Genomic DNA, 47024 nt, shown 5'->3' with positions numbered 1-47024 from the left:
TGGTCTTGCCCGAGCCGGTGGGGCCGGTGACCAGGATTATGCCGTTGGGCTGGCTGGTCATGCTCTGCCAGCGGCGCAGGTCGTCGGCGGAGAAGCCGAGCTGGTCGAAGCTCTTGAGCAGCACCTCGGGGTCGAAGATGCGCATCACCATCTTCTCGCCGAAGGCGGTGGGCAGGGTCGACAGGCGCAGCTCCACCTCGGCGCCGTCCGGGGTCTTGGTCTTGACCCGGCCGTCCTGCGGCTTGCGTTTCTCCGCCACGTTCATCCGTCCCAGCGACTTCAGGCGGCTGACCACCGCCATGGTCACCTGCGGCGGGAACTGGTAGACGTTGTGCAGCACGCCGTCGATACGGAAGCGCACGGTGCCCTGCTCGCGGCGCGGCTCGATGTGGATGTCGCTGGCGCGCTGCTGGAAGGCGTACTGGAACAGCCAGTCGACGATGGTGACGATGTGCGCGTCGTTGGCGTCCGGCTCCTGGTCGGCGGCGCCGAGGTTGAGCAACTGCTCGAAGTTGCCGACGCCGCTGATCTTCTGGTCCGGCGAGGTGGCGCCGCTGACCGAGCGGGCCAGGCGGAAGAACTCGACGGTGTAGCGCTGGATGTCCGCCGGGTTCGCCACCACCCGCTTGATCGGTCGCTTGAGCACATGCACCAGGTTGCTTTCCCAGCCCTGTACGAAGGGCTGGGCGCTGGCGATGGTGACTTCCTCCGGACTCAGCGCGACGGCGAGGATGCCATGGCGCTGGGCGAAGGCGTAGGACATCAGCGGAGTCACCGCGGCGACGTCGATCTTCAGCGGGTCGATGCGCAGGTAGGGCTGGCCGGCGTACTCGGCCAGCCACTGGGTGAGGGTCTCCAGGTCGAGCTTGCGTCCGGGGCGCTTGAGATCCTCGACCTGCTGCGCGGCGAGGAACTCCAGCGGATGCTGCTGGTTGCGCACCGCGCTGCGGCGGATCGCCAGGCACTGTTCGGCCTGCTCCTGCCCGACCCGGCCCTGGGCGACCAGCTCGCGGAGCAGGTCGCCTAGGTCCAGCAGGCGGTCCTGGGCGGCGGTGGCGAACACGGACATGCAGACTCCCTTCGGATGATGGCGGTAGCGGCGAAGCTTATTTCATCAGCGCCTTCCAGGGTTTGAGCGTCAGCACAGTATGGGCCTGCGTGGCGCGGTCAGCCAGGCGCTCGGCATCGACAGGTTGCCGCAGCAGCTCCAGCAACTTGGCCAGTTCGCCGTAGAGGCGGTCGGCTTCCGGCAGGTCGAGCACGCCGCGCGCCAGGCGCAACCAGGTAAGCATGCGCTGCAGGCGCGGCGCTTGGTCGGGAAGCAGCTCGGGATGCTGGTGGGCGCGCGCCAGCGGCGTGGCCTGGGCTTCTTCGGCAAGGCTGCGCAGCAGCCATTTGCCCAGCGCGGCGGCGCCCTGGCGGTTGCCGCGCTCGTTGCGCGACTCGGTCCAGGCCTTGGCCAGCAGCCAGCGCGAGGCATTCAGGGAGAACAGGCCCCAGCGGGTCTCGTCGAGTTCGCCGCGGAACAGTTGCGGCGCCTGCTGGCGTAGCGTCTCGTCGTCACGGCCGCGCTCGATGCGCGGCGCCCAGTCGGCGAGGAGAGCGTCCAGCGCTTCGCGCAGCTCGCGACTGCTGGCGCGTGGCACCGCCTGGCCGAGGCTGCCGAGCAGGGTACGCAGGTCCTGCAGGTGTTGCAGCCAGTCCTCCAGCAGGCGCCAGTGGCCGTTGAAGCGATACTGTTCGGCCAGTCGCTGGCTGCTGCCGAGCAGGTACCAGGCGATGGCGGCGAAGGCACCGTCCAGCGGGGTTTCCGCCAGCAGTTTCTGCGCCGGGGGATCGACCTCGTAGCTGTTCGGGTCGAACAGGCGGTAGCCGCGCTCGGCCTTGCTGATGTCGCAGGGCATCAGCGGCAGGTCGGCGGCCAGTTCCGCGGCCAGCTCCAGCAGCGCGGCGGCATCGCCCTGGCGCAGTTCCAGCTCCAGTTCGCAGATTTCCTCCTGGTTGTCGCCGGCGACCACCTTGCCCAGGTCGAGCGCCGCCTCCACGACTACCCTGGCCTTGCCGCGGCCCCAGGCGATCTCGGCGCGCTGGCGGACGAAGTCGGTGCTGAAGATCGGCTTGAGCTGCTTCTTGTCGAGGTCCTTGAGGGCCGCCGGCCAGCACTTGTCGTCGAGTTTCTTCAGGTCGAGCTTGTTCTTTTCCAGGTACCAGTCCCACTCGTTGCGTTCGGACAGCCCGGCCACGCTCTGCCCGCGGCTCTTCAGCGTCTGGATGTACTGCTCGCCGTCGCGGCGCATGCGCAGCGCGACCTTGGCCCGGGCCAGCTCGCGGCCGGGGGTGTCGTAGTACTGGTTGTACAGTTCGCGGCGCTCCCAGCCCGATTTGTTGCGCTTCTTCAGCAACGGGTGCTCCTGCAAGGCTTCCAGGGTGGCGCGGCTGACGCGGAGTTTGATTTCGGTTTCTTTCTGCATGGGGCGATGTCCGGCTCGGGACGCCAGGCGTCCGCGGGTGAAGGTGTTCCAGATCAAAGGCGCGCGGGGTGGGTGGCCTATACTTTTCGGCATTTCCACCAGGGAGGCGTTCCATGCCGACCAATCCGTTCATCAGCCTGTTCGGCCGTTCGCCGATCGGGCCGATGCAGCAGCACATCGCCAAGGCCCACGAATGCGCGGCCGGCCTGTTGCCGTTCTTCCGCGCGGTGATCGCCGAGGACTGGGCGCAGGTCGAACAGGTTCAGCAGGACATGGTGCGACTGGAGCAGGAAGCCGATCGGCTGAAGAAGAACGTCCGGATGCACCTGCCCAAGAGCCTGTTCCTTCCGGTGCCGCGCTCCGATCTGTTGGAGCTGCTCAGTGTACAGGACAAAGTCGCCAATCGCGCCAAGGACATCGCCGGGCTGATGCTGGGCCGGCGCATGCGCATCCCGCTGCCGCTGCAGGGCCAGATGCTCGCCTACGTGCAGCGCTCGGTGGACGCCAGCGCCCAGGCGTTGCGGGTAGTCAACGAACTCAACGAACTGCTCGAGACCGGCTTCGGCGGGCGCGAGACCAGTCTGGTGGAGAGCATGGTGGAGGAACTCGAGGCGATCGAGAACGACACCGACCGCATCCAGGTCGAGGTGCGCCGCGAGCTGTTCCGCCTGGAAAGCGAGCTGCCGCCGGTGGACGTGATGTTCCTCTACCAGATCATCGAATGGATCGGCGATGTCGCCGACCGCGCCCAGCGGGTCGGCAACCGCCTGGAGCAATTGCTGGCGCGTTGAGCGCCAGGTTTCTTTCCGCCTTCTGCCCGCATACGGATCCCCGCCCATGTCCCTGATCGCCGACCACGGCTTCGCCTTCCTCGTACTCGCCTGCCTGTTCGGTTTCTTCATGGCCTGGGGCGTCGGCGCCAACGACGTCGCCAACGCCATGGGCACCTCGGTGGGCTCACGGGCGCTGACCATCCGCCAGGCGATCCTGGTGGCGATGGTCTTCGAGTTCTGCGGTGCCTACTTCGCCGGCGGCGAGGTCACCGAAACGATCAGGAGCGGCATCGTCGATCCGCAGTACATGACCCCCGACCTGCTGGTCTTCGGCATGCTCTCGGCCTTGCTGGCCGCCGGGGTCTGGCTGTTGCTGGCGACGATCAAGGGCTGGCCGGTGTCGACCACCCACTCCATCGTCGGCGCGATCATCGGCTTCGCCTCGGTCGGTGTCTCGGTGCACGCGGTGCACTGGGGCGCGATCGGCCCGATCGTCGCCAGTTGGGTGGTGACGCCGGTGCTGTCCGGGCTGCTCGCCTTCGCCCTGTTCAGGAGCGTGCAGTGGCTGGTACTGCATGCCGAGGACCCGTTCCGCAGCGCGCGCCGCTACGTGCCGCTGTACATGTTCCTGGCGGGCTTCATGGTCGCGCTGATGACCGTCGGCAAGGGCCTGAAGCATGTCGGCCTGGAGCTTTCCGGCCTCCAGACGCTGGGTCTGGCGTTGCTCGCCGGCGGCCTGGTGATGGGCCTGGGTATCGTCCTGCTGTTGCGTATCCGACCCACTGGCGGAGCCGATCCGCGTGGCGGCTTCGCCAGCGTCGAGCGGGTCTTCGCGGTGCTGATGATCTTCACCGCCTGCTCCATGGCTTTCGCCCATGGTGCCAACGACGTGGCCAACGCCATCGGCCCGGTGGCGGCGGTCGTCGCGGTGGTCCAGGCCGGCGGCGACCTGGATCTGGTGAGCCGTTCGCCGGTGCCGTCCTGGGTACTGCTGCTGGGCGCGGTGGGCATCGTCATCGGCCTGGCTACCTATGGCTACCGGGTGATCGCGACCATCGGCCGGGAGATCACCGAGCTGACCCCCAGCCGCGGCTTCGCCGCCGAGCTGGCGACCGCCTCCACGGTGGTTGGCGCCTCGGCCATCGGCCTGCCGGTGTCCACTACCCATACCCTGGTCGGCGCGGTGCTCGGCATCGGCATGGCGCGCGGCATCGGCGCGCTCAACCTGCGGGTGATCGGCTCGATCTTCCTGTCCTGGGTAGTGACCCTGCCGGCCGGCGCGTTGCTGGCGATCCTGTTCTTCCTGGTCCTGCGCGCGCTGTTCGGTGCCTGAGCGCGGTCTTCGTCGGCTGGCGCAGGCGGAACCGGAACGGACGGTTTTATCCACTGCCGCGATAGGCCATGATGGGGCTCGATCCGTGTGGAGAGTCCCATGCCGTTGCCGTCTCTGAAAGACCAGTTCGGCGCGCTGATCGCCGCGTCTTCCGTCAGTTGCACCCAGCCCGAGCTGGACCAGACCAACCGCCCGGTGGTCGACCTGCTGGCCTCCTGGCTGGGCGATCTAGGCTTCCGCTGCGAGATCCGGGAAGTCTCGCCGGGCAAGTGCAACCTGCTGGCCAGCTACGGCAGCGGTCCCGGCGGGCTGGTGCTGGCCGGCCACACCGATACCGTGCCCTACGACGAAGCGCTGTGGAGCAGCGATCCGCTGCGCCTGGACGAGCGCGACGGCCGCTGGTACGGCCTCGGCAGTTGCGACATGAAGGGCTTCTTCCCGCTGGCCATCGAGGCCCTGCTGCCGCTGCTCGACCAGCCGTTCCGCCAGCCGCTGATGATCCTCGCCACCTGCGACGAGGAAAGCTCGATGGCCGGCGCCCGTGCCCTCGCCGAAAGCGGGCGACCGCTGGGTCGCGCCACGGTGATCGGCGAGCCGACCAACCTGCGGCCGATCCGCCTGCACAAGGGGGTGATGATGGAGCGCATCGAGATTCTCGGGCAGAGCGGCCATTCGTCCGATCCGAACCTCGGGCGCAGCGCCCTGGAGGCGATGCACGCGACCATCGGCGAGCTGATGGCGCTGCGCGGGGAATGGCAGCAGGCCTGGAACAACCCGCAGTTCAGCGTGCCCCAGCCGACCTTGAACTTCGGTTGCATTCACGGCGGCGACAATCCCAACCGCATCTGCGGCCAGTGTTCGCTGGAATTCGACCTGCGCCCGCTACCCGGCATGCAGCCTGAGCAGTTGCGCGAGGCGATCCGCCAGCGCCTGCGGCCGCTGGCCGAACGGCACAAGGTGAGCATCGACTACCAGCCGCTGTTCCCTGCCGTGCCGCCGTTCGAACAGGCGCAGGACAGCGAACTGGTACGCGTCGCCGAACGCCTGACCGGGCATCGCGCCGAGGCCGTGGCGTTCGGTACCGAGGCGCCGTACTTCCAGCGCCTGGGCAGCGAGACCCTGGTCCTCGGTGCCGGCGACATCGCCTGTGCCCACCAGCCCGACGAGCACCTCGAACTGGCGCGTATCGAACCGATGGTCGGCGTGCTGCGCCGGCTGATCCAGCATTACTGCCTGACGCCCGCCGCCGACTGAAGCGCGGCGTGGCCGGCGACCAGCTCGAAGCCGCCGTTGATGACGAACTGCACGCCCATCGCCACCAGCAGGAAGCCGACCACTCGCGAGATGGCGTCGATCCCGGATTCGCCGAGGAACTTCATGATGCGCCCGGAGCTTTGCAGGGCGATCCAGAAGATCAGCGCGGTGAGCAGGGTGACGGTGATCGCCGCGAGGTGGATGAACAGCGGAATGCTTCCGTAGGTGGATTGCAGCGTCGACGCCGAGCTGACCACCAGGGCGATGGTCCCCGGCCCCGCGGTACCCGGCAGGGCCAGCGGAACGAAGGACAGGTCGCGGAAGTGCGGGGTGATCTTTTCCTCGTCCGACAGCAGGTCGTGCTGGACTTCGGTCTCGTCCGGCGTGGTGGCGGGGAACAGCATGGTGAAGCCGATATAGGCGACGATCAGCCCGCCGGCGATGCGCAGGCCGGGAATGGAGATGCCGAACACCTGCATCACCAGGCTGCCGCCGTAGAAGCTGACCAGCATGATCAGCGCCACGTAGAGGCTGGCCTTGAATATCTGCCGGTTGCGCTCCGCCGGCGGCAGGCTGCCGCCGAGGCCGAGCAGCAGCGAGACGCTGGTCAGCGGGTTGGCTACCGGGAGCACGGCGAGCAGGCCGACCAGGACGTGATGGAAGTATTCGCTCATGGATTTTCCTCGTTCGCGTGGGTGCGCGCCGGACGGCACGGCGAACGAGGCAGCCTAGCGAAAAAGCGCTGCGCGAGTTAACCGGGGTTTTCGGATAGTTTTTTTCAGAAATAGTGGTAAAACGGTTCGTTCCGGCCCCACGCCCCGTACCATGGTCGAATCCCGCGGCCGGGGGGCCGCCGAGGGTTTAAACTCGCACGTGATCCATCCGTCTCGTTAACCAGAAAGTGAGGAGAAGCCTGTCGATGTTGCTGCGACGACGATAACGGCGCCCTTCGGGCCGTCCCGGCCGCTCACGCTTTGCTCTCGCTCACGAAACGACAGGCTTTCCCCACCATGCCCGACTACGTCAACTGGTTACGTCACGCTTCGCCCTACATCAACTCGCACCGGGACCGCACCTTCGTGGTCATGCTCCCCGGCGAAGGGGTGGAGCATCCCAATTTCGGCAATATCGTCCACGACCTGGTCCTTCTCCACAGCCTCGGCGCGCGCCTGGTGCTGGTGCACGGTTCGCGCCCGCAGATCGAGGCGCGCCTGGCCGCGCGCGGCCTGGCTCCGCGCTATCACCGCGACCTGCGAGTGACCGATGCGCCGACCCTGGAATGCGTCATCGACGCCGTGGGTAGTCTGCGCATCGCCATCGAGGCGCGGCTGTCGATGGACATGGCCGCCTCGCCGATGCAGGGCGCGCGCCTGCGGGTCGCTGGCGGCAACCTGGTCACCGCGCGGCCGATCGGCGTGGTCGAGGGTGTCGACTACCACCATACCGGTGAGGTCCGTCGCATCGACCGCAAGGGCATTGGCCGCCTTCTCGACGAGCGCAGCATCGTCCTGCTCTCGCCGCTGGGCTACTCGCCGACCGGGGAAATCTTCAACCTGGCCTGCGAAGACGTGGCCATGCGCGCCGCCATCGACCTGGAAGCGGAAAAGCTGATTCTCTACGGCGCCGAACAGGGCTTGCTGGACGCATCCGGCAAGCTGGTCCGCGAACTGCGCCCGCAGCAGGTGCCCGCGCACCTGCAACGGCTGGGCAACAGCTACCAGGCCGAGCTGCTGGACGCCGCGGCGCAGGCCTGCCGGGCCGGGGTCAAGCGCAGCCATATCGTCAGCTACACCGAGGACGGCGCGCTGCTCAGCGAGCTGTTCACCCGCACCGGCAACGGCACCCTGGTCGCCCAAGAGCAGTTCGAACAGTTGCGCGAGGCGGGCATCGAGGACGTTGGCGGGCTGATCGAGCTGATCCGCCCGCTGGAAGAGCAGGGCATCCTGGTACGCCGTTCCCGCGAGGTGCTGGAACGCGAGATCGAACAGTTCAGCATCGTCGAGCGCGAAGGGCTGATCATCGCCTGCGCCGCGCTCTACCCGATCGCCGATTCCGAGGCGGGCGAGCTGGCCTGTCTGGCGGTCAACCCGGAGTACCGCCACGGCGGGCGTGGCGACGAACTGCTGGAGCGGATCGAAGAGCGCGCGCGCGGACTCGGCCTGAAGACCCTGTTCGTGCTCACCACGCGGACCGCGCACTGGTTCCGCGAGCGCGGCTTCCAGCCCAGCAGCGTCGAACGGCTACCGGCGGCGCGGGCCTCGCTGTACAACTTCCAGCGCAATTCGCAGGTATTCGAGAAGAGCCTGTGATCCGCCGGCGCGTCCCTGGGCGCAGGGGCGCGCCGGCTTCGCTCAGTTGCTGATCAGGCCGAGGATGCTCGCCTGGTAGGCGGCGACGAAGGTATCGAAGTCGCCATCCTGGTCGCGTTCCAGCTCCGTCTGTTCGGCCAGGGAGTCGCTGGCCATCTTCTCGAAGCGTGCCTGCTCTTCGGCGGCCAGCGGATGCTGGCGGAAATACTCCGCGTGTTCGCGGCTCTGGCGCAGGGAGAACGCTTCGAAGCTCTCGCCGCGCTCGCGCATGACCTTCAGCACCTGCGCCGAAGGCGTCAGTTCCGCATCGGCCACCTTAGCCCGCTGCGCTGCCAGCGCCGCCGCGTGGGCTTCGCCGCCGCGTGCGCGGTCGAGCAGTGCCGCGGTATCGGCGATTCGTTCGAGCAGCTCGTTGGCCCAGACCTGCAATTCCACCGGCTGGCCGCGACGTTGCAATTGCAGGCCCGGCCGCCTGCCTTCCTTGACCACGGCGAGGAAGTTGTCGGTGGCGTCGCTGCACTCGCCATTCAGCAGCGGGCTGTCGCTGAACGCGCAGAACAGCAGGAAGGCGTCGAGGAAGCGCGCCTCGTCCAGGTCGATGCCCAGCGGCAGGAACGGGTTGATGTCCAGGCAGCGCACTTCCACGTACTGCACGCCGCGAGCGGCCAGGGCCTGCACCGGACGCTCGCCGGTGTAGGTGACGCGCTTTGGCCGGATGCTCGAGTAATACTCGTTTTCGATCTGCAGGATGTTGGTGTTCAGCTGCACCCATTCGCCATCCTGCTTGGTGCCGACCTTCTCGTAGGGCGGGTAGGGCGTGCTGACCGCCTGGCGCAGGCTGTCGATGTAGCTCTGCAGGTCGTTGTAGCAGGGCGTCAGGCCGGCCTGGGCGTTGTTCTGGTAGCCCAGGTCGCTCATCCGCAGGCTGGTGGCGTAGGGCAGGTAGAGCGTGTGTTCGTCGAGGCGCTCCAACTGGCTCGGGCGGCCACGCAGGAAGCCGGCGTCGAGGGCCGGCGAGGCGCCGAACAGGTACATCAGCAGCCAGCTGTAGCGGCGGAAATTGCGAATCAGGGCGATGTAGGCGGCGGACTGGTAGTCGCGTTCCGATAGCTCGCTGCCTTCGGCCTGGCGCAGCAGCGGCCAGAGCCTCTCCGGCAGGGAGAAGTTGTAGTGGATGCCGGCGATGCACTGCATGGTCTTGCCGTAGCGCAGCGCCAGGCCCTTGCGGTAGACGTACTTCAGGCGGCCGATCATCGAGCTGCCGTAGCGGGCGATCGGGATGCTCTCCTCGTCCGGCAGCTCGCAGGGCATCGATGGACTCCACAGGTACTCGCCGTCCAGTTTCGAACTGGCGAAGCGGTGGATGCGCTCGAGATCGCCCAGAGTGTCGGCGACGTCGGTTTCCGTGGGCGTGATGAACTCCAGCAAGGCCTCGGAGTAGTCGGTAGTGATCTGCGGATGGGTCAGGGTCGAACCCAGGGCCCGGGGGTGGGGGGTGAGCGCCAGCTTGCCGTCGCTATCGACTCGCAGGCATTCGCGCTCGATGCCATGCAGGCACTCGGTCAGCAGGGGCAGGTTGGCTGCGGCGCCGAGCAGAGCCAGGCGGCGGGAGAGAAGATCGCTCAAGTCGGGATTCCTTGTGATCGCGTCCCAGATCGGTCGCCCCAATATGAGGGTGGACCGAGCGGTCTACAAGAGGGAGGACGTAAATGCGTTTTCGCTTCGTCCGGGGGCCGGTCGCCGCACCTTCGGCAGGAGCCGTCGAGGCGGGCGCCCGGCACGGATCGGGATCGCCGTTGCGCGCCATTCTGCCGCATGGCGGCCGCGCCGGTTTACAGCTGGGCGAAGGTGCCTTGTCCTTTCGCGACCAGCTTGTCGCCTTGCCGCACCTCGGCTTCCACCACCAGGCTGCGGCGCCCGGCATGGAGGACGCGGGCGACGCAGCGCACCTCGCCGTCGGCGACGGCGCGGATGTAGTTGATCTTGCATTCCAGGGTGACGCTCTGGCGGTCGAAACCATGGGAACTGGAGCAGGCCAGCCCCATGGTCACGTCCATCAGCGAGAACAGCGCACCGCCGTGCATGACCCCGCCGCGGTTGCGCAGGTGCGCGGCCATCGGCAGGCGTACCTCGGCGACTCCGTCGCCGAGGCTGACCGGGTCCAGGCCGACCAGTTCGCTGTAGGCGCTGATCATCTGCTCGCGGGCGGGCATCTCGCTCATGGACGGCTCCGTCACTTCTTCTTCAGTTGCTTGGCGTTGGCGAACAGCGCGGCCATGGCGTTGTTCGCCGGCGGCGCGCTCTGTCCGCGCGGGGCGCCACGCTCCTGGCGCGGCTGGCCGCTGCCGGCGGGACGCCCGCCGCGCTGGCCTTCGACCTTCTCGCCGGGGGTGTCGCTCATGCGCATGGACAGGCCGACACGGTTGCGCGGGATGTCCACTTCCATGACCTTGACCTTGACGATGTCGCCGGCCTTGACCACTTCGTACGGGTCCTTGACGAACTTCTCGGACAGCGCCGAGATGTGCACCAGGCCGTCCTGGTGGACGCCGATGTCGACGAATGCGCCGAAGTTGGTGACGTTGGTCACCACGCCCTCCAGGACCATGCCCGGCTTGAGGTCCTTGAGGCTCTCGACGCCTTCCTGGAACTCTGCGGTCTTGAACTCCGGACGCGGGTCGCGGCCGGGCTTGTCGAGTTCCTTGAGGATGTCGGTGACGGTCGGCAGGCCGAAGGTCTCGTCGGTGAACTTCTTCGGGTCGAGGCGCTTGAGGAACGCCGAGTCGCCGATCAGCGAGCGGATGTCGCGCTCGGTGTCGGCGGCGATGCGCTGCACCAGCGGATAGGTTTCCGGGTGCACCGCCGAGGCGTCCAGCGGGTTGTCGCCGTTCATCACGCGGAGGAAGCCGGCGGCTTGCTCGAAGGTCTTCTCGCCCAGGCGGCTGACCTTCTTCAGCTCGTCGCGGGTGCGGAACGCGCCGTTGGCGTCGCGGTGCGCGACGATGTTCTGCGCCAGCGTCGAGTTGAGGCCGGAGATGCGTGCCAGCAGGGCGGCGGAGGCGGTGTTGACGTCGACGCCGACGGCGTTCACGCAATCCTCGACCACCGCGTCCAGGCTACGCGCCAGCTTCAGCTGGGACACGTCGTGCTGGTACTGGCCGACGCCGATCGACTTGGGCTCGATCTTCACCAGCTCCGCCAGCGGGTCCTGCAGGCGGCGGGCGATGGACACGGCGCCGCGCAGGGACACGTCCAGCTCGGGGAACTCCTTCGCCGCCAGTTCGGAGGCGGAATACACCGATGCGCCGGCTTCGCTGACCATGATCTTGGTCAGCTTCATGCCCGGATATTTCTTGATCAGTTCGCCGGCCAGCTTGTCGGTCTCGCGGCTGGCGGTGCCGTTGCCGATGGCGATCAGCTCGACCTGGTGCTTGGCGCAGAGCGCGGCGAGCACGGCGAGGGTCTGGTCCCACTGGTTCTTCGGCGCATGCGGGTAGACGGTGGCCGTGTCCAGCAGCTTGCCGGTGGCGTCGACCACCGCGACCTTGACCCCGGTGCGCAGGCCCGGGTCGAGGCCGAGGGTGGCGCGCGGGCCGGCCGGGGCGGCCAGCAGCAGGTCGTGCAGGTTGCGCGCGAACACGCTGATCGCCTCGTCCTCGGCGCCGTCGCGGAGCTCGCCGAACAGGTCGGTTTCCAGGTGGGTATAGAGCTTGACCTTCCATGTCCAGCGCACCACCTCGGCCAGCCACTTGTCGGCGGCGCGGCCCTGGTTGGACAGGCCGAAGCGCTCGGCGATCATGACCTCGCATGGGTGCAGGGTGCCCGGCGCTTCCTCGCCGACCTTCAGCGAGGCGCTGAGGACGCCTTCGTTGCGTCCGCGGAAGATTGCCAGGGCGCGGTGCGACGGGGCGCTTTTCAGCGGCTCGTCGTGTTCGAAGTAGTCGCTGAACTTGGCGCCTTCCTGTTCCTTGCCGGGGACCACGCGGGCGGTCAGGGTCGCTTCGTTCTTCATGAACACGCGCAGCTTGTCGAGCAGCGTGGCGTCTTCGGCGAAGCGCTCCATGAGGATGTACTTGGCGCCTTCCAGCACCGCCTTGACGTCGGCGAAGCCTTTCTCGGCGTCGACGAAACGCGCGGCCTCGCTTTCCGGGACCAGGGTCGGGTCGTCGAACAGTGCGTCGGCCAGCGCGCCGAGGCCGGCTTCCAGGGCGATCTGGCCCTTGGTGCGGCGCTTCTGCTTATAAGGCAGGTAGAGGTCTTCGAGACGGGTCTTGGTGTCGGCGAGCTTGATGTCGCGGGCCAGTTCGGGGGTCAGCTTGCCCTGTTCCTCGATGCTGGCGAGGATCGCGCCGCGGCGTTCTTCCAGTTCGCGCAGGTAGCGCAGGCGCTCTTCCAGCATGCGCAACTGGGTATCGTCGAGGCTGCCGGTGACCTCTTTGCGGTAACGGGCGATGAAGGGAACGGTGGAGCCTTCGTCGAGCAGGGCGACGGCAGCGGCGACTTGCTGCGGTTGAACGCGGCCGGAGGGCAGTGCGGAGAGCTCTTCGGCGATACGGGTGTTGATGCTGTCCATTGATCCACCTGGTAAAACGAACGAAAACGGGCCGTGTAGACAACGCCCCGCCGCAAAAGCGCCGCATTATACCTGCCAAGTTTCGCCTTGGAGGGCGGCTGGTCGGGGAAAAATCTGCTAACAATGGACAGTCCGGCCCAGCCGCTACCTGGGCGATAATGCCCGCCTGACTCATTCTGGGAGTTTCTATGTCGAACCCTGCCGCCCTGGCCGAAGGTGAAAAGATCCTCGTCGTCGACGACGACGCCCGCCTGCGCCGCCTGCTCGAACGTTTCCTCGACGAGCAGGGCTACCGCGTCCGCGCGGTGGAGAACACCGAGCAGATGGATCGCCTTCTATCCCGCGAACTGTTCCAGCTGGTTGTGCTCGACCTGATGCTTCCCGGCGAGGACGGCCTCACTGCCTGCCGCCGCCTGCGCGAACAGAACAACCAGGTGCCGATCATCATGCTCACCGCCAAGGGCGACGAGGGCAGCCGCATCCAGGGCCTGGAACTGGGCGCCGACGACTACCTGGCCAAGCCGTTCAACCCGCGCGAACTGCTGGCGCGGATCAAGGCCGTGCTGCGCCGCCAGGCACCGCTGGTGCCCGGCGCGCCTGCCGGTGCCGACGAGGTGGTGACCTTCGGCGACTACCAGCTGTTCCTCGCCACCCGCGAACTGAAGAAGGGCGACGAGGTACACATGCTGACCACCGGCGAGTTCGCCGTGCTCAAGGCCCTGGTGCAGCACGCCCGCGAACCGCTGACCCGGGACAAGCTGATGAACCTCGCCCGTGGCCGCGAGTGGGATGCCCTGGAGCGTTCCATCGACGTGCAGATCTCGCGCCTGCGCCGGCTGATCGAGCCGGACCCGTCCAAGCCGCGCTATATCCAGACGGTCTGGGGGGTCGGCTACGTGTTCGTGCCGGATGGCAACGCGCGCAAGGCCTGAGTCTCCGCGCGGCCGGTGCAGCGATGCACCGGCCGCGTCGTCTTACCCGCAACAGGCGTCGGCCCCGTCCGCCGGCGCGCAACCGGTCCGATCGATGAAAACGCCGCTCTGGTTCCCGCAAAGCTTCTTCGCCCGCACCCTCTGGCTGGTGCTGATCGTCGTGCTGTTCTCCAAGGCGCTGACCCTGGTCTACCTGCTGATGAACGAGGACGTGATCGTCGACCGCCAGTACAGCCACGGCGCGGCGCTGACCATCCGCGCGTTCTGGGCTGCCGACGAGGAGTCGCGCGCGGCCATCGCCAAGGCTTCCGGCCTGCGCTGGGTGCCGAGCAGCGCCGACCAGCCCGGCGAGCAGCACTGGCCGTACACGGAAATCTTCCAGCGGCAGATGCAGATGGAGCTGGGGCCGGACACCGAGACCCGCCTGCGTATCCACCAGCCGTCGCAGCTCTGGGTGCGCGCACCGAGCCTCGGCGAAGGCTGGCTGGCGGTGCCGCTGTATCCGCATCCCTTGCGTGGCCAACGGATCTGGAGCGTGCTCGGCTGGTTCCTCGGCATCGGCCTGCTTTCCACCGCCGCCGCCTGGATCTTCGTCCGCCAGCTCAGCCAGCCGCTCAAGCGCCTGGTGGTCGCCGCCCGCCAGTTCGGCCAGGGGCGCAGCGTGCGCCTGCCGCTGGGGCCGGAGACGCCAAGCGAAATGGCCGAGGTGTATCGCGCCTTCAACCAGATGGCCGAGGACATCGAGCAGGGCGGGCGCGAACGCGAATTGATGTTGGCCGGTGTCTCCCACGACCTGCGCACCCCGCTGACACGCCTGCGCCTGTCGCTGGAGTTGCTGCCGGAGAGCGAACGGGAGATGGTCGAGGACATGGTCCGCGACATCGAGGACATGGATGCGATCCTCGACCAGTTCCTCGCCTTCATCCGCGACGGCCGCGACGAGCCGGTGGAGGAGGGCGACCTGACCGACCTGGTGCGCGAGGTGGTGGCACCGTTCAACCAGACTCGCGAGCAGGTGCGCATGGCCTTGCAGCCGGTACCGGCGATGCCGTTGCGGCGGGTGTCGATGAAGCGTCTGCTGGGCAACCTGATCGACAATGCCCTGAACCACGGTGGCGGCTCGGTGGAGGTGGCCAGCTACGTGGCCGGCGAAAGCGCGGCGCCCTACGTGGTGCTGAGTGTGCTCGATCGCGGCCAGGGCATCGATCCCGCGGAAGTGGACAGCATCTTCAATCCCTTCATCCGCGGCGACAAGGCGCGTGGCGGCAAGGGCACCGGCCTCGGCCTGGCGATCGTCAAGCGCATCGCCGCCCAGCACGGCGGCAGCGTCGAACTGCGCAACCGCGATGGCGGCGGCCTGGAAGCGCGGGTCTGCCTGCCGCTGGGGTTGCTGCTACCGCGCGGCGCGGCCTGATACTCGACGGGTTTGTGCCGTTCCAGCGGCACTTCCCAACCCCTCTCGCGCTTACGGAGAGGGGCGCGCCCCGTCCCTACCAGCGCAACCGGTTTCCCTCGAGCACCGCGGTCTTCCCGTAAGGCCAGGCCCGGTTCTGCGCACCATGCCCGCTGGGCAGGTGGTGGTAGAGCGGCACCTCGATGGCGGCGGCGTATTCGCCGAAGATCCGCTCCAGGCTGTGGGCGACTTCCTTGCGCGGGCAATCGGTGAACGAGCCCAGGCAGATCGCGCCGAGCTGGCGCGCGTCGATGCTTTCGAGCAATTGCCAGAGGCTGCGCTCCAGGCGGTAGTAGGGTTCGCCGACGTCCTCCAGGACCAGGATCGACCCCGCCGGGGCGTGCAGGCCGCCGAGGGTGCCGGCCATGCAGGCCAGGGCGGTGAGGTTGCCGCCGATCAGCGCGCCTTCGACGCGTTGCTTGTGTCCGCCGAGGTGCTGCACCGGGAGTTCATGGTCGATTCCGGCCAGCAAGCGGCTGACCGAGGCCAGAGAGGCTAGCCGCTCCTGCTGCTCGCGGGGGGCGCTCAGCGGCGACAGACCGAGTCCGGTTGCCACCGGGCCGTGGATCGCAGGCAGGCCGTGGCGGTGGAAAGCGCTGAGCAACACCGAGATGTCGGAGAAACCGATCAGTGGCCGCGGCGAGGCCGTCTGCAGGCGCCCCCAGTCCAGGCCCGGCAGCAACTGGCCGCAGCCGTAGCCGCCGCGCAGGCACCAGACCGCGGTGATGTCCGGCATGTCGAAGGCGTTGTGCAGGTCTTCCAGGCGCTGCTCGACCGTCCCGGCGAGGTAGCGGTAGCGGGCTTCGACGTGGCGGCCGAGATGGTAGTCCACACCGTGCACTTCCAGTTGCCGCAGGGTCGCCTCCAGCACGTCGGTGGCGATGGCCGAGGCTGGCGCGATCAGCGCCACCCGGCCGTCGATGGGCTGCCAGGTCTGGTCGGAGGAGGGACGAGGGGTCATGCGGCGATTCCATGAAGCGTCAGGAAAGGATTCGAGTGCCGGAAGAGCCCGGGGTTCGGCGGGGTTTCCGGCATCGGTTGCGGCGGTGCTTCATTCAAGCGTGGCATGGACCTTCTGTCGAGGCCGGGATCGCCAGCGTAATGCGGTGCGTCCGATGCGCCGGGACAACGCATGCGTTGTCTGGTCCGGCTCACCCCTTTCCCTTCGTCCTGGCCAGGTGGGGGCCGCCGTTCTTTTCCAGGTACTGGATGATGATTCCGGCGATGTCCTTGCCGGTGGTGGATTCGATACCTTCCAGGCCCGGCGAGGAGTTCACCTCCATTACCAGCGGACCATGGTTGGAGCGCAGGATGTCCACCCCGGCGACGTTCAGGCCCATCACGCGAGCGGCGCGGATGGCGGTCATGCGTTCTTCCGGGGTTATCTTGATCAGGCTGGCGCTGCCGCCGCGGTGCAGGTTGGAGCGGAACTCGCCGGGCGCTGCCTGGCGCTTCATCGAGGCGATCACCTTGTCGCCGACCACGAAGCAGCGGATGTCGGCGCCGCCGGCTTCCTTTATGTACTCCTGGACCATGATGTTGTGCTTGAGCCCCATGAAAGCCTCGAGCACCGATTCGGCGGCCTTCTCGGTTTCGCAGAGGACCACGCCGATGCCCTGGGTGCCCTCCAGCAGCTTGATCACCAGCGGTGCGCCACCGACCATCTCGATCAGGTCCGGGACATCGTCCGGGGAATGAGCGAAGCCGGTCACCGGCAGGCCGATGCCCTTGCGCGAGAGCAGTTGCAGCGAGCGCAGCTTGTCCCGCGAGCGAGCGATGGCGACCGACTCGTTGAGCGGGAACACGCCCATCATCTCGAACTGGCGCAATACCGCGCAGCCGTAGAAGGTCACCGAGGCGCCGATGCGCGGGATCACCGCGTCGAAGCCCTCCAGCGGTTGTCCCCGGTAGTGGATCTGCGGCTTGTGGCTGGCGATGTTCATGTAGGCGCGCAGCGTATCGATGACCACCATTTCATGGCCGCGCTCCCGCCCGGCCTCCACCAGGCGACGGGTCGAGTAGAGCCGGGGATTGCGCGACAGCACGGCGATTTTCATTCAGCACCTGTGGATGGGTTGGACCGGCTGGCGGGCAGCGGCGGCGAGGCTGTGGGTTGTCGTCGCGGCAGGCATTGGACCGGCCGTTTCGGGAATGGATGGAGGTTGGACAGGTGCTGCCGGCGAATGGCTCAAACCGGACTCCCGTCGAGCAGGTTGATGCCCGTCGCCGCGGGCAGGGCGGCCGGCGACTCGGGACGATCCTGGACGTAGGCCAGGGCCGGGTTGACCACCAGTTGCCCGGCGATCAGCGCCTTGGAGCCGAGCAGCACGCGATAGCGCATGGACTTGCGGCAGGCCAGGGTGAACTCCACCGGCCACATGCGATCGCCCAGCGCCAGGGTGGTGCGGATCACGTAGCGGGTCTGGGCCTGGCCGTTGGAGCTGCGAATGGTCTTGCGCGCGACCATCGGCGCTTCGCAACGGTGCCGGCGCTGTACCAGCGTGCCGAGGTGGGCGGTGAAGCGCACCCACTTCTCGCCGTCGCGCTCGAAGGGAACGATGTCCGAGGCATGCAGGCTGGAGGTGCTGGCGCCGGTGTCGATCTTCGCGCGCAGCCCGACCATGCCCAGTTCGGGAAAGGCGATCCACTCGCGCAGACCGATGACGGAAAGCTGGTCGAATGTCTTCACGGGTAGGCATTCCAGGCGTTTTGCCGGCATTCTAGCAGGGCTATGGGCGGCCGCCAGACGGCTGCCCGAGGATGCCGAAGACGAACCTAGCGGCTGTCGATGACAGTCGCGAGACAGCGGCGGAACGAATACGGGAAATGCCAGTGAGCGAGAAAGACGACGACAAGGTGCGCCTGGACAAGTGGCTCTGGGCGGCGCGCTTCTTCAAGACCCGGGCGCTGGCCAAGGCCGCGATAGAGGGCGGCAAGGTGCATTGCCGGGGCGAGCGGTGCAAGCCGAGCAAGGAACCCAGGGTAGGGGAGGAATTGACCATTCGTACGGGCTTCGACGAGCGAACCGTGACGATTCGCGCGCTTTCCGTAGTCCGGCGTGGCGCGCCGGAGGCCCAGGCTCTCTACGAGGAAACCGCGGACAGCGTGGAAAGCCGCGAGCGCGCGGCGGCCATGCGCAAGGCCGGGGCGCTGGGCGTACAGACCGAGGGGCGGCCGAGCAAGAAGCAGCGGCGGCAGATCCACCAGTTGCGCGGCGGCCAGGACTGAGAAGCGCCGATCTCCCGCAGGGGAGACCGGGATGGCCTCAGGCCGAGTCGCGGACCACGCCGAGGCGGCCGATCAGCGGCAATTTCGCCAGCAGGCGGAACAGCGGTTCGGTCACCTGCACCAGCCAGCCGCTGGCCTTCGCCGCCAGCGGTGTGTAGCAGCCCCAGGCGAGGGCCAGCAGGGCCATCTGCAGGCCGCCGATGTAGTCGTCCTGGCCCCAGTGCGCGCCGGCTACCAGGCGCGGCAGCATGAACAGCACGGCCAGGGTCCAGATCAGCAGGAACTGCCCGGCGCGGCGGGCGAACAGCGACATGAACAGCGCCCAGACCAGCAGCACCGAGGCGTGGTCGCCGGGGAAGCTGCGCTTGGAGCGGTCCTTGATTTCCCACACGCGTTCCCAGTCCGGGAAGTGGTCGCTGAGGTGGATGGCCTTGTCCATCAGCATCGACAGGCTGGCGTGCTGCCAGTGCAGGTGGTGGGCGATCTTGGCGTAGAGCACGCGGATCACCACCAGGATCAGCAGGGTCACGATGAAGCCGAAGGTCAGCCGCCGTACCTGGTTCGCTGGCAGCAGCCAGTCGCCGCGAATCAGCAGGCAGAGCAGGATCACCCCGACCACCGCGTCGAACGGTCGGGTACTGAGCAGGCCCCAGAGTTTCAGCCAGGTTTCGTTGAGGGCGAGGGAGCCGTTGAGCTTGTCGAAGAGCCAGAAGTCGAAGCCGTTCATCAGCTCGCGGGTGGGGCCCCAGAGCCACAGGATCAGCAGCAGGAGCGCCAGAAGATGACAGGTGGCGAACTTGCGCCATTGCCAGGCCGCTTGGAACGGAGAGGCATTATCCATAAAATCGTTTCCCCCTATCGGCGCCGGGTCGGCGTACGACTGTCACGAAGCGCGCTTTTATAGGCCTTTGTCACTCACTTGTCATTCCCTCATTCGTAGCGTTGTGTCCCGCATGTCCCATTCAGATCAGAGCCAGCGTTTCCTTTTCGACGATACCGACGTGCGCGGCGAGATGGTCGATCTCGAGCGTAGCTACAGCGAAGTGCTGGCCAAACATCCCTATCCGGAACCGGTCGCGCAACTGCTCGGGGAGATGCTCGCGGCGGCCTCGCTGCTCTGCGGCACGCTCAAGTTCGACGGCCTGCTGGTATTGCAGGCGCGCTCCAGCGGCGCGGTTCCGCTGTTGATGGTGGAGTGTTCCAGCGACCGCCAGGTGCGTGGCCTGGCCCGCTATTCGGCGGAGTCCATCGGCGCCGACGCCGGCATGCAGGAACTGATGCCCGAAGGCGTGCTGACCCTCACCGTGGACCCGGTCAAGGGCCAGCGCTACCAGGGGATCGTCGCCCTGGAGGGGGTGAACCTGGCGGAATGCCTGTCCAACTACTTCGCCAGCTCGGAACAGCTGCCGACCCGTTTCTGGCTCAACGCCAACGGCCGCCGCGCCCGCGGCCTGCTGCTGCAGCAGCTTCCCGCCGACCGCCTGAAGGACCCCGAGGCCCGCGAGGCCAGTTGGCAGCACCTGACCACCCTGGCCGACACGCTGACCGCCGAAGAGCTGCTGGCGCTGGACAACGAGACCGTCCTGCACCGCCTCTACCACGAGGAAACCGTGCGCCTGTTCGAGCCGCAACCGCTGGTCTTCCATTGCAGTTGCTCGCGGGAACGTTCGGCCAACGCCCTGGTCAGTCTCGGGCAGGCCGACTGCGAGCGGCTGCTCGAGGAGGAGGAAGGCTCGATCACCATCGACTGCCAGTTCTGCAACCAGCGCTACCTGTTCGACGCCTCCGACGTCGCCCAGTTGTTCGCTGGCGCTGGCAGCCAGGGGCCTTCCGAGACCCGCCACTGACGATTTTTCATCCAGCGGGCTTTTCTGGCATAATCCCGCCACTTTTTTCCTGTAGTGAGTTTTTTGAAGCGCTACGAAGTTTGGAGGACTCGGCCTCTGGCCGACGGGGAACCACATGACGCAAGCCAACAACGCCGTGTACACCGATATCAGCGCCGCCCAACTGGTAGAAGAAGCCATTCGCCGCGGTGAGGGCGAACTGGCCGCCAACGGCTCGCTGGTCGTACGTACCGGCCATCGCACCGGCCGTTCGCCGGTCGACCGTTTCATCGTCGAAGAGCCGAGCACCAAGGACGCGATCGCCTGGGGCAACATCAACCGTCCGTTCCCGGCCGACAAGTTCGATGCGCTGTGGGCCCGCGTGGAAGCGTTCAACAACGCCCAGGACCATTTCGTTTCCCATGTTCATGTAGGTTCCGCCGAGGCTTACTACCTGCCGGTGAAGATGACCACCGCTACCGCCTGGCAGAATCTGTTCGGCCGTTGCCTGTTCATCGAGCCGGAGCAGTACAACCCGGCTGGCAAGGACGAGTGGCAGGTCCTCAATGTCGCCAACTTCGAATGCGTGCCCGAGCGCGACGGCACCAACTCCGACGGTTGCGTGATCCTCAATTTCGCCCAGAAGAAAGTGCTGATCGCAGGCATGCGCTATGCCGGCGAGATGAAGAAAGCCATGTTCTCCGTGCAGAACTTCCTGCTGCCCGAGCGCGACGTGCTGCCGATGCACTGCGCTGCCAACATCGGCGAAGCGGGCGATGTGACCCTGTTCTTCGGCCTGTCCGGCACCGGCAAGACCACCCTGTCCGCCGATGAAAGCCGTTACCTGATCGGTGACGACGAGCACGGCTGGGGCGAGGGCGTGGTGTTCAACGTCGAAGGCGGTTGCTATGCCAAGTGCATCGACCTGTCCGAGAAGAACGAGCCGGTCATCTGGAAAGCCATCAAGTTCGGCGCCGTGCTGGAGAACGTGGTTCTCGACGAAGAGCGTGTGCCCGACTACGCCGACGACAGCCTGACCCAGAACAGCCGCGCCGCCTACCCGCTGGAGCACGTCGAGAAGCGTTCGGAGAAGAACCTCGGCGGCGAGCCCAACGCGGTGATCTTCCTGACCTGCGACCTGACCGGCGTACTGCCGCCGGTATCGATCCTGAACAACGAGCAGGCGGCCTACCACTTCCTGTCCGGCTACACCGCGCTGGTCGGCTCCACCGAGATGGGTTCCGGCGGCGGCATCAAGTCGACCTTCTCCACCTGCTTCGGCGCTCCCTTCTTCCCGCGTCCGGCCGGTGTCTACGCCGAGCTGCTGATCAAGCGTATCAAGGCCTTCGGCTCCAAGGTCTACCTGGTCAACACCGGCTGGACCGGCGGTGGCTACGGCGTCGGCAAGCGCTTCAACATCCCGACCACCCGTGGCGTGATCGCGGCGATCCAGAGCGGCGCGCTGATCGGCGCGGAAACCGAGCACCTGGACATCATCAACCTGGACGTGCCGAAGGTCGTTCCGGGCGTCGAGACCAATCTGCTCAACCCGCGCAATACCTGGGCCGACAAGGCTGCCTACGACGAGGCGGCGAAGGGCCTGGCCAAGCAGTTCATCGAAAACTTCAAGAAATTCGAGGTTTCCGACGCGATCAAGGCCGCCGGCCCGCAGCTGTAAGCCACGTTTCGGCACCATGAAAAAACCGCCTTCGGGCGGTTTTTTCATGTCCGGACGTCAGGGGTAGGTGACGGTGATCAGGTAGTTGCCGGAGCGACGACCGCTTCCGGCCAGCTCATAGCGCGCCGAGAAATCCCTTTCCCCGAGGACCAGGTCGCTGGGTTGCAGGTGTTGCACCTCGCCGGTCTTCATCGAGCGGATGCTGACTTCCGCGGTGCGCGCCTGCATGGGACAGCCACTGAGGTGGAAGCTGCCCTTGCTTTCGTCTTGGCGGGGAGCGCTCATCGAGCATGGTGGCTCGACAATGGCGCCGGTGAAGCGGATGACGCCGCTGATGCTGCCGGGGGCGGCGAACAGGTTGCTGGAGGTTCCTACAAGAAGACCGAACAAAGCCAGTTGGCCCATCCTGTTCATGAGCTTACTCCTACGTGAGTTCATCCTTATTTTTCTGCGTTCGTGCGTCCCGGGAGGGGCCCTCTCCCAGGCGCTGGCATTGGAGTGGAATATAGGACAATTCCTTAGGAAAATTCCTTCCTAGGAATAGTCCTAGTCCTGATTCTGTAAGTAGCTGCTGTGGGGCTGCGTCGGATTTATTGAAGTCTGGTTTATCTTCTCGCCAATGCCCTAGAGTGGGCGCCCCTTTGTTCCCTCGCAGTGGATTTCCCCCATGCATATCGAAGACGCCGTTCGGAGTCGCCGTGCCATCAAGGGCTACGACTCATCCTTCAGCCTGACTCGCGAAGAGAAGGACCATCTCCTGGACCTGGCGCTGCATGCGCCTTCCGCCTTCAACCTGCAACACGTGCGGCTGGTCGAGGTCAGCGATCCGCAATTGCGCACGCAGTTGCGTGAAGTGGCCTGGGACCAGGCGCAGGTCACCGACGCGGCGATGCTGGTGGTGGTGTGCGCCCAGCTCGACAGTTGGGAGCGCAACGCGCAGCGGGTCTGGGACGGTGCTCCCGAGGCGGTACAGGCGTTCATGGCAGGCGCCATCGACACCTACTACCGCGGCAAGCCCCAGGTACAGCGTGACGAAGCCATGCGCAGCTGCGGCCTGCTGGCGCAGACCCTGATGCTGGTCGCCCGCGGCCAGGGCCTGGATTCGTGTCCGATGGATGGTTTCGACTTCGATGCCGTGGCCCGGCTGATCAACCTGCCGGACAACCATGTGATCGGCCTGATGGTGGCGGTCGGGAAAAAGGCCGTTGAACCCTGGCCGCGCAGCGGCAAGCTGCCGCGGGAAGAACTGGTCATCCGCGACCGCTTCTGACTGCCCGGATTCCCCTAGTCCGGTCCGGCGGCCCCGACCTGGCGGATCTGTTCGACCAGCCATTGCAGGGCGATGTCGCGTTCGCGCTGGGCCAGGAACACCAGTTCCAGGTGGAACGGGCCGAGGTCGAACGGCAGGTCGAACGATTGCAGGGGCAGCAATCGTTCGAAGTAGTGCGCCAGTTGTCGCGGCAGGACGCCGACCAGGTCGCTGTACGCGGCGATGTGCGCTGCCTGCAGGTAGTTCGGTGTGGTGTAGGCCACTTGCCGCTTGAGCCCCTGGCTGCCCAGCCACTGGTCGACCATCCCCTTGGTCTGCCCGCCGTGCACCCACAGGTGCTGTAGCTCCAGAAAGGTGGCCAGGTCGGGAGCCTGCGCCAGCAGCGGGTGCTGACGTCGGGCGACCAGTTGCAGGGTCTCGCTGGCCCAATGGCGGCGCTGGAAGCGCGCCGGGACGTTTTCGAAGCGGCCTAGCACCAGGTCCAGTTCGCCTTTGTCCAGCGCCTCGGCCGGCAAGGTCGGGGTCAGGTGCTGGATGGCGATGGAGATTCCCGGCGCCCGCTCGCTCAGGCGGCGCATCAGGGCGGGCATGCAGATCAGTTCGACGTAGTCGGTCACCGCTACGGTGAAGCGCTGCCGGCTGCGCCCGGGATCGAAGCCCTCGCCGTCGCCCAGGCTCTGTTCGATCTGCCGCAGCGCCGCGCGGATCGGCGCTTCCAGCGCCAGCGCCCGGGGCGTCGGCTGCATCGCACGACCGGCGCGGACCAGCAGCGGGTCGTCGAGCAGCTCGCGCAGGCGGTTCAGTGCATTGCTCACTGCCGGCTGGCTCAGCGCCAGGCGCTCCGCCGCGCGCGAGACGTTGCGTTCGCGCAGCAGGGCGTCGAGGACGCGTAGCAGGTTGAGGTCGAAGGTTTGGATATTCATTGCCTGAATTCCAGCTATCACAAGACTAAATTTCAAAAATAGTACGACCTTCCCCTAAGGTAGTGGTCGCTTTTTGTGCGGTCGGACTGCCCCAGGTTTCGTCCACCGTTCCTCCTGCGCTCGCTACAACGAGGACAAGACCATGAGCCAGAACTTTTCCTTCCGCCAGGCCGCGGTGATCGGCGCCGGCACCATGGGTCGCGGTATCGTCATGTGCCTGGCCAACGCCGGTCTCGACGTGCAGTGGCTGGACAGCAACCCGCAGATGCTCAACCAGGCGCTCGGCGCCGTGGCCGACACCTACGCGCACAACGTGCGCCAGGGGCGCATCGGCGAAGAGGAAGCGGCCGCGCGCCGCGCCCGCATCACGCCGGTCCAGCACCTCGCCGCGATGCGCGAGGCGGACCTGGTGATCGAGGCGGTCTACGAGAACCTGGAACTCAAGCAATCGATCTTCCGCGAGCTGGACGCGGCGCTGAAGCCCTCCGCGGTGCTGGCCAGCAATACTTCCTACCTGGACATCGACGCCATCGCCGCGGTTACCGCGCGTCCGGGCCAGGTGCTCGGCCTGCACTTCTTCAGCCCGGCGCACATCATGCGGCTGCTGGAGATCGTGCGCGGCGCGCAGACCGCGCCGGCGGTGCTGGAGGCGGCCCTGGCGCTGGGCGAGCGGATGGGCAAGGTCAGCGTAGTGGCCGGCAACTGCCACGGCTTCATCGGCAACCGCATGCTCGAACCCTACGCCACCGAGGCCCGCCTGATGCTGCTGGAAGGCGCCCTGCCGTACCAGGTGGACCGGGCTCTCCAGGCGTTCGGTTTCGCCATGGGGCCGTTCCGCATGTACGACGTGGTCGGTATCGACCTGGAGTGGCGCGCCCGCGAGTTGGCCGGGGTCGGTCAGGACCAGCCGGCCGTGCAGGTGGACAACCGCCTTTGCGAGCTGGGCCGCTTCGGCCAGAAGAGCGGTGCCGGTTACTACCGCTACGCGCCGGGCAGCCGCCAGGCGGAGCACGATACCGAGGTGGATGCCCTGGTGCTCCGGGTTGCCGAGACGCTGGGCTACCCGCGGCGCGATTTCGCCGACGAGGAAATCCTCGAGCGTTGCCTGCTGGCGCTGGTCAACGAGGGCGCGAAGATCCTCGACGAGGGTATCGCCGCCCGTAGCGCCGACATCGACACTGTCTACCTGAACGGCTACGGCTTCCCCGCCGCGGAGGGCGGTCCCATGGCCTGGGCCGATCGCCTCGGCGCGGCCGAGCTGCTGCAACGCCTGCGTTTCCTCGAACAGCGCCACGGCGCGCGCTGGAAGCCGGCGTCCCTGGTCGAGCGCCTGGCCGCCGAGGGCGGAGCCTTCGCCGACCTGCAGGAGGCGCGCTGAGATGGATTACCAGGCCCCCTTGCGCGACATGCGCTTCGTTCTCCATGAACTGTTCGATGTCGGCGCGCATTGCGAACTGCTGGGCAACGGCATCGATCGCGAACTGATCGACGGCGTGCTCGAGGAAGGCGCGCGCTACACCGGCCAGGTGGTGGCGCCGCTCAATCGCAACAGCGACGAGGAAGGCGCGAAGCTGAAGGACGGCGTGGTGACCACCCCCACCGGCTTTCGCGAAGCCTACCGGCAGTACAGCGAGAACGGCTGGGCGAGCATGACCGGACCCACCGAGTACGGCGGCCAGGGCTTCCCGCAGATGGTCTCCGCGTGCTTCCACGAGATGCTGATGGCCGCCAGCCTGTCCTTCCGCGTCTATTCGGGGCTGACCGAGGGCGCCGTGCTGGCCCTGTACAAGCATGGCGACGAGGCGTTGCGGCGCGACTACCTGGCCAAGCTGGTGAGCGGCGAATGGGCCGGCACCATGTGCCTGACCGAACCCCAGGCCGGCACCGACCTCGCCCTCCTGCGCACCCGCGCCGAGGCGCAGGCCGACGGCAGCTACGCGATCAGCGGCAGCAAGATCTTCATCAGCGGTGGCGAGCAGGACCTCACCGAGAACATCGTCCACCTGGTGCTGGCGCGCCTGGCGGACGCGCCGGCCGGGGTGAAGGGCATCAGTCTGTTCCTGGTGCCGAAGTTCGTCGCCAATCCCGATGGCTCCCTGGGCGAGCGCAACAGCCTGGGGTGCGGCGCCATCGAGCACAAGATGGGGATCAAGGGCGCTTCCACCTGCGTGATGAACTTCGACGGCGCCAGGGGCTGGCTGCTGGGCCAGGCGAACCAGGGCCTGGCCTGCATGTTCACGATGATGAACGATGCGCGCTTCCAGGTCGGCCTGCAGGGCCTGGGTATCGCCGAACGGGCCTTCCAGGGCGCCCTCGGCTACGCCCGCGAGCGCCTGCAGTCGCGCGCCCTGGTCGGCCCGCAGGCACCGGACAAGGCCGCCGACCCGATCATCGTGCACCCCGACGTACGGCGCATGCTGCTGACCCAGAAGACCCTGGTCGAAGGCTGCCGCATGCTGGCGGCCTGCTGTGCACGCCAGCTCGACCTGGAACACGGCCATCCGGATGCCGACGGCCGGCGCGCGGCGACGCGCCGTGCAGCGCTGCTGATCCCCATCGTCAAGGCCTTCCTTACCGATGTCGGCCAGGAAGTCGCCAGCCTCGGCGTACAGGTCTATGGCGGTCACGGCTTCATCCGCGAATGGGGCATGGAGCAATTGATGCGCGACAGTCGCATCACCCAGATCTACGAAGGCACCAATGGCATCCAGGCGCTCGATCTGGTCCGCCGCAAGCTGCTCGGCGACCAGGGCGGCGAACTGCTGGCGCTGCAAGGCGAACTGGCGGCGGCCAGCGAGGCGCTGCAAGGGCGTGCTGCGCTGGCGCCGCTGGTCGAGCCGGTGCTGCAACGCCTGGAGGAGTGGCGGCAGCTCACCGGCCAGGTACTCGAGGCCTGCGCCCGCGATCCCCAGGAGATCGGCGCCACTTCCGTGGACTTCCTCCAGTACAGCGCCTACGTATTGCTCGCGGCCCTCTGGTTGCAAGCCGCTGCACGAGCCCAGGAAGCGCTGGACGGCGGCTCCGGCGAGGGCGATTTCTATCGGGCCAAGCTGCGCAGCGCCGATTTCTACCTGCGGCGCATCCTGCCGCGGGCGAGCATGCACCGCGAAGCCTTGCTCGGCGGCGCCGACTGCCTGATGGCCCTGCCCGAGGAGCATTTCTCGTTCTGACGGGCGTCTCGCCCAGGGAGACCGATATGCAAGCTTTCAGTTTCGCCACTACCGCGCAGATCCTCTGCGAGGTCGGCTCCGCCATCCGCCTGGCTGAACTCTGCCGCGAGCGAAGGGCGCGCCGCGTGTTGATCGTGACCGACCCGGGGATCACCCGGCTCGGCTTGCTGGATGCGATCCTGCCCGGCTTCCCGCGCCTGGGCCTGGCCGTCGAGGTGTACGACCAGGTGCTCGCCGATCCGCCTGAATCGGTGGTCGAGGCCGCGCTCGGGCGGGCGCGGGCCATGGCTGCCGAGCTGGTGGTCGGTTTCGGCGGTGGCAGTTCCATGGACGTGGCCAAGCTGGTCGCGCTGCTCGCCCATCCAGAGGCAGGGCAGGGGCTCGGCGAGGTCTTCGGGGTCGGCAACGCACGCGGGCCGCGCCTGCCGCTGATCCAGGTGCCGACCACCGCCGGGACCGGCTCCGAGGTGACGCCGATCGCCATCGTCACCACTGGCGAGACCACCAAGATGGGTGTGGTCTCGCCCTACCTGCTGCCCGATCTGGCGCTGCTCGATGCCGACCTGACCCTCGGGCTGCCGCCGGCGGTCACCGCGGCGACCGGTATCGACGCGATGGTGCATGCGATCGAGAGCTATACCAGCAAGCTGAAGAAGAACCCGCTGTCCGACCTGCTGGCGCGGGAGGCGTTGCGCTTGCTGGCGGCCAACCTGGAACGCGCGGTAGGCGACGGCGGCGACCGCGAGGCGCGCCAGGCCATGCTGCTGGGCGCCTGCCTGGCCGGGCAGGCCTTCGCCAATGCGCCGGTGGCGGCGGTACATGCCCTGGCCTATCCGCTGGGAGGGCATTTCCACATTCCCCACGGCCTGAGCAACGCGCTGGTGTTACCGGAGGTGATCCGTTTCAACGCTCCCGCTGCCGCTGGACTCTATGCCGAGCTGGCGCCGCTGCTGCTGGGCGACCGCTTGCGTCCGGGCGATCGCGACGCGCTTACCGCGCAGCTGATCGACGAACTGGCCCAGCTCAGTCCGCGCAACGGCCTGCCGAGCCGCTTGCGCGACGCCGGGGTGGACGAGGCGATGCTGCCGCGCCTGGCCGCCGACGCGATGCTCCAGCAGCGTCTGCTGGTCAACAACCCGCGCGAGGTCGGCGAGGCGGACGCCCTGGCGATCTATCGCGCGGCATACTGAATCCCTTCTACGAGGACCGGGCATGGCGACCGCCCCGCGACCGCTGCGCGAGCAGTACCTTCATTTCCAGCCGATCACCACGCGCTGGCACGACAACGATATCTACGGACACGTGAACAACGTGACCTACTATGCGTTCTTCGACACGGCGGTGAATACCTACCTGATCGAGCGTGGCGGCCTGGATATCCAGGGCGGCGAAGTGATCGGCCTGGTGGTCAGTTCCAGCTGCGACTATTTCGCGCCGGTGGCCTTCCCCCAGCGGATCGAGATGGGCTTGCGGGTGGCGCGCCTGGGCAACAGCTCGGTGCAGTACGAACTGGCCTTGTTCCTCGAAGGGCAGCGGGAGGCCTGCGCGGCCGGGCGTTTCGTGCATGTCTTCGTGGAGCGCCGAAGCAGCCGCCCGGTGGCCATTCCGCAGGGACTACGCGATGCGCTGGCCGCGCTTCAGAGCGCGGCCCAGTGACAGAGATCGCCCGCCGCCCGTGACAGGGCGATGGCGTGCAGTTCGTCCAGGCGATCGTCGCGTACCTGCCGTTGCAGCGCCTGGTTTAGCCTCGGCCGACAGTCGTCGACGCGCAGTTCGGCGAGCGCCGGGGCGTAGCCGCGCAGCAGCTCCAGGTTGAGCTGATTGAGGCGGTTGCGGATGCGCTCCAGGTCGACCGCCTGGCCAGCGTCCGGTAGCGGCCGGCTGAGCAGGCGGTACTGGACCAGCTTGTTCGCCTCGATCTGCGCGGCGAACAGCAGGCGCACCTGCTCGGCGCCGACCCCGTGGCTCCCGGCTTGTCCGGCGAGCATCTGCAACTGTTGTTGTTCCCGCGGGCTGTCCTGTACCGCCTTGCCCGACTGGGCCTTGCTCTGGGCTACCTGATCGGCTAGTTGCAAACGCTGGCTGCTCAAGCTCAACAGTTGCTGGAGAGCCGGCGACAGCGGCTGGGCCTGGAGCAGCGGGCCTTGCAGGAGCAGGAGGGCAAGCAGGCCCCAACTGGCGAACGACGGGCGCATCTGGAAATCTCGATTGAATTGATGCCGGGCACGCTAGCAAAGCGAGCCCGGTGCGACAATCCATGACATGGCGTGAGGCGATGAGGAAGCGCTGGATGGGACATTTCTGATTGAACGTTTGCAGTCTCGACGCTGGAGCAATGTTCTGTGACCATCCCTCCACACCATTTCATTCACCAAAGGGGCCGGTTTGCCCCTGCTATGACTGGCAAGGACGCGGAACATGGGTTTCCTGATACTCTCCCGCCGAGAAGGCGAAGGCATCACCCTGTCCCTCAAGGCCGACTACCCGGCGGAGGAACTGATTCGGCAATTGCGCGAAGGCGGCATCCGGATCCTGGTCACCGATATCATCGGCAACCAGGCCCGGGTCGGGATCGAGGCGCCGCGTGGCGTCCTGATCGTTCGCGACGAGTTGAAGACGGCACCGAAAGGCTGACGAACGGTAGAAAGTAAAAGCCCCGCGGTCGCGGGGCTTTTCCACATCGGCTTCGGCAAGCATGCCGATCAACGATGCTTGTGCTTGCGGTGTTTCTTGCCGCGGTGACCGCTGTCGTTGTCCTTGCCCAGGTTGTTACCGACCGCGCCACCCGCTGCGCCGCCGAGGCCTGCACCGATGGTCGCGCCGGTGCTGCCGCCCAGCTTGTTGCCGATCACCGAACCGCCGGCCGCGCCTAGCCCGCCACCCAGGGCTGCTTCGGTCTTGCGCCCGTCCTTGGCGGTCATCGCGCCGCCAGCCGCTCCACCTAGGCCGGCACCTATGGCCGCACCGGTGCTACCGCCGATGGCGTTGCCCACGACGTTGCCCAGGGCGCCGCCCACGCCGCCGCCCACGGCGGTCTTGGTGGAGTCGCCGGCGAGCGCGGCTTGTGCGCCCAGCAGGCCGAACGCGATTACCAGGAGAGATTTACGCATCGTGCGTGCCTCATCGTTGAATCAGGAGGGAAATACGGTCGTTCGCACAAAGGCCGGACCATCAGGCCCGGCCTTTGCGTCGTGGGGAGCGGAGGAATCAGTCGTCGTAGTAGCGACGATGATGCTTATGGCGCTTCCACTTCTTGTACCGGCCGTAGTGATGGCCGTTGTCATGCCGGTAATAGCCATCGCGATAGCCGGCGCGGCGGTAGTAGCGACGGTCGCGGTAGTCGTCATCGTCGTCGTAGCGGCGGTTGCCGTCGCCATAATGGTTGCCCAGCGCGCCGCCGCCGGCGCCGCCGAGGGCCGCGCCGATCAGGCCACCGGTGCTGCCACCGATCTGCCGGCCGATGACGTTACCGCCTGCGGCACCGAGGCCGCCGCCGATTGCCGCTTCGGTCTTGTTACCGCGTCCGGCGCCGACTGCACCGCCCGCAGCGCCACCGATGCCGCTACCGATCGCGGCGCCAGTGCTGCCGCCGACCGCATCGCCGACGACCGAACCCAACACCCCGCCCAAGGCGCCGCCGATGGCCGCGCGGGTGTTGTCGCCTGCGAAGGCGGTACCACCGACCAGACTCAGGGACAACAGGAGTATCGAGGAATACTTCATAGAGAGTTTCTCTCTGTGGGGATGACGGCTGCGATGCTGGGGTTGGCCCAAACCGCTGACAAGCGTCAGCCGACGATTGGTAGAACAAACTCGAAATATTCCAAGTGCTTGTTTTTTATGGGGAACTTTCTTCGGCGGAGGCGGTCTTAAACCGAATGCGAAACGCGATTTCAGGGTCGAAATCGGTATTTTTGCTGGCGGGATGCTGGCCATTCTAACGCCGACGAGCGGCCTGCCTTCAAGGCCTTTCATCGACTTTTTCCTTAAGACGCCGCCTCCTGTTGCAGGAGGCGGCGTTTTTCGTGGGCTTCAGATAATGCGCCCGTCGCCCGTGGCCTTTTCCAGGCGTACCGCGATGAACTTCGAAGTCGGCGTATGGCTGCCGACGCCGACGCTCTCCAGCGGCACCAGGGGATTGGTTTCCGGGTAGTAGGCGGCTGCCTGGCCGGCCGGGATGTCGAAGGCGAGCAGGGTGAAGCGGCGTACCCGGCGTTCGATGCCATCGCTCCACAGCGAGATCAGGTCGACCTTGTCGCCCGGCTGGTAGCCCAGGCGGCGGATATCCGCCTCGTTGGCGAATACCACTTCGCGCTGGCCCTTCACTCCGCGATAGCGATCGTCCAGGCCGTAGATGGTGGTGTTGTACTGGTCATGGGAGCGCAGGGTCTGCAGGATCAGGTCGGGTTCGAGGCCACTGTCGCGCACCTGTGCCGGCAACAGGTCGCGGGGCAGCGGGTTGGCGACGAAGTTGGCCTTGCCGCTGGCGGTGTTCCAGCGCCGTTCTCCGGCGGCGTTGCCGAGGTAGAAGCCGCCGGGATGCCGGACGCGGCGGTTGAAGTCGGCGAAACCGGGGATGGTGTCGGCGATCAGCTCGCGGATGCGCTCGTAGTTGGCGATCAGCGCGTCCCAGTCCACCGGATGGTTGCCCAGGGTTGCCTTGGCGATGCCGGCGATGATCGCCGGCTCCGAACGCATCTGCTGCGAGAGCGGCTCCAGTTGCCCGTAGGACGCGTGGATCATGCTGAACGAGTCTTCCACCGTGACCGCCTGCGGGCCTTCGGCCTGGCGGTCGATGTCGGTGCGCCCCAGGCAGGGCAGGATCAGTGCGTCGCGGCCGGTGGTCAGGTGGCTGCGGTTGAGCTTGGTGCTGATGTGCACGGTCAGGTCGCATGACGCCAGGGCGGCGTGGGTGCGCAGACTGTCCGGGGTGGCCTGGGCGAAATTGCCGCCCAGGCCGATGAAGACCTTCGACTTGCCGGCGAGCATCGCGGCGATCGCCTCGACGGCGTTGTGCCCGTTGTGGCGTGGCACTTCGAAGCCGAAGCGCCGTTCCAGTGCGTCGAGCAGCGCCGCCGGCGGCCGCTCGTTGATGCCCATGGTGCGGTCGCCCTGCACGTTGCTGTGGCCGCGGACCGGGCAGAGACCGGCGCCCGGGCGGCCCAGGTTGCCGCGCAGGAGTTGCAGGTTGACGATTTCCTGGATGATCGCCACCGAATGATGGTGCTGGGTGATGCCCATCGCCCAGCAGACGATGACCCTGTTCGCCCGCCGGTACATCCGCGCAGCCTGCTCGATTTCCGCCAGGCTCAGCCCGGACTGGCGCTCCAGGTGTTCCCAGGGGGTGGCATCCAGTTCGGCCAGGTAGGCCTCGAGGCCGTCGGTGTGCTCGGCGATGAAGGCGTGGTCGAATACCGGCTCGCCGCCCTCGGCCTGGGCGTCGCGCTCCCAGGCGAGGAGGAACTTGGCGATCCCGCGGATCGCCGCCATGTCGCCGCCCAGTGCCGGACGGAAGAACGCGGTGTTCAGCGGCGAGGACCCGTTGGTCAGCATTTCCAGCGCATTCTGCGGATGCTGGAAGCGCTCCAGGCCGCGCTCCTTGAGAGGGTTGAAGCAGACCACCTGGGCGCCGCGCTTCACTGCTTCGCGCAGCGGCTCGAGCATGCGCGGGTGGTTGGTGCCGGGGTTCTGCCCAAGGATGAAGATCGCGTCGGCGTGTTCGAAGTCGTCGAAGGTCACGCTGCCCTTGCCGACCCCGACGCTGCGGCCCAGTGCCACGCCGCTGGCCTCGTGGCACATGTTCGAGCAGTCGGGGAAGTTGTTGGTGCCGAACGCGCGGACGAACAACTGGTAGAGGTAGGCCGCCTCGTTGCTGGCCCGCCCGGAGGTATAGAACTCCGCCTGGTCGGGGCTATCCAGGCGTCGCAGGTGCTCGGCGACCAGGGCGAAGGCGGCGTCCCAGGTGATCGGCTGGTAGTGGTCGCTGAGCGGGTCGTAGCGCATCGGTCCGGTGAGGCGGCCCTGGTATTCCAGCCAGTAGTCGCTCTGTTCGCGCAGGGCGCTGACGCTGTAACGGGCGAAGAACGCCGTGTCGACGCGGCGCTTGGTGGCTTCCCAGTTGACTGCCTTGGCACCGTTCTCGCAGAACTTCACCCGGCCGTCTTCCGGCGAGTCGCCCCAGGCGCAGCCGGGGCAGTCGAAACCGCCGTTCTGGTTGGTCTTGAGCAGGGCGCGGAGGTTCTTGAACGGCTGTTTGCTGTCCAGCCAGAAGTGCGCCACGCTGCGCAGCGCGCCCCAGCCGGCGGCGGCACCGGCGTAGGGCTTGTAGCGGGGTTGGAGAGGTTGCAGGCTCATGACGGACTCACTCGGTTGCGGCCGGCGCCGGGCTGTAGACCCGCGGGGCACTGTGATGGGGCTGGTGGATCAGGTTCAGCTGGTGGCGGCGCGCCCATTGCACGGTCAGGGCGGTTGGCGCGGAGAGGCTGACCAGGGTGCCGATCCCGGCGCGTACGGCCTTGTGGATAAGCTCCAGGCTGCAGCGGCTGGTGACCACGGCGAAGCCCTGCGCAGCATCCAGTCCCTGTCCATGCAGGGCGCCGATCAGCTTGTCGAGGGCGTTGTGGCGGCCGATGTCCTCGCGACACAGGCGCAGCTCGCCATGCCCGTCGAAATACAGCGCGGCATGCAGGGCGCCGCTATGGCGCGCCAGTCGCTGGGCCTGCTCGATACGCTGGCGCAGGGCGCCGAGATGGGCGGCGGGAGGCAGCGCCTGCGACGACCGCTCCGGCAGTTGCGGCAGCGCCTGCTCCAGGGCTTCGACGCCGCACAGGCCGCAGCCTGACGTGCCGGCCAGTTGCCGGCGCTGGCGCTTGAGGTTCCAGAATGCGCGGCTGCTGATCTCGACCTCGGCGTGGAGGGATTCGCCCTGGCCGCTGACGCGGATTTCATAGATTTCGTCGATGGCCTGTACGAAGCCACTGCTGAGGCTGAAGCCGCGGACGAAATCCTCGATGTCCTCGGGCGAGGCCATCATCACCGCCTGGTTCAGTCCGTTGTAACTGATCGCCAGGGCGCACTCGGCGGCAAGGGAGGCCTGGCCGATCTGCTGCGGCAGGTGCAGGTCGGCGTAGCGGTAAACGTCGGGAACGGCGGAAGGCGCCCAGGTATCGGCGGATACCGGGCATGCAGGCTGGCAAGGCATGGGCTGGGCCCTATCATTCTAGGTGTGGAGCCAGCCTAGGCCTGTCGCGGAGCGGCGTCTAATCGGTTGTGCCGATACCCTGATCGACAGGGTCTATCAAGCCGGCGGGCGCCAGCCAGGTCCGGGCCTCCTCGAAGCAGGCTTCGGCCAGCGCCGAGCGCGGCTGTCCGCTGCGAATGATCAGGCCGAGCGCTGCCAGGGTATGGGCGTCCTCGATGGGGACCAGGCGCAACTCGTCGTCGACTTCGCTGCCCAACGGCATGATCGCGCAGCACAAGCCACGCTGCACCGCCTGCAGCAGTTGCTGCACCGAGTCGGTTTCCAGGCGCGCGATGGGGCTCAGCCCGCGGCTGCGGAAGTTGTGGTCGATGGATTGGCGGAAGTGCATGCCCGCCGAGAGCAGGCCCAGCGGCAGGCCAGCCAGCGCATCCCAGTTCAGCAGCGCGGCGTCGAGCGGGAAATGGCTGGGGTGATGGAGCAGGCCCATGCGGGTCTCCGCCAGTTCGATGCCCTCGAAATGGCTGCGGTCCAGACGGTCCAGATAAGAGACGCCGAGATCGAACTGGTTGCGCGCCAGGCCTTCGAGTACCTGTTCCGAACTCAGGGAATAGAGCTGGAAACGCAACTCCGGGTGGCGCCCGGCCATGTGCTGGACCAGGCGCATCGGGTCGAAGCTGGCCAGCGGCACCACACCCAGGCGCAAGGTCCCGACCAGTTGCCCGCGGCAGGCGGCGGCTTCCGCGTACAGCCCTTCCTGGGCCGCCAGCAGGCTGCGTGCCCAGGCCAGTACGCGCTCGCCGGCCTCGGTGAAGCCTTCGAAGCGCTGGCTGCGTCGCACCAGTTCCAGGCCGAGTTCTTCCTCCAGGCTGCGCAGGCGCATGGACAGGGTCGGCTGGGTGACGTGGCAGCGTGCGGCGGCCTGGCCGAAGTGGCGGGTTTCGTCGAGGGCGCAGAGGAATTTCAGTTGCTTGATGTCCATCGGCGCTTCCGTGGCGGGGGGGTCGCCGAATCTTAACGCGAATGGGCGCAGTGTTATGGGGTGGCGAAGGAGGCTAGGGATATTTCGCCGGTTTTTGCAGTCTAGACTTGGCTAGTCGCGGATCGGGATTGCGCCGGCCGCTTGCAACCGTAACCGTAAAGGGAGAACCAAAGATGGGTATTTTCGCGTTCGTGAAGGAAGCCGGTGAAAAGCTGTGGGATACGCTGACGGGGCATGAGGCACAGGCGGCCGAGTCGCTGAAGGAGCACGTCGCCAAGGTCGGCCTGGGCAACCCGAACATCCAGGTTTCGGTGGAAGGCGACAAGGTCATCGCCTCGGGCGAGGTGGCCAGCCAGGAGGAGAAAGAGAAGATCCTGCTGGCGCTGGGCAACGTCGCCGGCGTCTCCTCGGTGGAAGACAAGATCACCGTGGCCCAGGCCGCTCCGGAGGCGCGCTTCGTCACCGTGAAGAAAGGCGACACCCTGAGCGCCATCGCCAAGGCCGAATACGGCAATGCCAACGCCTACATGAAGATCTTCGAGGCCAACAAGCCGATGCTCAGCCATCCGGACAAGATCTACCCCGGCCAGGTCCTGCGCATTCCCGAGTGATCCCGGCGTTTCGCCAACCCCGCCCGCGTGGCGGGGTTTTCGTTTCCGCGGCTACGGCAGTCCTTCGAGCAGCCGCCGGTAGTCCTCCTGGGCAGCGAACTCCTCGGTGTCCCGGACCTGGCCACGGCTGTCTGGGTGGCGTACCGCCAACAGGTGGGCGACACCATAGGCGCGGGCGCTGCGCAGGATCGGCAGGCTGTCGTCGATGAACAGGCTGCGCTGTGGGTCGAAGCCGAAATCGGCTTGCAGGGCGCTCCAGAAGCGCGCGTCCTCCTTCGGGTAGCCGTAGTCGTGGGAGCTGATCAGTCGGTCGAAATAGGGCGCCAGTTCGATCCGTTCCAGCTTCAGCGACAGCGAGTCGCGGTGCGCGTTGGTGATCAGCGCCACGCGCTTGCCGGCCCGGCGCAGGGCGGCGAGGAAGGTATCGGCGTGCGGACGCAGCGAGATCAGGTGCGCCACCTCGTGCTTGAGTTCGCGGATCGACAGGTCCAGTTCCCGGCTCCAGAAATCCAGGCAGTACCAGTTGAGCTGGCCGGCGTGTTCGCGGAACAGCGGCTCGAGCACGGCGTCGGCTTCGGCGCGACTCAGGCCGTTGCGTTCGGCATAGCGCTGGGGCAGGTGTTCCAGCCAGAAGTGGTTGTCGAAGTGCAGGTCGAGCAGGGTGCCGTCCATGTCGAGCAGCACGGTGTCGATGGCGGACCAGGGCAGGGTGGGCATGGCGGCTCTTGTCGCGGTTCGTCGCGATCGATGCGGAAATCTGTCGCTTCCCATCAATCTCCGACAGGGATAATCGGAAAAGCCGGGGTATGATAACCCGCCGGCTTCGCCAAGGAGTTATCCACATGCGTCAGAAACCCACCGTACTCGCCAGCGAGATCGTCGCGAAGAGCCGACTGTTCGCTGTCGAGGAGTTGCAACTGCGCTTCAGCAATGGCGTCGAGCGCACCTACGAGCGTCTGGTCGGCAAGGGCCAGGGCTACGGTGCGGTGATGGTGGTGGCCATGCTCGATGCCGAGCACGCGGTGCTGGTGGAGGAATATTGCGCCGGGGTCGACGAATACCAGTTGTCGTTGCCCAAGGGCCTGGTCGAGCCGGGCGAGGACATCCTCGCGGCGGCCAACCGCGAACTCAAGGAGGAAGCGGGCTACGGGGCCCGGAAACTGGAGCACATCACCGAACTGTCGCTGTCGCCGGGCTACATGAGCCAGCGCATCCAGGTGGTGCTGGCGCGCGACCTCTACGAGGAGCGCCTGCCGGGCGACGAGCCGGAGCCGATGGGCGTCGATCGCATCAGCCTGCGCGAACTCTCGAGCCTGGCCCAGCACGCCCAGTTCAGCGAAGGCCGCGCCCTGGCCGCGCTGTACCTGGTGCGCGACCTGCTCACCCAGCGCGGCGAATACCAGGCATGAGGCCGGTGCCCTGGGGCGAATTGGTGGCGCTGGTGCGGCGCGCCGGCGAGGCGATCCTGCCGCACTGGCGCGCCGACGTGGCGGTGCGCTCGAAGGCCGACGAATCGCCGGTGACTGCCGCCGACCTCGCCGCGCACCATATATTGGAGGCGGGGTTGCGGGCGCTGGCGCCGGACATTCCGGTGCTTTCCGAAGAGGATTGCGAGATACCGCTGAGCGAGCGCGGCCACTGGCGGCGCTGGTGGCTGGTGGACCCGCTGGACGGCACCAAGGAGTTCATCTCCGGTAGCGAGGAGTTCACCGTCAACGTGGCCCTGGTCGAGGATGGCCGGGTGCTGTTCGGCCTGGTCGGCGTGCCGGTGAGCGGCCGCTGCTACTACGGTGGCGCCGGTCTCGGTGCCTGGCGCGAGGAGGCCGATGGCCGCGCGCAACCGATCAGTGTGCGCCTGGAGCCCGAGGAGGCCTTCACCGTGGTGGCCAGCAAGCGCCATGGCAGCCCGGCCCAGGAGCGCCTGCTGGATGGCTTGAGCGAGCGCTTCGGCGACCTGCGGCGAGCCAGCATCGGCAGTTCGCTGAAGTTCTGCCTGCTGGCCGAGGGCGCTGCCGACTGCTATCCGCGCCTGACGCCAACCTCGCAATGGGACACGGCCGCCGCCCAGGGTGTGCTGGAGGGCGCCGGCGGCGAGGTGCTCGACCTGCATGGCGCGCCATTCACCTACGAGCCGCGCGAGGACTACCTCAACGGCTCCTTCCTGGCCCTGCCGCGCGCTGCCGAGTGGCGCAGCGAGCTGATCCAACTGGCGCGCGCGCTGCACTGAAACGAAAAGGCCCGGTCTAGCCGGGCCTTTGCCGTTGTGGCGGCGCTCAGTCGAGCATGTCGCTGAAACGCGCGTCCTTCTTGTATACCAGCGGCTGGCTGAAGCCGGGCACCGTCACCTGTTCGGCGCTGACCTCGATGGCGTGCTCGTCGATCAGGTCCTGGCCGAAGTTGTAGATGATCTCCAGGTCGCCCTGCAGCGCGCGCTGGTCGTAGGCGCGGGCGGCGGCGCGGGTCTGCTCGCGCTTCTCGACGTAGGCGGCGAAGGCCGCTTGGCCATGGCGCTTGCGCAGCATCTTCTCGGCGATTCGCGGCGACAGCACCACGCCGCTGGCGTTGTTGCCGCCGAAGCCCTTGGAGTTGACGAAGCACACCTCCAGCGGCTTGTCCTGGCGCATGTCGCGATTGGAGATGCTCAGGCGCTGCTGGTGGACGTCGTCGGCGACTTTGTCGATGGTCTTGATCCCAGGGAGGATGCCGTACTTGAACGTGCCCAGGGCGGAAATCAGTTGATCGGCGCTGGCGGTGGCCAGGGAGTGGCCGACGTAGGCCTTCACCGCGGTGACCGGCCAGCCGTCGATGCCGAAGGCGCTGGCCACGCGGTCGAGGATTTCCGATTCGGTGACCCGGTTGGCCGGCGTGCTGGAGCCGTGGGCGTGGACGAAGCTGGCGTGGCGCACGGTGTCCAGGCCGACGATCTGCACCGCGCTGGCCACCGCCTTGGCTACCGTCAGGTAGTTGCCCGGGCCGGGGGCGGAGATGGACTTCTTGAAACCGTCGGCGTTGATGAACACGTCGGTTACCGCGCCGTGGATATCCGCGCCCAGGCGCAGGGCCAGTTCGTCGTCCATCAGCACTACGTATTGGCTGGACTCGGCCAGGGTGAAGCCGCAGTTCTCGCCGAACGGCCGGCTGGCGCGGCGGAAGTCCACGTCGTCGCGGCCTTCTATCAGGCGCAGGCCTTCTTCGGTGGCCAGTGCGCCCATGGCGCTGTAGCCCTCGATGCACTCCGGCAGGATCGGCGCCTCGCTGTTGCCGACGATGACCACCCGGGCCTGGCCGCTGGTGATGACGTCGATACCCTTCTGCAGGTTGTAGAGGAAGGTGGCGCAGGCGCCTGTGATGCTGCCGGTCATGCCGACGCTGCCGAGCACGTAGGCATTGATGAAATCGGTGGGCATGCTGTTGAAGCCCAGCGGCAGTTGCTTGGCCGAGACCCGGTGGCCCTTCAGGCGGGATTGCATCAGGCCGCCGAAACCGTTGTCGTCGAGCTGGCTCATGATGCTGCCGGAGAACACCGCGATCTCGTCGGGCTGGACGTTGTCGACGATGGTCTTCCAGTCGATGCCGGTGGAGCGGATCGCGTCGGTCGCGGCGACCACCGACATCTGCAGGCCGCGCGGGTGGAAGCGCGAGTTGTACAGCTCGCCCGGTTCGAAACCGGTGGGCAGCTGGCCAGCGGACTTCACCGTCAGCGCACGGTAGCTGTCGACCTTGAACTCGCAGCGCTCGTGGATGCTCACCAGTACCTCGCCATCCTCCGCGGGAGCGATCGACCAGTTGGCCGGCAGCGGCTCGGGCAGTTGCTTGGGCGAGGCCTTGAAGGTCAGCGCCTGGCCTTCGGCAGGGGACAGCTCGAGGACCTTGTGCCAGTGGACTGCATCCGGGTCGAGGTACTGCGGTTCGATGCGTCGCACCAGGGTAGAAGCGAAGATGCGTTCGGCGTAGCGCCGCTCGATGTCCTCCGGGGACAGCGGCGTGCCGTCTTCGGCCAGGTAGCGGCCGCCTTCGGCCTTGACCAGTTTCATCATGACCGCCAGGCCGGCTAGGGTTTCCTGGCGCGCCTGCGGGTCCATCGATTCGATGACCATGCGACGGAAGCCGTGGTGGAAGGAACTACGGCCTGCTGCGTTGTAGCCACCGAAACCAACAATGACCGGTAGTCGAGACATCACTCAGAAACTCCTTCGAATAGTCGTTCGCGTGCCGGGCTGCTGCCTGGTCCGGAGCGGGAAGCGCGTGGCGGCGATGGCGGCCTTTCCCGTCGGCGAGGCGAGCTTCACGGACCCGGGCACGAGCCAGTGGCCGTTGAAATGATCAGGGTGACTATGCTGACGTGAATCATGACTATCGAGTCACGTATTTTCCTACTGAATACCGCGTTGCGTGGGCTTTCCACAAGTGCTGGCGGTCTGCCGTGGGGGGATTGACGCCCATGGCCGGGCTGTTGGCAGAGGTGGGGCGTAGGCGAGTGTTGCGGGACTTGCTTGAAAGTCCGCGCGCAGAGGCGTGGCGCCGGGGCGTCCACGGAGGCGGCGGATGACGCGTGGCGCTATCCGCCCTTCGCCCGATGCCGGCAGAGGAGAATGAAGAAGGGCCGCGAAGCGGCCCTGGGGGTGGTGTATCAGCGGTACTCGATGCCCGCCTTGCGTGTGCTGACCCGTGTTCCCGCCTTGCCCTCGGTGATCGCGACGATGTCCGCGAGCGAACCGATCACCGCGTCCTTGCCGGTGGCGCGGGCGAACTCGATGGCGGCCTGGACCTTCGGACCCATGGAGCCGGCGGCGAAGCCGAGGCGCTCCAGTTCGTCCGGGTGGGCCTGGGCGATGGCCTTCTGGGTCGGCTTGCCCCAGTCGACGTAGGCCGCGTCGACGTCGGTGGCGATGATCAGGATGTCGGCCACCAGCTCCTGGGCCAGCAGCGAGGAGCAGAGGTCCTTGTCGATCACCGCCTCGACGCCGCTGAGCTTCTTCCCGGCCTCGTCGTACATGGTCGGGATACCGCCGCCGCCAGCGCAGATGACGATGGTGCCTTTCTCCAGCAGCCACTTCACCGGGCGGATCTCGAAGATCCGCTTCGGCCGCGGGCTGGGCACCACGCGGCGGAACTTGTCGCCGTCCGGGGCGATGCTCCAGCCCTTCTCGGCGGCCAGGCGCTCGGCTTCTTCCCTGGAGTAGACCGGGCCGATCGGCTTGGTCGGGTTCTGGAACGCCGGATCCTTACCGTCCACCTCGACCTGGGTGAGGATGGTGGCGAACGGCACTTCGAACGGCAGCAGGTTGCCCATTTCCTGTTCGATCATGTAGCCGATCATGCCCTCGGTTTCCGCGCCGAGGACGTCCAGCGGGTAGGGCGAGACCTTGTCGTAGGCGGCACCCTGGAGGGCCAGCAGGCCGACCTGGGGGCCGTTGCCGTGGGCGATCACCAGCTCGTTGCCGGGCGCCACCTTGGCGATCTGTTCGGCGGCGATCCGCACGTTTTCCCGCTGGTTGTCCGCGGTCATGGGTTCGCCACGGCGTAGCAGGGCATTACCGCCCAATGCGACGACGATACGCATATCGGTTACCTCCGGAAGGCGGCTGCGCCCGGCCGCGTGGGCCGGGGCGCAGGAGCGCGGTCAGATGTCGGCGAGGGTCGAGACGAGGATCGCCTTGATGGTATGCATGCGGTTCTCGGCCTGCTCGAAGGCGATGTTGTAGGGCGACTCGAAGACGTCCTCGGTCACCTCGATGCCGTTGGCCAGGTTCGGATACTGCTCGGCGATCTGCTTGCCGACCTTGGTCTCGCTGTTGTGGAACGCCGGCAGGCAGTGCATGAACTTGGCCCGCGGGTTGCCGGTGGCCTTCATGATCTCCATGTTGACCTGGTAGGGCAGCAGTTCCTTGATCCGCTCGCCCCAGGCTTCCACCGGCTCGCCCATCGATACCCAGACGTCGGTGTGGACGAAGTCCACGCCCTTCACGGCTTCCTTCGGATCCTCGGTGAGGGTCAGCTTGGCGCCGCTTTCCTCGGCGAACTTCTTGCACTGGGCGACGAACTCGTCGTGCGGCCAGAGCGCCTTCGGCGCGGCGATGCGTACGTCCATGCCGAGCTTGGCGCCGATCAGCAGCAGGGAGTTACCCATGTTGTTGCGCGCGTCGCCCAGGTAGGCGTAGCTGATGTCGTGCAGCGGCTTGTCGCTGTGCTCGCGCATGGTCAGCACGTCGGCGAGCATCTGGGTCGGGTGGTATTCGTCGGTCAGGCCGTTGAACACCGGAACGCCGGCGAACTTCGCGAGTTCCTCGACGATTTCCTGCTTGAAGCCGCGGTACTCGATGGCGTCGTACATCCGGCCGAGAACCCGCGCGGTGTCCTTCATGCTCTCCTTGTGGCCGATCTGCGAGGAGTTCGGGTCGATGTAGGTGACGTTGGCGCCCTGGTCGTAGGCGGCCACCTCGAAGGCGCAGCGGGTGCGGGTGGAGGTCTTCTCGAAGATCAGGGCGATGTTCTTGCGTTGCAGGTGCTGCTGCTCGGTGCCGGTGTACTTGGCGCGCTTGAGGTCGCGGGACAGGTCGAGCAGGTAACGCAGCTCGCGGGTGCTGTGGTGCATCAGGCTGAGCAGGTTACGGTTGTGCATGTTGAAAGCCATGATTGATCTCCTTGTGGGAAGTCGGTGGGCGGCGCCCCTCCTGGGGACGCCGCCGTTCAGCTCGAGAGAGGGTTGTCTGTCAGTAGTCGATCGGGTCGCGGACGATCGGGCAGGTCATGCAGTGGCCGCCGCCGCGACCGCGACCCAGTTCGCTGGCGCTGATGGTGATGACCTCGACGCCGGCCTTGCGCAGCAGGGTGTTGGTGTAGGTGTTGCGGTCGTAGCCGACCACCACGCCCGGCTCCAGGCAGACCACGTTGTTACCGTCGTCCCATTGCTCGCGCTCGGCGGCGAAGCTGTTGCCGCCGGTCTCGACCACGCGCAGCTTCTTCAGGCCGAGGGATTCGGCGACCACTTCGAGGAAGGTTTTCTCCTCGCGACGGATGCTCATGCCGTAGGGGCTGCTCGGATCGGGGCGCAGGCTGAAGGGCACGATTTCCTTGACCACTTCCGGGAAGACCGTGACCAGGTCGCGGTCGCAGAAGCTGAACACGGTGTCCAGGTGCATCGCGGCGCGGGACTTCGGCAGGCCGGCGACGATCACCCGCTCGGCGGCGCCCTTGGCGAACAGCGACTGGGCGACCTGACCGATGGCCTGGCGCGAGGAGCGCTCGCCCATGCCGATCAGGACCACGCCGTTGCCGATCGGCATCACGTCGCCGCCTTCCAGGGTCGAGGAGCCGTGGTCCTTGTCCGGGTCGCCGTACCAGATCTCGAATTCGGCGTTGGCGAACTCGGGGTGGAACTTGTAGATGGCGGTGGTCAGCAGGGTTTCCTGTCGTCGCGCCGGCCAGTACATCGGGTTCAGGGTCACGCCGCCGTAGATCCAGCAAGTGGTGTCGCGGGTGAACTGGGTGTTCGGCAACGGCGGCAGCAGGAAGCTGGAATGGCCCAGGTACTCGCGGTACATCTTGAGGATGTTGGCGCCTTCGCTGGCGGGCAGGTCGTCAGCGGCGACGCCGCCGATCAGGTACTCGGCCAGCTTGCGCGGCTCCAGGCTCTCCAGCCAGGAGCGCAGCTCGCTGGTCAGGCCCAGGCCGACGCTGTCGGCGGTGATCTTGCGATCGAGGATCCACTTCAGCGCTTCCGGGTTCTGGATGGTCTCGGTCAGCAGGTTGTGCATCTCGAGGACGTCGATGCCGCGCTCGCGCATCTTGGTGACGAAGTCGAAGTGGTCGCGCTTGGCCTGGTTCACCCAGATCACGTCGTCGAACAGCAACTCGTCGCAGTTGCTCGGGGTCAGGCGCTGGTGGGCGAGTCCGGGCGAGCAGACCATCACTTTGCGCAGTTTGCCGGCTTCGGAGTGGACGCCAAGTTTGGTTTTTTCCGTGCTCATTTCACGTCTCCAGTGGAGTAATCAGAGGGTGAGGAAACCGTCGTAGAGGCCGTAGGCAGCCACCAGGGCGCCAATGACGACTGCGGCGAAGATCAGTTTTTCGATTCCGGTGAAGATCGGCTGGCCGACCTCGTGCTTGGCCTTGGCGAAGAGGATCGCGCCGGGCGCATACAGCAGGGCGGACAGCAGCAGGTACTTCAGGCCACCGGCGTAGAGCAGCCAGACCGCGTAGACCACAGCGATGCCGGCGATGACCAGATCCTTGCTGCGTTCGCGGGCATCGTTCTCGTAGGTCTCGCCCTTCAGGGTCAGCAGCAGGCCATAGGCGGCGGACCAGAAGTACGGGATCAGGATCATCGAGGTGGCCAGGAGCAGCATCTTGGTGTACGGGTCCATGCCGTCCGGGTCGCCCGAGGTGAAGAACACCACCACCAGGAACACCTGTACGCAGATGTTGGTCAGCCACAGGGCGTTGGCCGGCACCTGGTTGGCGTTCTCGCGGCGCAAGAACTCCGGCATGGTGTGGTCCTTGGCCGCGGCGAACATGATCTCGGCGCACAGCAGCACCCAGGAGAGCAGCGCGCCCAGCAGCGAGATCAGCAGGCCGACGCTGATCAGCACGGCGCCCCAGTGGCCGACCACATGCTCGAGTACCAGCGCCATCGACGGGTTCTGCAGCTTGGCCAGTTCCGGCTGGGTCATCACGCCCATGGACAGCACGTTGACCAGCACCAGCAGGAGCAGGACGGTGATGAAGCCGATCACGGTGGCCTTGCCGACGTCGGAACGTTTTTCCGCGCGGGAGGAGAAGATGCTCGCGCCCTCGATGCCGATGAACACCCAGACGGTGACCAGCATCATGTTGCGCACCTGGTTCATCACGCTGCCCAGGTCCGGGTTGCTCTTGCCCCAGATGTCGGCGGTGAAGATGTCCAGCTTGAAGGCGAACAGGCAGATCAGGATGAACAGGAACAGCGGCACGACCTTGGCCACGGTGGTGACGGTGTTGATGAACGCCGCCTCCTTGATCCCGCGCAGCACCAGGAAGTGCAGGGCCCAGAGCAGGACCGAGGCGCAGACGATCGCCGCGACGGTGTCGCCCTTGCCGAAGATCGGGAAGAAGTAGCCGAGGGTGCTGAACAACAGGACGAAGTAGCCGACGTTGCCCAGCCAGGCGCTGATCCAGTAGCCCCAGGCCGAGGAGAAACCCATGTAGTCGCCGAAGCCGGCCTTGGCGTAGGCGTACACGCCGCCGTCGAGTTCGGGCTTGCGGTTGGCGAGGGTCTGGAAGACGAAAGCGAGGGTGAGCATGCCGACGGCGGTGATCGCCCATCCGATCAGGACGGCGCCGACATCGGCGCTGGCTGCCATGTTTTGCGGGAGGGAGAAGATGCCCCCTCCGATCATCGAGCCGACAACCAGAGCCGTTAGCGCTCCTAGTCGGAGTTTTTGGCTGGATTCTTGGGACATTTTCGGAATCTCCCTATAGGAATTGAGAGTGAAGACATTAGGCGGCAGCGGCTATTGTTGAATGCTGATCCACGTCAATAGCTTCCTACTCAAAGTAATTAGATGACGCATTCCTGTAAGTCGCGAGTGCCAAAGATAGAAGAGGAATCTAAGACCTGCCCGGAATAGGGCGGTTTTTTCATGTGTTAGGGGAAGACTTGCCATCCGCTACGGGGAAAGCTTGAAATTGCTCGAAATCGGGCTATAACCCGCGGATCAAGCCGGATCGTTGATGCCGATCAATGAATTTCGCGAGACGGTATTCTGACTTTCAGGTGGGTGGTCGCCGGCTTGTTGACGGTCCGTCGAAAAACCGCCGCGACTTTCCAGGGAAGTGTTGCAGTATTTCGAGAGGAGTATTTTTTATTTATAAGTAAAAATAATTTTCCGCTCTTATCAAAGAACGAAAAAGCACAAGGAAAGAAATGAAGAAGCCCGGCGTTCGCCGGGCTCTTCATTTGGGCTTCAGGGTGTGAAGACCGCTGGGGGGACGGGATCGCCGCCCACCCGCCGCGCGTGCTGGCGCACGTCGGCACAGGGGAAGGGGCCGCCATCCGGTTCGTGGCCGAAGGGCGCGGTTCGCTGGGCGAACCGAAAGCCGGTGCCAGGGGCACTGCGAGCGATTGAGCAAGCGGCGTGCCAGCCATCGACAGGTGGCCCGGCCCGTCAACTGCGGGGCACGGGCCTGCGGCATGAGCGGATTTTTGCCGAAGGCCCGAGCGCAGGGCGGGGTTTTCCGCCGTCGTTACCGTTCCGTCAGCTCATCCCCAGCCAGTTCGGCAATGCCAGGGATACCGCCGGGATGTAGGTCACGATGATCAGGAACACCAGCAGGATCATCAGCCACGGCAGCGCTGCGCGGATGGTCGCGCCCAGCGGCATGCCGGTGACCGCCGAGGTGACGAACAGGTTGAGCCCGACCGGCGGCGTGATCAGGCCGATCTCCATGTTCACCACCATGATGATGCCGAGGTGGATCGGATCGATGCCCAGCTCCATGGCGATGGGGAAGAAGATCGGCGCCAGGATCAGGATGATCGCCGAAGGCTCCATGAAGTTGCCGGCGATCAGCAGCACGATGTTCACCACCAGCAGGAACATCCATGGCGAAAGTCCCAGTTCCGTGACCCAACTGGCGATGCTCTGCGGTATCTGCTCGGTGGTCAGCACGTGGGCGAAGAGCATGGCGTTGGCGATGATGAACATCAGCATGATGGTCAGCTTGCCGGACTCCAGCAGCACCTTCGGGCATTCGCTCAGGCGCATGTCGCGGTAGACGAACAGTGCGACGAAGGCCGAGTACACCGCGGCGACGGCGGCGGCCTCGGTGGGGGTGAAGGCGCCGGAATAGATGCCGCCGAGGATGATCACCATCAGCAGCAGCCCCCACAGCGCCTTGCGCGCGCTGGCCAGCCATTCGCGCAGACTGACCCTTGGCATGGCGGGCAGCTTCTTGACCCGGGCGACGATGTAGATCACCACCATCAGGATCAGTCCCAGCAGCAGCCCCGGAACCACGCCGGCGATGAACAGCTTGCCCACCGAGGTCTCGGTGGCGGCG

Annotated in this window: 42 protein-coding genes and 1 pseudogene; 18 read left to right on the top strand and 25 right to left on the bottom strand. The window is 66.5% G+C overall.

Annotated features, from left to right (window positions below; all coding sequences use genetic code 11):
* On the bottom strand, positions 1 to 1069 hold a 1069-nt coding region (locus HMPREF2914_RS27695; protein ID WP_049266937.1), incomplete at its 3' end, for a GspE/PulE family protein.
* Between the two features lie 37 nt (positions 1070 to 1106).
* Positions 1107 to 2471 carry a CYTH domain-containing protein gene (locus HMPREF2914_RS27690; protein WP_009314472.1) on the bottom strand — a complete coding sequence of 455 codons (1365 nt, stop codon included), beginning with the start codon at positions 2469 to 2471 and terminating at the stop codon, positions 1107 to 1109.
* 113 nt (positions 2472 to 2584) lie between these two features.
* On the opposite strand from HMPREF2914_RS27690, the gene HMPREF2914_RS27685 reads away from it, so the two are divergent.
* The 3 genes from HMPREF2914_RS27685 (at position 2585) to argE (ending at position 5831) form a co-directional block, all read left to right on the top strand.
* Positions 2585 to 3262, top strand: coding sequence for a TIGR00153 family protein (locus tag HMPREF2914_RS27685; protein ID WP_003096272.1), 678 nt, complete (start codon positions 2585 to 2587; stop codon positions 3260 to 3262).
* A gap of 46 nt (positions 3263 to 3308) precedes the next feature.
* Complete coding sequence (locus HMPREF2914_RS27680) at positions 3309 to 4577, top strand: inorganic phosphate transporter (RefSeq protein WP_023092740.1); 1269 nt, start codon at positions 3309 to 3311, stop codon at positions 4575 to 4577.
* A gap of 99 nt (positions 4578 to 4676) precedes the next feature.
* Positions 4677 to 5831 carry an acetylornithine deacetylase gene (gene argE / locus HMPREF2914_RS27675; protein WP_070702876.1) on the top strand — a complete coding sequence of 385 codons (1155 nt, stop codon included), beginning with the start codon at positions 4677 to 4679 and terminating at the stop codon, positions 5829 to 5831.
* On the opposite strand, the gene HMPREF2914_RS27670 is transcribed toward argE, so the two are convergent.
* Positions 5804 to 6505, bottom strand: a complete 702-nt coding sequence (locus HMPREF2914_RS27670) for a MarC family NAAT transporter (protein ID WP_003096266.1) — start codon at positions 6503 to 6505, stop codon at positions 5804 to 5806. The two genes, argE and HMPREF2914_RS27670, sit on opposite strands and share 28 nt — an antisense overlap.
* Positions 6506 to 6841: 336 nt before the next feature.
* On the opposite strand from HMPREF2914_RS27670, the gene argA reads away from it, so the two are divergent.
* Entirely contained in the window at positions 6842 to 8140 is a 1299-nt protein-coding gene (gene argA / locus HMPREF2914_RS27665) for an amino-acid N-acetyltransferase (RefSeq protein WP_003096265.1), read from the top strand.
* 42 nt (positions 8141 to 8182) lie between these two features.
* Here argA and gshA read toward each other — a convergent pair whose 3' ends face one another.
* From gshA to HMPREF2914_RS27650, 3 genes are all read right to left on the bottom strand, one after another.
* A complete protein-coding gene (gshA, locus tag HMPREF2914_RS27660; RefSeq protein ID WP_003109990.1) occupies positions 8183 to 9766 on the bottom strand; it encodes a glutamate--cysteine ligase in 1584 nt (527 codons plus the stop codon).
* Between the two features lie 206 nt (positions 9767 to 9972).
* Positions 9973 to 10335, bottom strand: a complete 363-nt coding sequence (locus HMPREF2914_RS27655) for a PaaI family thioesterase (protein ID WP_042115369.1) — start codon at positions 10333 to 10335, stop codon at positions 9973 to 9975.
* A 38-nt stretch (positions 10336 to 10373) separates the two neighbouring features.
* On the bottom strand, positions 10374 to 12713 hold the full coding sequence (locus tag HMPREF2914_RS27650; RefSeq protein ID WP_009878279.1) for a Tex family protein: 2340 nt from the start codon (positions 12711 to 12713) through the stop codon (positions 10374 to 10376).
* A 188-nt stretch (positions 12714 to 12901) separates the two neighbouring features.
* Between HMPREF2914_RS27650 and amgR the strand changes: the two genes are divergently transcribed.
* Positions 12902 to 13645: a two-component system response regulator AmgR gene (gene amgR / locus HMPREF2914_RS27645; RefSeq protein WP_003096259.1), complete on the top strand. Its 744-nt coding sequence runs from the start codon at positions 12902 to 12904 to the stop codon at positions 13643 to 13645.
* A gap of 94 nt (positions 13646 to 13739) precedes the next feature.
* Positions 13740 to 15059 (top strand): two-component system sensor histidine kinase AmgS, encoded by a 1320-nt coding sequence (amgS, locus tag HMPREF2914_RS27640; RefSeq protein WP_003109988.1) that lies wholly within the window; start codon positions 13740 to 13742, stop codon positions 15057 to 15059.
* Between the two features lie 76 nt (positions 15060 to 15135).
* Here the strand turns inward: amgS and HMPREF2914_RS27635 are convergent, their stop codons facing one another.
* The 3 genes from HMPREF2914_RS27635 to HMPREF2914_RS27625 form a co-directional block, all read right to left on the bottom strand.
* Positions 15136 to 16059 carry an LD-carboxypeptidase gene (locus tag HMPREF2914_RS27635; RefSeq protein ID WP_023092739.1) on the bottom strand — a complete coding sequence of 308 codons (924 nt, stop codon included), beginning with the start codon at positions 16057 to 16059 and terminating at the stop codon, positions 15136 to 15138.
* Positions 16060 to 16249: 190 nt separating this feature from the next.
* On the bottom strand, positions 16250 to 17155 hold the full coding sequence (gene rimK / locus HMPREF2914_RS27630; protein ID WP_003096254.1) for a 30S ribosomal protein S6--L-glutamate ligase: 906 nt from the start codon (positions 17153 to 17155) through the stop codon (positions 16250 to 16252).
* 131 nt (positions 17156 to 17286) lie between these two features.
* A complete protein-coding gene (locus HMPREF2914_RS27625) occupies positions 17287 to 17721 on the bottom strand; it encodes a retropepsin-like aspartic endopeptidase RimB (RefSeq protein WP_003123679.1) in 435 nt (144 codons plus the stop codon).
* Between the two features lie 209 nt (positions 17722 to 17930).
* On the opposite strand from HMPREF2914_RS27625, the gene HMPREF2914_RS27620 reads away from it, so the two are divergent.
* The gene (locus HMPREF2914_RS27620) at positions 17931 to 18326 is read left to right on the top strand and encodes an RNA-binding S4 domain-containing protein (protein WP_003136003.1); all 396 of its coding nucleotides are present in this window, start codon (positions 17931 to 17933) and stop codon (positions 18324 to 18326) included.
* Positions 18327 to 18363: 37 nt separating this feature from the next.
* On the opposite strand, the gene HMPREF2914_RS27615 is transcribed toward HMPREF2914_RS27620, so the two are convergent.
* A complete protein-coding gene (locus tag HMPREF2914_RS27615) occupies positions 18364 to 19167 on the bottom strand; it encodes a phosphatase PAP2 family protein (RefSeq protein WP_003109984.1) in 804 nt (267 codons plus the stop codon).
* Between the two features lie 112 nt (positions 19168 to 19279).
* On the opposite strand from HMPREF2914_RS27615, the gene hslO reads away from it, so the two are divergent.
* Together hslO and HMPREF2914_RS27605 are read left to right on the top strand one after the other, a co-directional pair.
* Positions 19280 to 20173 (top strand): Hsp33 family molecular chaperone HslO, encoded by an 894-nt coding sequence (gene hslO / locus HMPREF2914_RS27610; RefSeq protein ID WP_003109983.1) that lies wholly within the window; start codon positions 19280 to 19282, stop codon positions 20171 to 20173.
* Between the two features lie 115 nt (positions 20174 to 20288).
* Entirely contained in the window at positions 20289 to 21830 is a 1542-nt protein-coding gene (locus HMPREF2914_RS27605; RefSeq protein WP_003123676.1) for a phosphoenolpyruvate carboxykinase, read from the top strand.
* A 57-nt stretch (positions 21831 to 21887) separates the two neighbouring features.
* On the opposite strand, the gene HMPREF2914_RS27600 is transcribed toward HMPREF2914_RS27605, so the two are convergent.
* Positions 21888 to 22244 carry a fimbrial protein gene (locus tag HMPREF2914_RS27600; RefSeq protein ID WP_023092738.1) on the bottom strand — a complete coding sequence of 119 codons (357 nt, stop codon included), beginning with the start codon at positions 22242 to 22244 and terminating at the stop codon, positions 21888 to 21890.
* A 253-nt stretch (positions 22245 to 22497) separates the two neighbouring features.
* On the opposite strand from HMPREF2914_RS27600, the gene HMPREF2914_RS27595 reads away from it, so the two are divergent.
* Positions 22498 to 23100 carry a nitroreductase family protein gene (locus tag HMPREF2914_RS27595; protein ID WP_003136000.1) on the top strand — a complete coding sequence of 201 codons (603 nt, stop codon included), beginning with the start codon at positions 22498 to 22500 and terminating at the stop codon, positions 23098 to 23100.
* 14 nt (positions 23101 to 23114) lie between these two features.
* Here the strand turns inward: HMPREF2914_RS27595 and HMPREF2914_RS27590 are convergent, their stop codons facing one another.
* Positions 23115 to 24023, bottom strand: coding sequence for a LysR family transcriptional regulator (locus tag HMPREF2914_RS27590; protein WP_003096239.1), 909 nt, complete (start codon positions 24021 to 24023; stop codon positions 23115 to 23117).
* Between the two features lie 142 nt (positions 24024 to 24165).
* Here HMPREF2914_RS27590 and HMPREF2914_RS27585 point away from each other — a divergent pair, with 142 nt between their 5' ends.
* From HMPREF2914_RS27585 to HMPREF2914_RS27570, 4 genes are read left to right on the top strand one after another with little or no spacing between them, the layout of a single operon-like run.
* Complete coding sequence (locus tag HMPREF2914_RS27585; protein WP_003109978.1) at positions 24166 to 25401, top strand: 3-hydroxyacyl-CoA dehydrogenase; 1236 nt, start codon at positions 24166 to 24168, stop codon at positions 25399 to 25401.
* A 1-nt stretch (position 25402) separates the two neighbouring features.
* Positions 25403 to 27193, top strand: coding sequence for an acyl-CoA dehydrogenase C-terminal domain-containing protein (locus tag HMPREF2914_RS27580; RefSeq protein ID WP_003141910.1), 1791 nt, complete (start codon positions 25403 to 25405; stop codon positions 27191 to 27193).
* Between the two features lie 26 nt (positions 27194 to 27219).
* A complete protein-coding gene (locus tag HMPREF2914_RS27575) occupies positions 27220 to 28383 on the top strand; it encodes an iron-containing alcohol dehydrogenase (RefSeq protein WP_009314468.1) in 1164 nt (387 codons plus the stop codon).
* A 22-nt stretch (positions 28384 to 28405) separates the two neighbouring features.
* Positions 28406 to 28849 carry an acyl-CoA thioesterase gene (locus tag HMPREF2914_RS27570; protein ID WP_003096230.1) on the top strand — a complete coding sequence of 148 codons (444 nt, stop codon included), beginning with the start codon at positions 28406 to 28408 and terminating at the stop codon, positions 28847 to 28849.
* On the opposite strand, the gene HMPREF2914_RS27565 is transcribed toward HMPREF2914_RS27570, so the two are convergent.
* Complete coding sequence (locus HMPREF2914_RS27565; protein ID WP_023092737.1) at positions 28831 to 29388, bottom strand: chorismate mutase; 558 nt, start codon at positions 29386 to 29388, stop codon at positions 28831 to 28833. The genes HMPREF2914_RS27570 and HMPREF2914_RS27565 overlap by 19 nt on opposite strands.
* A gap of 223 nt (positions 29389 to 29611) precedes the next feature.
* On the opposite strand from HMPREF2914_RS27565, the gene HMPREF2914_RS27560 reads away from it, so the two are divergent.
* Entirely contained in the window at positions 29612 to 29827 is a 216-nt protein-coding gene (locus HMPREF2914_RS27560; protein WP_003096222.1) for a carbon storage regulator, read from the top strand.
* 68 nt (positions 29828 to 29895) lie between these two features.
* On the opposite strand, the gene HMPREF2914_RS27555 is transcribed toward HMPREF2914_RS27560, so the two are convergent.
* The 5 genes from HMPREF2914_RS27555 to HMPREF2914_RS27535 all read right to left on the bottom strand — a co-directional run bounded on the left by HMPREF2914_RS27555 (position 29896) and on the right by HMPREF2914_RS27535 (position 35373).
* Entirely contained in the window at positions 29896 to 30303 is a 408-nt protein-coding gene (locus HMPREF2914_RS27555; RefSeq protein ID WP_003135994.1) for a glycine zipper domain-containing protein, read from the bottom strand.
* Positions 30304 to 30400: 97 nt separating this feature from the next.
* Positions 30401 to 30916 (bottom strand): hypothetical protein, encoded by a 516-nt coding sequence (locus HMPREF2914_RS27550; protein ID WP_003096217.1) that lies wholly within the window; start codon positions 30914 to 30916, stop codon positions 30401 to 30403.
* Positions 30917 to 31225: 309 nt separating this feature from the next.
* Positions 31226 to 33547, bottom strand: coding sequence for an FdhF/YdeP family oxidoreductase (locus HMPREF2914_RS27545; RefSeq protein ID WP_023092736.1), 2322 nt, complete (start codon positions 33545 to 33547; stop codon positions 31226 to 31228).
* Between the two features lie 7 nt (positions 33548 to 33554).
* Complete coding sequence (gene fdhD, locus HMPREF2914_RS27540) at positions 33555 to 34394, bottom strand: formate dehydrogenase accessory sulfurtransferase FdhD (RefSeq protein WP_003135991.1); 840 nt, start codon at positions 34392 to 34394, stop codon at positions 33555 to 33557.
* Positions 34395 to 34452: 58 nt separating this feature from the next.
* Positions 34453 to 35373: a LysR family transcriptional regulator gene (locus HMPREF2914_RS27535; protein ID WP_003096212.1), complete on the bottom strand. Its 921-nt coding sequence runs from the start codon at positions 35371 to 35373 to the stop codon at positions 34453 to 34455.
* A gap of 173 nt (positions 35374 to 35546) precedes the next feature.
* On the opposite strand from HMPREF2914_RS27535, the gene lysM reads away from it, so the two are divergent.
* Positions 35547 to 35984, top strand: coding sequence for a peptidoglycan-binding protein LysM (lysM, locus tag HMPREF2914_RS27530; protein ID WP_003096210.1), 438 nt, complete (start codon positions 35547 to 35549; stop codon positions 35982 to 35984).
* A gap of 51 nt (positions 35985 to 36035) precedes the next feature.
* On the opposite strand, the gene yrfG is transcribed toward lysM, so the two are convergent.
* Positions 36036 to 36701, bottom strand: coding sequence for a GMP/IMP nucleotidase (gene yrfG / locus HMPREF2914_RS27525; RefSeq protein WP_003096208.1), 666 nt, complete (start codon positions 36699 to 36701; stop codon positions 36036 to 36038).
* A 125-nt stretch (positions 36702 to 36826) separates the two neighbouring features.
* Here yrfG and nudE point away from each other — a divergent pair, with 125 nt between their 5' ends.
* Both nudE and cysQ read left to right on the top strand, forming a co-directional pair.
* The gene (gene nudE, locus HMPREF2914_RS27520) at positions 36827 to 37393 is read left to right on the top strand and encodes an ADP compounds hydrolase NudE (RefSeq protein WP_023092735.1); all 567 of its coding nucleotides are present in this window, start codon (positions 36827 to 36829) and stop codon (positions 37391 to 37393) included.
* Entirely contained in the window at positions 37390 to 38211 is an 822-nt protein-coding gene (cysQ, locus tag HMPREF2914_RS27515; RefSeq protein WP_003100038.1) for a 3'(2'),5'-bisphosphate nucleotidase CysQ, read from the top strand. The genes nudE and cysQ overlap by 4 nt, the downstream gene beginning before the upstream one ends.
* A gap of 46 nt (positions 38212 to 38257) precedes the next feature.
* Here the strand turns inward: cysQ and fabY are convergent, their stop codons facing one another.
* The 6 genes and pseudogenes from fabY to dctM form a co-directional block, all read right to left on the bottom strand.
* On the bottom strand, positions 38258 to 40162 hold the full coding sequence (fabY, locus tag HMPREF2914_RS27510; RefSeq protein WP_023092734.1) for a beta-ketoacyl-ACP synthase FabY: 1905 nt from the start codon (positions 40160 to 40162) through the stop codon (positions 38258 to 38260).
* A 452-nt stretch (positions 40163 to 40614) separates the two neighbouring features.
* Positions 40615 to 41547 (bottom strand): carbamate kinase, encoded by a 933-nt coding sequence (gene arcC / locus HMPREF2914_RS27505; RefSeq protein WP_003100033.1) that lies wholly within the window; start codon positions 41545 to 41547, stop codon positions 40615 to 40617.
* Positions 41548 to 41607: 60 nt separating this feature from the next.
* Entirely contained in the window at positions 41608 to 42618 is a 1011-nt protein-coding gene (locus HMPREF2914_RS27500) for an ornithine carbamoyltransferase (RefSeq protein WP_003096197.1), read from the bottom strand.
* 79 nt (positions 42619 to 42697) lie between these two features.
* Positions 42698 to 43954 (bottom strand): arginine deiminase, encoded by a 1257-nt coding sequence (arcA, locus tag HMPREF2914_RS27495; RefSeq protein ID WP_003096196.1) that lies wholly within the window; start codon positions 43952 to 43954, stop codon positions 42698 to 42700.
* A gap of 21 nt (positions 43955 to 43975) precedes the next feature.
* Complete coding sequence (gene arcD, locus HMPREF2914_RS27490; RefSeq protein ID WP_023092733.1) at positions 43976 to 45424, bottom strand: arginine-ornithine antiporter; 1449 nt, start codon at positions 45422 to 45424, stop codon at positions 43976 to 43978.
* A 795-nt stretch (positions 45425 to 46219) separates the two neighbouring features.
* A pseudogene (gene dctM / locus HMPREF2914_RS27485) lies at positions 46220 to 47024 on the bottom strand (C4-dicarboxylate TRAP transporter large permease protein DctM); the annotation flags it as partial.

The organism is Pseudomonas sp. HMSC067G02 (assembly GCF_001813485.1).
GTDB classification, from domain to species: Bacteria; Pseudomonadota; Gammaproteobacteria; order Pseudomonadales; family Pseudomonadaceae; genus Pseudomonas; species Pseudomonas aeruginosa.
The sequence above is the reverse complement of the archived record's forward strand: the minus strand, read 5'-3'. Positions and strand labels throughout refer to the sequence as shown.

Bases quoted from the DNA above. Each gene is read 5' to 3' on its own strand.
- HMPREF2914_RS27685 (WP_003096272.1), top strand. From the start codon at position 2,585: ATGCCGACCAATCCGTTCATCAGCCTGTTCGGCCGTTCGCCGATCGGG.
- HMPREF2914_RS27600 (WP_023092738.1), bottom strand. From the start codon at position 22,244: ATGAACAGGATGGGCCAACTGGCTTTGTTCGGTCTTCTTGTAGGAACC.
- HMPREF2914_RS27625 (WP_003123679.1), bottom strand. From the start codon at position 17,721: ATGGTCGGGCTGCGCGCGAAGATCGACACCGGCGCCAGCACCTCCAGC.
- HMPREF2914_RS27590 (WP_003096239.1), bottom strand. From the start codon at position 24,023: ATGAATATCCAAACCTTCGACCTCAACCTGCTACGCGTCCTCGACGCC.
- yrfG (WP_003096208.1), bottom strand. From the start codon at position 36,701: ATGCCCACCCTGCCCTGGTCCGCCATCGACACCGTGCTGCTCGACATG.
- arcA (WP_003096196.1), bottom strand. From the start codon at position 43,954: ATGAGCACGGAAAAAACCAAACTTGGCGTCCACTCCGAAGCCGGCAAA.
- HMPREF2914_RS27580 (WP_003141910.1), top strand. From the start codon at position 25,403: ATGGATTACCAGGCCCCCTTGCGCGACATGCGCTTCGTTCTCCATGAA.
- HMPREF2914_RS27555 (WP_003135994.1), bottom strand. From the start codon at position 30,303: ATGCGTAAATCTCTCCTGGTAATCGCGTTCGGCCTGCTGGGCGCACAA.
- HMPREF2914_RS27680 (WP_023092740.1), top strand. From the start codon at position 3,309: ATGTCCCTGATCGCCGACCACGGCTTCGCCTTCCTCGTACTCGCCTGC.
- nudE (WP_023092735.1), top strand. From the start codon at position 36,827: ATGCGTCAGAAACCCACCGTACTCGCCAGCGAGATCGTCGCGAAGAGC.
- hslO (WP_003109983.1), top strand. From the start codon at position 19,280: ATGTCCCATTCAGATCAGAGCCAGCGTTTCCTTTTCGACGATACCGAC.
- HMPREF2914_RS27565 (WP_023092737.1), bottom strand. From the start codon at position 29,388: ATGCGCCCGTCGTTCGCCAGTTGGGGCCTGCTTGCCCTCCTGCTCCTG.
- HMPREF2914_RS27550 (WP_003096217.1), bottom strand. From the start codon at position 30,916: ATGAAGTATTCCTCGATACTCCTGTTGTCCCTGAGTCTGGTCGGTGGT.
- HMPREF2914_RS27585 (WP_003109978.1), top strand. From the start codon at position 24,166: ATGAGCCAGAACTTTTCCTTCCGCCAGGCCGCGGTGATCGGCGCCGGC.
- cysQ (WP_003100038.1), top strand. From the start codon at position 37,390: ATGAGGCCGGTGCCCTGGGGCGAATTGGTGGCGCTGGTGCGGCGCGCC.
- HMPREF2914_RS27650 (WP_009878279.1), bottom strand. From the start codon at position 12,713: ATGGACAGCATCAACACCCGTATCGCCGAAGAGCTCTCCGCACTGCCC.
- HMPREF2914_RS27560 (WP_003096222.1), top strand. From the start codon at position 29,612: ATGGGTTTCCTGATACTCTCCCGCCGAGAAGGCGAAGGCATCACCCTG.
- fdhD (WP_003135991.1), bottom strand. From the start codon at position 34,394: ATGCCTTGCCAGCCTGCATGCCCGGTATCCGCCGATACCTGGGCGCCT.
- amgR (WP_003096259.1), top strand. From the start codon at position 12,902: ATGTCGAACCCTGCCGCCCTGGCCGAAGGTGAAAAGATCCTCGTCGTC.
- amgS (WP_003109988.1), top strand. From the start codon at position 13,740: ATGAAAACGCCGCTCTGGTTCCCGCAAAGCTTCTTCGCCCGCACCCTC.
- HMPREF2914_RS27690 (WP_009314472.1), bottom strand. From the start codon at position 2,471: ATGCAGAAAGAAACCGAAATCAAACTCCGCGTCAGCCGCGCCACCCTG.
- arcC (WP_003100033.1), bottom strand. From the start codon at position 41,547: ATGCGTATCGTCGTCGCATTGGGCGGTAATGCCCTGCTACGCCGTGGC.
- HMPREF2914_RS27670 (WP_003096266.1), bottom strand. From the start codon at position 6,505: ATGAGCGAATACTTCCATCACGTCCTGGTCGGCCTGCTCGCCGTGCTC.
- argE (WP_070702876.1), top strand. From the start codon at position 4,677: ATGCCGTTGCCGTCTCTGAAAGACCAGTTCGGCGCGCTGATCGCCGCG.
- arcD (WP_023092733.1), bottom strand. From the start codon at position 45,424: ATGTCCCAAGAATCCAGCCAAAAACTCCGACTAGGAGCGCTAACGGCT.
- HMPREF2914_RS27545 (WP_023092736.1), bottom strand. From the start codon at position 33,547: ATGAGCCTGCAACCTCTCCAACCCCGCTACAAGCCCTACGCCGGTGCC.
- HMPREF2914_RS27615 (WP_003109984.1), bottom strand. From the start codon at position 19,167: ATGGATAATGCCTCTCCGTTCCAAGCGGCCTGGCAATGGCGCAAGTTC.
- HMPREF2914_RS27500 (WP_003096197.1), bottom strand. From the start codon at position 42,618: ATGGCTTTCAACATGCACAACCGTAACCTGCTCAGCCTGATGCACCAC.
- HMPREF2914_RS27655 (WP_042115369.1), bottom strand. From the start codon at position 10,335: ATGATCAGCGCCTACAGCGAACTGGTCGGCCTGGACCCGGTCAGCCTC.
- rimK (WP_003096254.1), bottom strand. From the start codon at position 17,155: ATGAAAATCGCCGTGCTGTCGCGCAATCCCCGGCTCTACTCGACCCGT.
- HMPREF2914_RS27605 (WP_003123676.1), top strand. From the start codon at position 20,289: ATGACGCAAGCCAACAACGCCGTGTACACCGATATCAGCGCCGCCCAA.
- fabY (WP_023092734.1), bottom strand. From the start codon at position 40,162: ATGTCTCGACTACCGGTCATTGTTGGTTTCGGTGGCTACAACGCAGCA.
- lysM (WP_003096210.1), top strand. From the start codon at position 35,547: ATGGGTATTTTCGCGTTCGTGAAGGAAGCCGGTGAAAAGCTGTGGGAT.
- argA (WP_003096265.1), top strand. From the start codon at position 6,842: ATGCCCGACTACGTCAACTGGTTACGTCACGCTTCGCCCTACATCAAC.
- HMPREF2914_RS27595 (WP_003136000.1), top strand. From the start codon at position 22,498: ATGCATATCGAAGACGCCGTTCGGAGTCGCCGTGCCATCAAGGGCTAC.
- HMPREF2914_RS27535 (WP_003096212.1), bottom strand. From the start codon at position 35,373: ATGGACATCAAGCAACTGAAATTCCTCTGCGCCCTCGACGAAACCCGC.
- HMPREF2914_RS27635 (WP_023092739.1), bottom strand. From the start codon at position 16,059: ATGACCCCTCGTCCCTCCTCCGACCAGACCTGGCAGCCCATCGACGGC.
- HMPREF2914_RS27575 (WP_009314468.1), top strand. From the start codon at position 27,220: ATGCAAGCTTTCAGTTTCGCCACTACCGCGCAGATCCTCTGCGAGGTC.
- HMPREF2914_RS27570 (WP_003096230.1), top strand. From the start codon at position 28,406: ATGGCGACCGCCCCGCGACCGCTGCGCGAGCAGTACCTTCATTTCCAG.